Genomic DNA, 57,671 nt, shown 5'->3' with positions numbered 1-57,671 from the left:
AATCGCGTTCGTCAGCGCCGGCGCGAGCGCTGCTGTGCCGGGCTCGCCGATTCCGCCGGGCGCCTCGCTGCTCTTCACGATATGCACCTCGATCGGCGGCGCCTGATCGATCCGCAGCATCCGGTAGTCGGTGAAGTTGTTCTGCTCCACACGGCCGTCCTTGATCGTGATCTGGCTATAGAGCGCGGCCGTGATGCCGAAGATGATGCCGCCTTGCACCTGGGCTTCGATCGTGTTCGGATTCACCACCATTCCGCAATCGACCGCGCAGACCACGCGCTTGACGGATACCTCGCCCTGATCGACGGCAACGTCGACGACCATCGAGAAGAAGCTGCCGAATGCATGCATCACCGACACCCCGCGCCCTTGCCCCTTCGGCACCGCACTGCCCCAGCCCGCCGCCTGCACGGCAGTGTTGAGCACGTTCAGCGCGCGGGGTGTCTTGCCCAGCAGATCCTGGCGGTATTTGACCGGATCGACTTTCGCCTGCGCGGCGAGTTCGTCGATAAAACTCTCGACCACGAAGGTGCCGCGTGTCGGTCCCACACCGCGCCAGAATGCGGTGGGAATGGCATGCGGTTCCTGACGGACATAGTCGACCAACTGGTTCGGCAGGTCATAGGGCAGATCAGCGGCGACTTCCACCGCATCGGGATCGAGCCCATGCTGGAACGCGGGCGGCGCAAAGCGCGCCATGATCGACGAGCCGACAATCCGGTGCTGCCAGGCGACCGGTTTGCCGTTCGCGTCGAGTCCGGCGGAAATCCTGTCGTAGTAGTACGGCCGGTACATGTCGTGCTGGATATCTTCTTCACGTGTCCACAGCACCTTTACCGGCGTCGACACCTGTTTGCCGATCTTGACCGACTGCGTAACCATGTCGAATTCGAGCCGCCGGCCAAAGCCGCCGCCGATCAGATGGTTATGCACGACGATCTTGTCCGCGGGCAAACCGGTTACGGCAACCGCGGCATCCACCACCCGCGTCGGCACTTGCGAGCCGAGCCAGATATCGCAGCCGTCGGGCCGCACATGCACCGTGCAGTTGATCGGCTCCATCGTCGCATGCGCGAGGAACGGTTGCTGATACACGGCGTCGACCCGCGTCTTCGCATTTGAAAACGCGTTGCTCACGTCGCCTTCTTTACGCGCCACCGCGCCGTTGCGTTGCGAAGCGTTGGCAAGATCGTCGACGATCTGTTTCATGCCGATCTGCGCGCCCGCACCTTCGTTCCATTTGATATCCAGCGCCTGCAAACCGCGTTTGGCGGCCCACGTATGGTCGCCGATCACGGCGACCGCGTTGTCGAGCTTGACGATCTGGCGCACGCCGGGAATCTTCTTCGCGTTGGTATCGTCGACGCTGGCGAGCGTGCCGCCGAATACCGGGCAGTTCGCAATGGCCGCGTAGACCATATCGGGCACACGCACGTCCAGTCCGAACATGGCCGTGCCGTCGACCTTCTCGGGCGAATCGAGACGCTTAACCGAAGTGCCGATCACCTTGAAATCTTTCGGATCTTTCAACGGCACGTTCTGCGGCGCGGGCAGCTTCGCCGCGGCGCTCGCCAACTGTCCGTAACCGATGCTGCGATTGCTCGCCGCATGAATCACCTGACCGGCCTGCGCATGGCAGCTTGCCGGATCGACCTGCCATTGCTGCGCGGCGGCGCTGATCAGCAGCGTGCGCGCGGCCGCGCCGGCCCGGCGCATCGGCTCCCACGCATAGCGGATCGACGTCGAACCGCCGGTGAGTTGCCCGCCGAGCAGCGGGTCCATGAAGAGCTTTTCGTTTGGCGGCGCGTGGTCGAGCGTGACCGAGTCGAGCGGCACTTCGAGCTCTTCCGCGATCAGCATGGGGATCGACGTGTAGACGCCTTGCCCCATTTCGACTTTCGGAATCACCAGCGTGACCTTGCCGGCCGTGTCGATCTGAATGAAGGCGTTCGGCGCGAACACGCCGTTCTGCGGTGCTTCATCTCCATCGCCGCCGATTACCGATTTACCGGTCTTCTGATCCTGACTGGCTGCCGGCATGCTGAAACCGAGCAGCAAGCCGCCGCCGCTTGCCGCCCCCACCGTGACGCCGAACTTCAGGAACGTGCGGCGTGTGATGCCGCTCTTGCCGCGCTTCGAAGGCTGCGCGCCGTTTTGTGCATCGAGCAATCCCTGGGACATGTCAGGCCCCCTTCGCGGCTTGCTTGATCGCCGCGCGGATGCGGTTATACGTCCCACAGCGGCAGATGTTACCGGCCATGGCGGCGTCGATGTCCGCGTCGGTCGGATTGGGATTGCTCGCGATCAGCGAAGCCGCCGACATGACCTGCCCCGACTGGCAGTAGCCGCACTGCACAACGTCCAGTTGGCGCCATGCCTGCTGGATCTTTTGCCCGGCGGGTGTGTCGCCGACCGCTTCGATGGTGGTGATTTTCTTGTCGCCGACAGCCGCCGCCGGCAGTACGCACGAGCGCACCGCGACGCCGTCGAGATGCACGGTGCATGCGCCGCATTGAGCGATGCCGCAACCGAACTTGGTGCCGGTCAAGCCGACGAGATCGCGCAATACCCACAACAGAGGCATATCGGGGGGTGCGTCGACAGTGTGAGTCTGGCCGTTGATGTTGAACGTTGTCATAGGCGGATCCGAGTGGGGTTTATTGTTTGTGAGGCTGCCTGTTCGGGCTGCTGGTCAGGCTGCTTAGCCGGACCGTTTGGACTGAGCCTTCGAACCAAAACGCAAAGACTTGTGGTGTTTATTCGACCAGCCGTGCTAATACGCGATACGGCTACAGTTCCACGGGTACAACAGATAGTGCGCAGCGCGAACGCGCGGAAAGGAACGTGGAAATTGTAGCCTTGCATAAAGAAATCCGCAGTCTGGCCGGTCATGTCCGCAGCATGTCCACGCGACGTCAACGATCTGGGCCGCCACGGCCGCCGCAAAAGTGAAACGGGAGTCAAACCGATGCGCTACCATTGCCGCGTTGGCTTGATCCAGCATGACCACCCGAAGGAGCGGCAAGATGAACGACCAGCAATGCATTCAATTCCTTTCGGACATTCGCAAGCCGCTGTTGGCGCTGCATAAGTCGATACTCGATCACGAGCGCGCGTCGTACGAAAAGGAATTCGGCCCCGTCACGCCGGCGGCCTTCCTGCAAGTGCTCATCAACGGCTCGGCGTTCCGCTGGCTCACGCCGCTCTCCACCGTGATCGCGAACGTCGACGAAATTCTCGACGACAAGGAAGCGGACGCCGCCGATCGGCTTGGCGCGACCGAAGCCATCACCGGCCTGTTTTCTTCCGACCAACCCGGCAATGCGTTTCTGCCGCGCTACTTGCCGCTTCTGCAAGCCGACCCGGCGATCCTGCACCACCACGGCCAGGTTTCCCAACTGCTGCGCGGTATCGAGTCGAAGTAGCTGGCGGCGCATTAGCGCGCAGACTTCGTTGATGTTAGCCGGACGGCGTCGCTGAGGTTAAGTGCGGCGTCCGGTGAGTACTGCGCCTTCGGCTCCCGAATTCCCTCACCATGGCCAACCGTGAATTTCTGTCATTCACACGTCGTAGTCGTTGAATACGGAATTGGCGCCCCCCTTCGGCACCGCTGCGATTACCAGGCTTTCCGAATCCAGCCGACACAACGACACCTTATTTCAAGGTGATTTATGCACGTTTCGCAACAGTGCGCGATGTGCGCGCTACTCGCCGCTCAATCCGGCAGCGCCACGAGTCGCGATCGTTTGAATTTGCCTGGCTTTGCTGAATAAAATAAAGGTGAGCTTTTGCGGGAAGCATTCGGAGGATGCCACGAGAAGCCGGACAGCACACTTTAGCGCGCCCTGCTAAGGTAAGCAGACTTACTCACAACGCCCTTTCGCTATGCAAAACTGGCCACTTCCGGACAGCTATACGTTCCGTGATCAAACCGTGCGCTTTCGCGTGACGGGCAACGGTCCGCCACTAGTGCTGGTTCACGGCACGCCGTTTTCGTCCTATGTGTGGCATCGCATTGCTCCGCATCTCGCGCAGATTCGCACCGTCTATTACTACGATCTACTTGGCTACGGCCAGTCCGAGCAACGCGATGCTCAGGACGTTTCACTTGGCGTGCAGAACGTGCTGCTGGCGGAATTGCTCGCGCATTGGCAACTGAAGAGCCCGGACGTCATCGCACACGATTTCGGCGGTGCAACCTCCTTGCGCGCGCATCTGATCGAGGGATGCGACTATCGCAGTCTGACGCTGATCGATCCGGTCGCCGTCGCGCCATGGGGTTCGCCGTTCGTGCGGCACGTGCGCGAACATGGCGCGGCCTTCGCCGGCCTACCGCCGTATATTCACGAAGCGGTGGTAAAGGCCTACGTGCGCGGCGCGATTGCCCGCGACATTCCTGACGAGGAACTCGCGCCTTATGTGACGCCATGGCTCGGCTCAACCGGACAAGCCGCGTTCTATCGGCAGATCGCCCAGATGGACCAGCGCTACACCGACGAGGTCGAAGCGCGTTATGCGCAGATGCGGTGTCCCACGCAGATTCTGTGGGGCGAAGACGACCAGTGGATTCCGCTCGAACGCGGCCGGCAACTGGCGGCGGTCATACCCGAGGCGCGCTTTCAGCCCGTGCCGAAGGCCGGTCATCTGATGCAGGAAGACGCGCCTGAAGCGATCGTCGCGGCAGCGCTGCGTTGGCTCGACTGAAGACGCGCGTTATCTAGCCGCGGCCTTGCGGCAGATACGGCATTGGATCGACCGGCTTGCCGTCGCGGCGCAACTCGAAGCCTACGGAGACGCGCGAGTTATTTTCGTCGCCCATTTCGGCAATCTGCTGCCCCTGCCGCACGATGTCGCCGATTTTCACCAACAGCTTGCGGTTATGGGAGTAGGCAGTCAGAAAGTCCTTATTGTGCTGGACGATGATCAGGCTGCCGTAGCTGTTCAGACCCGTGCCGGCGTACATTACCTTGCCGTCGGCCGCGGCCCGCACCGGATCGCCGGGTTTGCCGCCGATTTCGATGCCGCGTGTTTCGCCCGGCTGGAACGCCTCGACGACACGGCCACCCGCAGGCCATACCAGCGATACACCGTTCGCATGTCGCGAAGTCTCATGCGCGACTTCACGCACTTCAGCCGCACTGGGCGCGGGCGATTGCGCATTTGCCTGCGCGCTTACCTGCGCATCGGCCGCCGCCTGCGCCTGCCGCGCGGCGAGCGGAACAACCGGCGCGGCGGCTGCCGCAGCCTTCGCCGCAGCAGCCGCCGCGTTGGCCTGATTAACCGCGCGCACCGTTTCCGGCGAAGCGACGTGCAGCACCTGCCCCTGCTTCAACCGCGAGGAAGACTTGAGGCCATTCCACGCCTGTAACTGCCTGACACTGCAGTGATGACGCTGGGCGATGCGCGCCAGCGTATCGCCACGCCTGACGCGATACACCAGAGGCGGGGCGTTCTTAAGCGGCGTGCCGTTGTCCGCGGCTAGCTTGACCGCCGGGGCTGCGAGCGCGCTGGAGGCCGGCGCTGCAGCCGCTGCCGGCACACCGGACGCAGCCGGCGTCGCCGCTGCCGCGCCAGTTTGCCCGCCCTGCTGCCCCACATTCGCACAGCCGCTGACCACCAGCGCAACCGACACGCCAGCCAGACTGGCCATCAGTGTCCGGTCGAAACGCTTTCCCAACATGTTCGACTCCTGCTTTTTTATTGGCAGGCCGAGTGCTGCCCTGTCGCGTGCGATGCGCGCATTCTGACGAAGCGCTGCTTTCTCTCGCGACACAGCGAGGCCGCCTCGTGCGGCGCTCACCCAGGTCCTGCCGTCCAACCCAATCCCTTGCGCGCTGCCGGACGCCCGGACGCCCGGATGCCCGATAAACAGGCGATCTTCCGCGAAAAGGGCCAGATTGCCGATTAAAATTTACGCAGAATTGTAAAGTGCGTTTTGCAAAAAACGCTCCGCATCACACACTCTGATACAAACATTACGCACGGTGATGCAGACTCGGGTCGCGCCTCATGTGTGGTATTGGCCTGAGGCCGCTACACGCACGACCGCAAAGACCCGCGAAAGTCCGCCGACGGCTACGCCGCCGCACAATCGGCTGGAAACGTTTTCTTTAACGGCAAAGCGTGGTCAAAACTTGAATGAGCGCTCGCCGCGACGGCGAGCGTGGGAGAAAAACGCGTAGGCAAGCGGACAGGCGTCATGCCCATCCGTTCGATAAGACTGAGTGACGGCTAGCTGTAGGTCTGGCCTTGATACTTCACGTAGCCGACCGGATGATGCGTGAAGTGCAGTACCGGCAGGACGGGGTTGGAGTTGTCCTGGGTCGGATAAGCACTGGCGTCGGAGATATATTCGCCTTGAGCCTCGATTGGCTGGCCGGCCTGCAAGCCGGGAATTTCATGCGCCAACCCCTCGCTGTCGCCGAAACGCACAGCGACGAATACTTCCGCGCCGACCAGGTTCTGCGTTCCTTCGAACTTCAGCACCTTGTCGATCCGGATGACGAAGTGCTGATGATTGGCGTTGTTGTGGAACTCCGGGTTGAGGAACACCTTGCTGATCGTGCCTTGCACGCAAGCGAGCGGCGCGCTTTGCGACCGCGCGGCAGGAGATTGGGGAACGGTTTGCGTCGCGCGATTACTCATGAAATCTCCGGGAAGACAGTCAGATGGGTCTACGGCGAAACGTAGCGCGCGCCGCCAAGGGGCAACGGCGCGAACCCATTTGAGCCAGCCATCACGCGCGAGTTCATTACGCGCCATTCACTGGAGAGACGGGGCGCCGGACTGCAAGCGCCCCGGCGCAGGGCAGGTTTAGCGCAGCGCTTTCACCGCATCGGCCGTCACGTCGGCAGCCTGGCCGCCGTACGTCGCGCGCAGATAATTCGCCAGTTGGGCGAGTTCCGTGTCGCTGAGTTGCGTGGCGAATCCCGGCATCTCCTGCATCCGCTCGAGGCCCGGGAAATCCTGTGCGCCGATGCCGTCGAGCATCGCCACGATCAGGTTATGCGCGTCGCTCTGACGTACGGTCGAGTTGCCATGCATCGGTACCGCGACGTGCGGCTTGCCCTCACCGCCAAGGCCGTGACAGCCGGCACACACCGCGAGATACACATTGCGCCCGGCCTCGAGTTGCGCCGCATCGGCCGAGACCGACTGCAAGGGTTGCGGCGCCGGGGCCGCGTCGCCGAGCAGATAGGTCGACATCGCACGCAGGTCGTCGTGCGTCATGTACTGGCTGCTCAGATGCACAACCGGATACATTTCGCCGAACGCCGAGCCTTGCGGCGCGATGCCGGTGGCGAAGAACGTCTGCAGGTCCGCGGCGGTCCAGCCACGCGCCGCCAAACCATGCGGCGTGATGTCGGGTGCGGCGATCCGGCCGAGCGCCGCGCCGGTCAGCGGCTTCGCGCCGTCGAGCTGGCCGAAGGTGCCGCGTGGCGTGTGGCATTCGGCGCAATGGCCGAGCGCGCTCGCCAGATAGCGTCCGCGATTCCAGTCAGCCGATTGTCCCTTCGACGCATCCGGCAACGTGTCCTTCAGGAACACCCAGTCCCAGAAGCGCACGCCAAAACGCATGTTGAACGGGAACGACAGCTCCGGTTCGCGGTTCGCCACGGCGGCCGGCTTCTGCGCCATCAGGTACGCGTAGATCGCGTCGCTATCCGCGCGCGACAACTGGCGGTACGACGTGTACGGCATGGCCGGATACAGTTGCTTGTCCGGCGCGACGCCGTCGTGCAGCGCCTTGTAGAGATCGTCCGCGCTCCAGTTGCCGATACCGTGGTCCTTGTCCGGCGTGATGTTGGTGCCGTAGAAGGTGCCGAACGGCGAAGCCAGCTTCACGCCGCCGGCGAACGGCGCGCCATCCGCCGTGGTGTGGCAGGCGGCGCAGTCGGCGGCCTTGACGAGGTAACGGCCACGCGCGAGCGGATCGGCGGGGGTAGATTGCGGGCCCTGTGCGGCGGCAGCCTGCATCGCAGCAGCGGAGTCGTCCTGCTTGCCGCACGCGCTGAGCAAAGCCGCCGTGCCGAGCAACAGCAACGCGCGGCGCACATTCATGGAAGCGCTCATCATGCGGCGTCCTTTACGAGACCCGGCGTGGTCATCACGACCTCCTTCACGGCCTCGTAGTAGCGCACGTAGCCCGTGCAGCGGCAGATATGGTCGTTCAACGCATCGGTGATGGTTTGCTCGACCTGATTCTTCGCAACCGGCTGGCGCTTCAGCCGCTCGATCAACACGGTCGCCGCGTTGACGAAACCGGGCGTGCAGTAGCCGCACTGAAAACTGAAGTGTTCGAGAAACTTCTGCTGGATCGGCGACAGTTCGACGACCTCGCCTGCTTCGTTGCGTTTCGCGTGCCCTTCGATCGTACGGATGGTTTTGCCGTTGAAGAAGTTCGCGCCCGTGATGCAGGTGCGCACTTCTTCGCTGGTGCCGTCCGGCTTGTCGACGATCACGACGCACGCGTGGCAGATGCCCTGCCCGCAGCCGAGGCGCGAGCCGGTCAGATGCAGGTATTCGTGCAGATAATCGATCATCATCAGACCGGCGGGCACGTCGGTCGGACCGACGATCTCGCCGTTCACCTTGACCGAAACCGGCAGCGAGCGGAAATGCGTCAATGGACGCTCGACCGCCGGTGCAGCCGGCGCGCTGGCCGGAACGCCGGCGGCTGCTGTCGCGCCGGAGGCCGCGGAAGCCGGGTTAGCGGCGGCTGCGCCCGAAGCACCAGCAGTAGCGGATGCCGCTGCGGCAGAGGCGCCGGAGATTTTGCCTGAAGCAACGGCAGTGCTCGCCGCACCGCTTGCGGCATTAGCGGAAGTTTGAGTGGGGGCCGTCATGCGAGCACCTTCTGAATATGTTGCGGAGTAACCGGCAGGTCGGTAAAGCGATGGCCGATCGCGTGCGCGATACCGTTCACGATGGCGCCGACCACCGGGATCATCACCACTTCGGCGATGCCCTTCGGCGGGTCGGTCTCGGTCAGCGGCGGCAGCACTTCGCCGGTCTGGGTCCAGACGGCGACGTCCGTCGCGCGCGGCAAGTGGTAGCGATTGAAGTTCCACGTGCCGTTGCCCGGGCCGTCCTCGTAAAGCGGCAAATACTCGTGCAGCGCATGGCCGATACCCATAGCGAGGCCGCCTTGCAACTGACCCGACACGAGTTGCGGCGAAAGCTGATTGCCGCACTCCATGATCGAGTGATGCGCGAGCAGGTTCACCTTGCCGCTCGCTTCATGCACCGATAGTTCGACCAGGGTGCCGACCGCGCTGTAGTACGTGACCGCCGCGTTGTTACGCTGAACCGGCGGATAGAACACGCGCTGACGATCGAGCACGCGGTAATGGTTCGCCGTGGTTTGCAGTTTCTTCTTATCGGCCGAAGCGTTGTCGCCATATCGAATCGCGAGGCCGTCGAGCGGCAGACGCTCGACGCTGCCGTCGATCTCGAAGTCCGATTCGGTCCATTGCCAGCGATTGAACACGTGCACGGTCGCGCCCGTGACCAGACCCAGCTCGTGCGCCTTCTTCGCGAGCTGTTCGAACGGCAGCGCTTCGAGCCCGGCCGCGGACAGCTTGCCGTCGACCCAACGCGCGTCCTCCATGCGCACCACCAGCGGCGCGGCCTGACCGCCGCCCAGCCCCTGGCTCCAGATCGCCATCGCCGCCGGCCACAAGCCGTGCGCGAAGACGACGCGGGCCGCTTCACGCGTGCTGTGCGTAAAGTAGAACGCCGAATTCGTCGCGCTCGACGGCGACGCATAACCCGGCGACCAGCGCGGATTCGCAGCCAGCTTGTCCTGGTCCGCTTGCGACATCATGTACGGATCGCCACTCGTGACGACCGGCAGATCCGCCCAATCGGTGATCGCGACATGCACGTCGGTGGCCGGCATGCCGAGCCACTTCGCCACCGCGACTGCCTGCGAGGTCGACATGCCGGTGCCGATTTCGGCCGCCGTGTGTTGCAGGCCGATCTTGCCGTCGGCGCTGAATTCGACCTTCGCGAACGAGGTTTCCGCGCCCGTGCCGAAGTCCTTCTGCACACACGCAAAACCGACGCCATAACGGGTGCCCGGATGCGCGGCTTCGAACTCGGCCTTACGCTTCGCGCGATTCACCCATAGCGGATGAACCTTCGCCTTGTGCAGCACGTCGTCGACGCGAATCGCGCCGGCGGGCACCGCACCCTGGGTATTCTTCATGCCCGAGCGCAGCGCGTTTTTCAGGCGGAAGTCGATCGGATCGAGATTCAGTTGCGCGGCGATTTCGTCGACCATCATCTCGGTCGCGGCCATGCTTTGCAGCGTGCCGTAGCCGCGCGCCGAACCGGCGTCGATCGCGCGCGAGGCAATCGCCACCGCGGACAGATCGTTCTTCGGGAAGTAATAGATCGATTGCGCGGCCGTCGCGCCCACCATCGCCACCGACGGCGAAAAGTTGCAGCGCCCGCCGCCGTTCGCTTCCATCTCGGCCTTGAACGATTGCATCAGGCCGGTGTTCTTATCGACGGCGATCCGGTAATTCATCTTGAACGCATGGCGTTTCAAGGAGGTCTGGAACTGCTCGTAGCGGTCGTTGGCAAGACGCACCGGACGGCCGTCCGCGTACATCGCGCAGACGAGGCCGTAGAACGGCACGTTGAAGTGGTCCTTCGAACCATAGCCGACCGTATAGCAAGGGTGAATGAACAGGTTCTTCACCGGGAATGCGCACTTCGCGACCATGCCGGCCGCACTGTCGGCGACTTCCGACGGCGCCTGGGTCGGCACGACCATGTGCAGCGATTGGGTCGCCGCGTCGTACCAGCAGTTCGCGTTGTCGGGTTCGAGCGCGGCCGTGTCGATCGACTGCGTGTTGTATTCGCGCTGCATCACAAGCCAGTCCGCCGACGGATGATCGAGTTCCTGCTGGATCTCGCCGGCGTGATACATGCCCTGCTCGTCGAGCTTGCCGTGTTCGACGCCGTCCGGCCATACCGGCTGGTGCTTGCGCATCATGCTCGGGAACACCGGCGCGTCTTTCAGGCTGGAGAAGATGTCGTCGTCGTACGGCGTCTTGCCGCCGACGCGCACGAAACGGAACGTGCCCCACGGGTCGCGTTCGAGCGGCCCGGTTTGCGCACCGTAACGGATGATCTGATCCTGGAACTTCAGTTTGTCTTTCGCGAAGCGAAAGCGCGCGAAGTCGTGATAGATCAGGATCGCAACCGCCTGGCCGAGATACGCGGGCGTCTTGCCCTGCGGCAACAACATGTCGTCGCCATAGAAGGCCGGGAAAATCAGGCCATCGCGCGTCAGGTCCGCCGCCGTGACCACGCGGTCAGGCTTCAGCTCGTCGCCGAGCAAGCTCAGGTCGAAACCTTCGTAGCTGCGATCGGCTTGCGTCGTGCGCAGGATGAAGGCGTGCGATTGCTGCTGCGGCCAGTGCGGCATGTCGGAGGCGCGGACGTCGCGCGCAAACACTTTCGAGCCGGTCACTTTGGCAATCCCGTCGATACGGAATTTCGCCTGGCCGCGTGCGGCATCCCACTGAACCGGCGTCAGAATTTTTTCTTCGAACAACGCAGCGAATGCGCGGCTGCCCATCGGCGCGATATACACCGACACACCCGCCAATACGCTGGCCTTCAGAAAACTACGACGCGAAAGGTCGAGTTTCCCCATGGACTTCTCCTTTAGTGAACACGGCGGCAACCCATTGGCAGAACGAACGCGGAACACAGGCCGGCGCGGCACGCCTGCCTATCAGCTTATACATGGCGGACCTGCGTTCAACGACTGTAAACCACGAGGGAGGTGTTCGAACCGCGGGCGCTTGCGTGCGCCCGGGTGTACCGGCGACGTGCGGCGGCCATCACTTCGTCCATGCCGCAGTCGATCTGATTTACCTTGAACTACCGTGAGTTGCCTTCTTCCTGCCCTACATAGAGCAAAGGCGAGGGATTATCGCGCTGAATCGCAATAGGGTGCGTCAATTTTTGTTCTCTATCTCGAAAATAACGAATTGCGTATGGGTCGTTAAGCGCGCGGTTTATAGCGCTTTATCAGGCCCACAGGATCGTGATGCCCAGTGCGTCGAACGGCGCAGTGAGCACCGCGGGCGTGTTCTTCTCGACGACGATCGTGCTGGCCGCCGACACGTCCGCAATCCTGTACGCCGACGCAGCATTGAGTTTTTCCGCCGACGCCAGCACCACCGTTTCCGCCGCATGCTCCACAAGTGCGCGCTTCACGTAAGCCTCCTCCATATCGCGGGTGCTCAGACCCGCTTGCGGATGCACACCGGTCACGCCCATGAAATAGAGGTCGGCGCGAATGTGGCTGAGCGCTTCAATCGCGGCCGCGCCCACATTGACCATCGAATGCCGGAACAGGCGTCCACCGATCATGATGACCTCGAGCGCCGCGTGCTCCGCCAGTTCGACGGCAATGCTCGGACTGTGCGTGACGATCGTCGCCTGCAAGTCGCGCGGCAGGTGACGCGCCAGTTGCACGGCGGTGGTGCCGCCGTCGATGAAGGCAATCTGGCCGCGCCCGATCAGCCCTGCCGCTGCCCGGCCGATCGCCGCCTTCGACGCCGATTCAATCTCTTCGCGCCCAGCAAAATCCACCGCCGCCGGCGACGCCGGCAGCGCGCCGCCATGCACGCGCTGAAGCAGCCCTTCGGCGGCAAGTTCGCGCAGGTCGCGCCGAATGGTGTCCTCCGAGACGTCGAACGTCAGGCTCAAGGTCTTGGCAATGACCTGCCCGTCACGCTCGAGCGCCTCAAGAATCAATTGTTTTCTCTGCGATGTCAGCACGACGCCGATCCTGTCAGTGTTCTACCCGATTTGGGTGATTGCACGAAATTTCTTGTTTTTGCACGAGACTGCACGATACCATGGATCGCATGCGGTACAGGCCGCGGCTCCCAACAAAAAGAGGATGCGAATCATGAACGAAATCGCCGAACGGGTGCGGATCGTCGACGTGAAAGTGTTATCGGACGACTGGTACGTGCTGAAGAAGACCACCTTCGACTACCAACGGGCGGACGGCAGTTGGCAACGTCAGAGCCGCGAAACCTATGATCGCGGCAATGGCGCGACGCTGCTGCTGTACGACGCGCGCCGCCGTACGGTCGTGCTGACGCGGCAATTCCGCCTGCCGGCGTTCGTCAACGGTCATCACGGCATGCTGATCGAGGCACCGGCAGGCCTGCTGGAGGCGGCTTCACCCGAGCAACGCATCCGCGCCGAAGTCGAAGAGGAGACCGGCTACCGCGTGCATGACGTGCGCAAGGTATTTGAAGCCTTCATGAGTCCGGGCTCCGTCACGGAAAAGCTGCACTTTTTCGTCGCCGAATACGATGCGGTGGCCAAGGTCGGCGCGGGCGGCGGCATTGCCGACGAAGGCGAAGATATCGAGGTACTGGAACTGCCGGTGGACGAAGCACTGGCGATGATCGAGCGCGGCGAGATCGTCGACGGGAAGACGATCATGTTGTTGCAGTACGCCAGGCTGAATCTGTTCGGCGCATAAGCGGCAGCTTCGCAAGCCGTTCGGCGTGATCGATCGAGGCAGGCATGGGCGCACGCCAGATGCGGCAAGCGCCCAGGCGCTCCTATGGCCGCGCCGCGACAGCGATTCTGGCGGCGGCTTCGTCATCTGCCAGCCATTTCTGACTGATCCCACGCCACATTAGGAAAAAGACGATAGGTTGAAGAAGGTCAAAAAAATATCCTTACGGGTCCTTTTGAAGACTGTTTGCCTGGCAGCCAAACTGAGGCAGGTCTTTAAACAGGAAAGCCATTTCCGTCAGTGTATTTTTTTATTTCGTCGCTTCGATAAAGCCGACGAGTGATTTGAGGTTTAAGTGGATTCTCTTAATTCAGCGAACAGGTTCATGGGTGGTTTCTTTTTCGGCGCCCTGGTCGCTGCAGTCGTAATGGTTTTGCTGTGCAATGCCGGTGAATTCTCACCGTTTATCGCAAAGCTGCATGCTTTGGAGCAGGTCGTTCTGAGCGCGTTGATTGCCCTTGTTATTGTCGATGCAAAACCGTTGGCCTATAAAACCGTCTGGCGTGAACGCCGCTGCAGCTTCGTACTCGATGAAGATCTGACCGCGACTATTCGCGGCAGAACGTGCGGCATTCCGGCCGGCGTGATAGTCGGAATACTGATTCAGAACTACGTGATGAATTGACACCGAACCACGGTGAGTTCACAACTCACGATACTCAGCGGCGCAGCGATTATTTCTTGCCACTCGCGGCGCCCCGGCACAACCGCGCAATTTCGGCGCGGCGTATTCAGAACTTATGCCGTATCGCCGCTCGCACCACGACCTGCTTCGATGTCGATGACGGCGACTGGGTGCCGGGCGTGAAGGCGTAGTCCAGAATCGTATCGGTTGAGTCGCCGCTCACCTGCTGGTATTCGCCTTGTATGTACACGTCGGTGCGCTTGGACAGGTTGTAGTCCGCCATCAAACCGAACGAATGAATCTTCGGTTTCACCCCTCCGTTCGAGGCATCGTAGCTCTCCATGGTGTAGACGTACTGCGCGCCGACGAACAGCATCGGCGAAATCTGATACTTGCCGTTCACCTCGAAGTTCTGATACTTGAGCGAGTTCAGCAACATGCCGGGCGGCACAAGCGGCGTCACGCCGAGATAGCCATTGCCGGTGGGGTCCAGGTAGTTCGAATTGGTGTACACGAAGCCGGCCGTGGCCGGACCGAAGGTATAGGTGATGCCGCCGCCGAACACGCGCATGCGGGCGGCGATAAAGCTGGCGTCGTTCGCGGTGATCGCGCCGTTTGAGCCGTTGCCAGGGTTGTCGGCCTGCAGATACGCCGCGGCCACCAGCAGTCCGCCATAGGCGTACTGGCCGCCGAAACTGTAGGCGCGATTGTTGGCGAAATTCGTATCGTTGCTGAAACTGTAGACACCGCCGAACTGGAAGCCCGAGATCGACGGACTGGTGTACTTGACGCTGTTGTCGAGACGGAACGAGTTGTCGGTGTTGTCGTTATCGTAAGGATGCGAGAACAGCGCGCCGGCCCAGTTGCCGTTGGCCGTGGTCTGCGCCAGATAGTCGACCACCGAATCGTACTGGCGGCCGAACGTCAATGTGCCGAATGGCGCCGAACTCAAGCCGACGAACGCCTGACGGCCGAACATCCGGCCGCCCTGATTAAGCCGCCCGGAACTCACGTCGAAACCGTTTTCCAACTGGAAAATCGCCTTCAGGCCGCCGCCCAGATCCTCGTCGCCTTTCAGGCCCCAGCGGCTGCCTTGCGCATCGCCGCTTGCGAGTTCATAGACATGGCCACGGCCGACATTGTTGGTGTAGTTGATGCCTTCATCGAGTACGCCATACAGCGTGACACTCGTCTGGGCACAAGCGGGTGGGGAAAAAATGGTTAGCGATGTGGCGGACAAAACGGTGGAGACAGCCAGCGCGAACACTTGCTTGTTCATGAAGATCTCCCTGAGCTCGAGTAATGGGACAACTCGATCCGACCGCTTTCTTCTTGGCGCTTCTCAAGGGGTTTATCGACCCTGACGCGCTTTGAAGAAATCCTCACACGCCGTTACGTCGCCGTCCATCAGGTGTCACGCCCATATCTCAAAACGTTGCGAAATCTCCACTGCGTGAGGCAGCCCCTTTTTTCGCTGCGCCGTTTCAGGTAAGCCGCGCAGCGGCGCCCGGCCCCCGGCCGGCCGTCGCATCGGCCAAGGCGACCCTGCCCGTCCCGTGGACGTCCTTGTCATAAAAAGAAATATAATTGAAAGCTTTTGCGGCGCCGCAGCGGAACTCCGCGCCGTCGCACGGGTCATTTTTACTGGCCTCTACAACCGAGCCTCGCATGGCTGGCTCACGCTGCGATCCACGGCCGGCCCCTGCGGGGGCAGCCGGCCGCCGCCGCACCCGATCCAATTTCAATAGCTTTGTGAGACGCCGCCGCGCTGGACTTGCGCGCCGTCGCACGGGGCTGCTTTTGACACCGCACAATGCAAAAGTCGCAATCCCGCTTGATTGAACTCGATTTTTTTCGTGGGCTGGTCCTTCTGATCATCGTCGTCGACCATATCGGCGGCAGCATTCTCTCGCGCGTCACGCTGCATGCGTATGCGCTATGCGATGCGGCTGAAGTGTTCGTGTTCCTCGGCGGCTTCGCCACCGCAACGGCGTACGCGGCGCTCGCCGAACGGCGTAACGAAGCGACCGCGCGCAGCCGCTTCCTGCGGCGCTCGCTCGAAATCTATCGGGCGTTCCTCATCACGGCTGCTTTGATGCTGCTGGTCAGCGCCGTGCTGAGCGCGTTCAGTATCGACGGCCCGAATCTCGCCACCACCGACCTCGACGATCTGATCGCGACCCCCGTGGCCGCCCTGCGCGACATCCTGTTATTCCGCCGTCAGCCGTATCTCGCGTCCGTGCTGCCGATGTACACGTTCTTCGCCCTGCTGGTACCCATGATCTTGCCGCTCGCACGCCGCAAGCCATGGCTGCTGCTGGCCGGCAGCGTCGCGTTGTGGGCGGCCGCGCCGGCAATCGACGCCTATCTGCCCGCCGCGCCGGACATGCACTGGGATTTCAACCCGTTTGCCTGGCAGTTGCTGTTCGTGCTCGGCGTGCTGGCGCGTTGCCAGCCGGTTTATCAGCGGATCAGTGCGCACCGTCTCGGCTGGCTGATCAGCGTGCTGGCGTTCGCCGTCGTTGCCGCCGCGGCCTACTACAAGCTGTTTATTGAACGCGAGCCGCTCGATGGCAGCCTCAAGCAAAACCTCTCTTACCTGCGCGCGGTCAATTTTCTGGCCATTGCCTGGCTCGTCGCGAACCTGATCGAGCTCGGCTGGGCAAAAAAACTCGCGCAAGGGTTGCCGTGGGTCGGCATGATCGGCCGCCAAGGGTTATTGTGTTTTATCGCGGGCGCGGTGATCTCGCTGGTCGTCGATTCGGTGCTGTATGCAGCGACCGACGGCTATCTGAACTATCCCCTCGGGCTGGTGGCGGATGCCTGTGCAGTCGGCGCACTGTTCGCGGTCGCGAGAGCCTGCGAGCCGCTCAAGCGCTTCACCACGCGTATCTGGAGCTTGCGCCTCAGAACGTCGCCTTGAGGAAGCGGCGCGCGGATGCACGCGCGGTACCTGCCGATTTCCGCTGCCGATCCTGATAGCATGACGGCCGCGCGCGACCTGCGCGGCGGTCTCTTACTTTGACATGCGTCTATTCCCACATTCCGCACTCCTTGCGCTGTGCGCTGCTGTCGGCGCGACGGCTAGCGCCAGCACTGTCATCAGCCGAAGCTTCCATTCCGAAGCACTCGGCCGCGACTGGTCCTACACGATCTATCTGCCCACCGGCTATCGCCACGATGCTCCTCGCATTCCCGTGCTCTACCTCCTGCACGGCAACAACGGCGACGCCAATGACTGGCTCACGCAAGGCCACCTGCAAGCCGCCGCCGACACGCTGATCGAGCACAAGGAGATACCACCGGTCGCAATCGTGATGCCGCAAGGCGGTACCGACTGGTATGTCGATCGTAAGGAGAAGATGGAGACCGCGTTTTTCGCCGACCTGCTGCCCGAAATCGAAACGCACTATGCGATCGCCACGCAGCGTGGCGGACGGATGATCGGCGGCGTTTCGATGGGCGGTTTCGGCGCGCTACGCTATGCGATGACGCAATCCGAGCTTTTTTGCGGCGCGCTCCTGTTGAGTCCCGCGGTCTATGCGAATGAGCCGCCGCCCGGTTCGGCGGCACGTCGCGTGGGTGTGTTCGGCGACCGGCAGTTCGATCCGCACGTCTGGCATGCGCTCAACTATCCGGCGCAATGGGAGCGTTACATGAGCCGGCCGTATCGTCTGCCGATGTTCATCGCTGCCGGCGACGACGACCTCACGATCCAGGCCGATGCGTCTTCGCTTTATACGCATCTTCGGCTGGCGGGGAATCCGGCGGCGCTGCGCATCATCGACGGCGGCCACACCTGGGACGTCTGGAGCGCGCTGCTGCCCGCAGCGCTGAAATATACGCTGGGCTGCGTCAAACCGACGGCGCACGATCAGGACAAGTGAATCAGAACGAATGGGCCAGCGAATCAGCAGTCCTGATTGCGCCGGCACATGGCGTGCAACTATTGCACGAGGTCAGTCCACAGTACGACCAGCACAGTCATGAGCGCGGGTCCAATGAAGAGGCCGAGCAAACCGAACGTCTCCGCCCCGCCGAGAATTCCGAATAACACCAGCAGGAAAGGCAATCGTGTGGAGTTGCCGATCAGCACCGGCCGCACGAAATGTTCAGCGATGAACACCACGATTGAACCGAACACCGCAAGCCCAATAGCCCCGGCCACGGAGCCTTGCGAGAATAGCCACAAGGCCGCGAGGCCGAAGGTGATCGGTGCGCAGAACGGCAGCATCGCCGCGATCGCCGTGATGAACGCGAGCAGCGCGACGTGCGGCAAGCCGGTCACGAAATAGGCCACGCCCATCAACACGCCCTCGCCGAGCCCGACCACCACCAGCCCCGACACGGTGCCGCGCACAGCCGTGGCCATGCGCTCGAGCAACCGCGCGCCGTCGTTGCCGAAGCCGCGCCGCACGCCTTTCATCAGCGAACCGGATAGACGCGGCCCTGCCTGAAAGATCACGAACAGCGTGACCAGCATGAAGGCGAACACCATCAAACCGTGCGCCGCGCGCGCGCCGAAGTGGCGGCCGAGCGTCATCACGGTGGTGCTGTGCAGCCCCTTCATTGCCGCCGAGTCGCGTAGCGGCTGAGCGAGATTGGCCTGCCACCAGGCCGAAATCTGTTGCGCGCCGAACGGCAACCGCTCGATCAAGCCTGGCATTGGAATGCCGTTTTCCTGCACGGTTTTGAACCACTCGTTCATGTCATGGGCTTCGTGCAGCGCCTGCGAAATGCCGATCCCGAACGGCAGCACTACCAGCAACGCAACCGCGCATGTCAGCACCACGGCGATCAGCGTGGTGCGGCCCGATAACCAGCGGCTGCCCTCCACCTTTTGCAAAAGCGGCCACAGGGCGATGGCAACGACGCCGGCCCAGGCTATCGCCGCAATGAAATCGCGTACGACCCACAGCGCCAGCAGCACAAGCACGATGTACAGGACGAGCGATGCCGCTTTCTGCTTTTTGGGGCAATCAGGCGCGCTCGGCGATTCGGGTGGGCGTGAAATCATGAAGGCTCTTAGGATCTTGTGGATGTGCGCGCGAGCCGTCCAGAAAAATGCAAACCCGCTACACTTACGCTGCACGGTCGCTCATCGATAACCACATCTTAAAGGAAGCACCGGCGCCCTTCGCACGCGGCATGCTTGTCTCACTGCGTACAACACTGCGTTGCAAAAATCCGCGCTATCGCAAATGCACGGCGCATATCGCCCGCAAAGCCCCGTCGTTTCGTGCCATCGTGAATGTCAAGTTTCATTGTTGCTATTTGGAGAACAGTGTTTCAACTGCGGCACAATGGCTATCGAGCGCTCGCAGGACTACATTCGGCACACCACAATACGGAGCCGACGATGATGACCTTAGAGTCCATCCCCCTTGACGGAACCAATGGCGTACGCATCGAAATTCTCGAGCGCTCCGACACGACGCTGGTGATCCGCTGGGTCGAACCGGGGCGTTGCCATTATGGCGAGCAACGGTGGCGGCGACGCTCGGCGCATACGTCGGGCACCTGCGCGGTGACGCGTCGCAAGATTCGCCGCGGCGATGCGGTGTTCAAACCGGCTGAACGGCCGGCGCCCTCGAATGCTTCCGCGATGATCTGTGCCGAGGTGTTGGGCGAACTGGTTGAAGCCTGAGCTTTTGCCTTGACGGCACGTTGCTGATGTATGCCAGGAATATGCCGGAAACGTTCGCCGTCGTTTATGGGTGTTTGTCCCCTCGCGATTTGCTCGCTCCGGCTCTCTGCGGCCTCCCTTCTTCCCCGTCGCTACCCACCCGCGCCCTGCACCGCCCGCCGCCTTTCTGCCTGATACAGGCCACTGCAAAAGGCCGCGGCGGCGCGTGCCTTCAGTCGGCGGCGCGGTCCTCAAAAGCCTGATTGCGGCCCTTCGCCACGTGCGCTAAGGTGATCCTCGTTGCGCCAGGTCACCGCACCTGCCAAACGCGCACGCTTAAATGAATGCCCTCAATTCCCATCGAACCCGCCGCAGCCCGTCTGGCGGCAAACGAGAGGCGACACCATGGCAGAAGACACCCCCGGCACTCGCGTCACAGCAGCTCCTCCGGATCAATTAGTTGCACCGCAACAATTCTCGCTGGACGTTTTACTCGAGAAATACGCGAAAGGCGGCGAGCAATCGGCGGACGAGGTGTTCAAACGCGTCGCCCACGGCGTCGCTCAGGCGGAACCAGAGGCCCTGCGCGAGTCGGTGGAAGCGCTCTTTGTCGACAATCTGCGGCATGGCGCACTCGGCGCCGGGCGCATCATGAGCGCGGCAGGCACGGGTATCGCCGCCACGCTGATCAACTGCTTTGTGCAGCCGGTCGGCGATGCGATTCAGGGCGTTGACGAAGAAGGCCTGCCCGGCATCTACGTGGCGCTGCTGCAAGCCGCCGAAACCATGCGCCGCGGCGGTGGCGTCGGCTATAACTTCTCCGCGATCCGGCCCAAGGGCGCGCGCGTTCACACCACCAGTTCGGCGGCGTCCGGCCCGTGCAGCTATATGGACGTATTCGACGCGTCATGCCGGACCGTGGAAAGCGCCGGTTCGCGGCGCGGCGCGCAAATGGCCGTGCTCGACTGCAGTCACCCCGATCTGATCGAGTTCATCGAGGCGAAACATTCGAAAGGTCGCTGGAACAACTTCAACGTATCGGTCGGCGTCACCGACGAATTCATGCGCGCAGTCGAAGAAGATCAGCCCTGGCCGCTCGTGCACCGCGCCGAACCGTCGCCGGCGCTGCGCGCGGCAGGCGACGTGCGGCAACGCGAAGACGGTCTGTGGGTCTACAGCGAAAGGTCCGCACGCGAGATCTGGGAGCGCATCATGCGCTCCACTTACGACGTCGCCGAGCCCGGCATCGTGTTCATTTCCCGCATGAACGAGGACAATAATCTGCGCGCCGTCGAAACCATCCGCGCCACCAATCCGTGTGGCGAACAACCGCTGCCGGCCTACGGCTGCTGCAACCTCGGGCCGTTGAACCTCACGCGCTTCGTGCTCGATCCATTCGCGCAAATGAAGGGCGGCAAGCCTTCGTTCGACTGGGACGCGCTCGCCAAACGCACCCGCATCCAGGTCCGTTTTCTCGACGACGTGCTCGACGTCACGCTGTGGCCGCTGCCGCAGCAATACGACGAATCGCGCGCCAAGCGGCGCATCGGCGTCGGCTTCACCGGCCTCGGCGATACGCTGGTGATGCTCGGCCTGCGCTACAACTCGCAGGAAGGCCGCGACTTCGCCGTGCGCATCGCCCGGCTGATGCGCGACGAAGCCTATCGGGCTTCCGTGGAACTGGCGCGCGAGCGCGGCGCGTTCGAGTTGTTCGACGCCGCGCGTTATCTGGAAGCGGGCACGTTCGCCTCGCGCCTGCCCGACGACATCAAGGAGGCGATCCGCCGCGACGGCATCCGCAACAGCCATTTGCTGTCGATCGCGCCAACCGGCACGGTCAGCCTCGCATTCGCCGACAACGCGTCGAACGGCATCGAGCCGGCCTTCTCATGGACCTACACCCGCATGAAGGTGATGGCCGACGGCGGTCGCGAATCGTTCGATGTCGAAGACTACGCGTACCGTCTTTATCGCGAACTCGGCGGCGACGTGAACAAGCTGCCGGACTACTTCGTCAGCGCGCTCGAGATGTCGGCGCGCGATCACCTCGACATGATGGCCGCCGTGCAGCCATACGTGGACACGTCGATCTCGAAGACGGTGAACGTGCCGGCCGACTATCCGTTCGAGGCATTCGAAAGCCTTTACTTCGACGCGTGGAAAAGTGGTCTGAAGGGTCTCGCCACCTACCGTCCCAATGAAACGCTCGGCGCGGTGCTGAGCGTGAGTCCGCCGCCGCAAGCGGACGATACGCTGGCCGAAACCGATCAGGATCCGCTGCGGATCGCAATCGATCATCGGCCCAAAGGCGAATTGCCGGCGATCATCGAGAAGGTCGAGTACCTGACGCAAGCGGGCAAGAAGTCGCTTTACGTGGCGGTGTCGTTCATCGAAGTGACCGGACGACTCGGCGGCGAAGACGTCACGATCGAGCGCCCCATCGAGTTTTTCATTCCGACCGGTCAGCGTGACGAGTCGCAGCAATGGATCACGGCGACCATGCGTTCGCTTTCGCTGGCGGCACGCGGCGGCTTTGTCGCGCGCAACCTGCAGGATATGCGCAAGGTGTCATGGGATCGCGGGCAAGTGCGGCTCGGCGAGGTGCAGCGCCTCGACGGTCATCGCACGCCGCGCTGGCACGACTCCGAAGTGGCGGCGCTCGCCTTTGCGATCCAGCAGATTCTGCATCGGCGCGGCTTTCTCGACGCCGAAGGCAACCAGGTGCCGTCGCGCCTGCTGGCGCGTTTGCCGCGCGGGCAGATGAAGGCCGAAACCGCGTTGCCGGCGGATTTCGGCATCCGTCCGCCGCCTGGCGACGCTGACGACACCAGCTTGACGCAGCCAGGCGGTATGCAAGGCTTGCACACCATGCTCGGACGCAAGTGCGGCTCGTGCGGAGCGAATGCGGTGATTCGCAAGGATGGGTGCGACTTCTGTACCGCGTGCGGCGAAGTCGGCGCGTGCGGATGAGCGGCTAGACGCCGCCACTGGAGAGGTTGCATTCCGGTAGATCCTGCGCGGTTGCAGGATCTACCCGTATCGGCAACGCAGAGCGCCCCTCAACCGACTCTCGCGTAATACAGATTCTGAGGGTGCTTCGCTTCGGCGAAGAAGAACCAGCGTTCCGCCACAAGGCCGGCGTACTGCACCAGACAGGCGGCCGCCAGCAAACCGAGCGACGCGCCAATCGGATGCAAGCCCGCGCCCAGCGCGATCAGCACAACCGGCACGGCAAACGCGGCCACGAGGAAAGCCCACTTGATGCCGCGTAGCGTCCCCGCCGATTTACCGTGAAAGAACTCGCGCAGATTGAACGCCCCCGCGGTGAAACCGCGCGAAACCTGCACGAGCTTCGGGTTGTTGATGCCGGTAGCGCTCTGCACAGTCGACTTCGGCCGCAACCGCGCGTTACGCATCAGCGACGCGCAGCGGCTTGCACAACCGGCGAGCGTCAGTACGCAAGCACAGACGGCAAGCTGCGCGGTCAACCCCGGCGCGAACCACGCGGTCAGCGCCGTCGCCAGCGTGAAACCGGACGCGCAGCCCAGCAGCACAAAGTTGACCAGCGTGAGCGGCGTGGCCCATTCCTGAAGAAAACGCAGGCACGCGTAGATCATCGCCGTGCAGACGAACAGCGTCGCGCTTGCCAGTACACCCAGCCATCCGATCGCAAGCGACCACGGCGAGCCGAAGCCGTGCGCGACGCCATAGAAAAACGCGCAGGCGAGAAACGCCGGCAGGCACAGACATTCGCGCGACAACCACGAGGTCCGCCACATTGCGATCGCGCGCCACGCGCGTTCCGGATGCCCGAGATGGAAGAATGAGGCAATCAGCCCCAGCAGGCCCAGCACGACCGACACGCCCGCGCCGATCATATAGAACGCATCCGCCGGCGCCGTGACAAGTCCAAGATGCGCCGCCGTCTCCACGCCGACGAGCGCGATCAGCAGGCCCTGCGCCGCGCCGCTCAAGGTCGTGAGAAAAACCACCGAAAATGCCGGATTCATCGCGAGGTCCTTTAGATGCGCGTCGCCATCGACGCAAGATGCAGTTCGCCGCGCTCGAGCCGCGATTCGAGCGATTCGTGCGATTCGGGTGCCTCCAGGGCTGCACCCGTGTCCTTGCACGAGCAGGAACCGCTGCCGCAACCCGAGGCCGGCGTCGTGATGCGCGGCAGATAGTGGTTCGCCGGCCGCGTGTTCCACTCCGGCATCAGTTGATAACCGCCACGCTCCTCGATCGCCTTCGACACCACCGATTCCGGATCGTGGATATCGCCAAACAGCCGCGCGGAAGTCGGGCACGCGAGCACGCATGCCGGCTGGCGATCGCGCTCGGAGAGGTTTTCGTCATGAATACGGTCGACGCACAACGTGCATTTCGTCATCTCCTTGCGCGCTTCGTCGAGTTCGCGGGCGCCGTAAGGGCACGCCCACGCGCAGTACTTGCAGCCAATGCATTTGTCGAAATCGACCAGCACGAGGCCGTCTTCCTTGCGCTTGTAGCTCGCGCCGGTCGGACATACCGGCACGCACGGCGGGTCTTCGCAGTGCAGGCACGACTTTGGAAAGTGGATCGTGTCCGCGTTCGGAAAGCTGCCGGCTTCGAAACTCTGGACACGGTTGAAGAATGTGCCGGACGGGTCCGCGTCGTAGGGATTCAGGTCGGCGAGACTGCCCGATTCGCCCGACGTGTTCCATTCCTTGCAACTCGTCACGCAAGCCTGGCACCCTACGCAGACGTTCAGGTCGATTACCAATGCCATCTGAGTCATCAAAGGCTCCTTACCGCTTTATTGCGTTATTCGCATGCTTCGCCGTGTGTCACTTTCGCTTCGCCGCGCCACGTAAGCGCGCCGCGAATTCACCGCGCCCCGCGAAGTAGGTCTGCACGATCCGCGAGACCACGCCGTTCGAGCCCGGCAAAGCGGGCATCGCATTGAACTGCGGCAGCGTATGGTTCGCGTCCGCTTCAGCCGGATAGAGACGCACGCGCACGTCGTACCACGCGGCCTGCCCCGTCACCGGGTCCGAGTTCGAGAGGCGCGCGGCCGCTTCGTCGCGGCCGGGTAACTCGTCGGTGATCAGGTGGTTGAGCAGGAAGCCGCGCTGCGATTCGTTCGCGCCGGCGCCGAGATTCCACGCACCGGATGCCTTGCCAATCGCATTCCAGGTCCACACCGTGCCCGGCTCGACAGTCTCGCTAAAGCGCGCCATGCAGCGCACGCGCCCCCATTGCGATTCGGCGTAGATCCAACTGCCGTCGGCGATGCCGTTTTCCGCCGCCATCAGCGGATTCATGTAGAGATAGTTCTCGCCGTGAATCTGCCGCAACCACGCGTTCTGCGAATCCCACGAGTGATACATCGCCATCGGCCGCTGCGTCACCGCGGCAAGCGGAAAACGTGCGAGATCGGTGGAGTCGCTTTCGAGCGGCGCATACCAGAACGGCAGCGGATCGAAATATTTCTCGACCCGCGCACGCAGGTGATCCGGCGGCTGCCTGCCGCTCGTGCGGCCTTGTGCGGCGAGCCTGAATTTCTGCATGACGTCGGAGTACAACTGGATCAGGATCGGTTCGCTGAATTTGCGGAAGCCGTTTTTTACCGCCCAGTCGAGATACGGGCCGTTGCAGTTGCGCATGTACTGGAGCGTCTCCGGCAAGCGGTAATGAAACACGCAGTTGTTCTTTGCGTATTGTTCCCACTGCTGCGGATTCGGCTCGCCTACCAGCGCCTTGTCGCCGTCCTTGCCACGCCAGCCAATCAGAAAGCCCACGCCGGAATCGGGCGTCGTCGTGTGATTGACGATGAAGTCCGGGTAATCGCGAAAGCGCCGCGTCCCCTCGGCCGTGGTAAAGGCCGGAAACTTGAGGCGCGAAGCGAGTTCGATCAGCACCTCCTGGAATGGCTTGCATTCGCCCGTCGGCGGCACGACCGGGACGCGCACGGAATCCACTGGGCCATCGAACTCCGAGATCGGCCGGTCGAGCATCGACATCGCGTCGTGCCGCTCGAGATAGGTGGTGTCCGGCAGGATCAGGTCGGCGAACGCCGTCATCTCCGACTGGAACGCATCGCATACCACCAGAAACGGAATCTTGTACTCGCCGTTCGCGTGCTTGTCGGCGAGCATCTCGCGCACCTTCACCGTGTTCATCGACGAATTCCAGGCCATGTTGGCCATGAATATCAGCAAGGTGTCGATGGGATACGGATCGCCGCGCCACGCATTGGTTATCACGCTATGCATCAAGCCGTGAACGGCGAGCGGATATTCCCAGGAGAACGCCTTGTCGATCCGCACCGGCCCGCCGTTTTCGTCGATGAACAGATCTTCCGGCGCGGCGGGCCAGCCGAGCGGCCCGGTGGCGAGCGGCGTGTTCGGCTTGACGGCGTCGGGACTGTTCGGCGGTTTGGCCGACGGCGGCACCGCGCGGGGGAACGGCGATTTATGACGGAAACCGCCCGGGCGGTCGATCGTGCCGAGCATCGACATCAGCACCGCGAGCGCGCGGATCGACTGGAAGCCGTTGGAATGCGCGGCCAGCCCGCGCATCGCGTGAAAGGCAACCGGGTTGCCGGTGACGGTCTCGTGCTTCTCGCCCCATGCGTCGGTCCAGGGGATCGGCAGCGTGATCCGGTGGTCGCGGCTCGTCTGGATCATCTCCGCGGCGAGGCGGCGAATCGTGTCGGCGGCAATGCCGGTGATTTCAGCCGCCCATTCGGGCGTGCAATCGGCCACGCGTTCGCGCAGCAAGGCGAACGACGGCGTGACCGGCGTGCCGTCGTCAAGCGTATAGCGGCCCTCGAGTGCCGGGGTCACGCCAGCGGCATGGTGCGGCACGGCGCGCGCGGTCGCGGCATCCCACCAGAGATGATTTTGCGGAAACAGCGGATTGCCCACCGGCCGATCCGGGTCGCGCACGAACAGGCCGAAGTTTTCGCTGGCTTCGTCTAGGTCCACGAGTTCCGCCGCGTTGGTATAGCGCTGCACGAACTCATGATCCCAGGCGTCGGCGGCGATCAGTTCATGCAGGAACGCCATGAACAGCGCGCCATCGGTGCCGGGCTTGATGGGCACCCACTCGTCGGCGATCGCGGCATAGCCGGTGCGAATCGGATTGATCGCGACGAAGCGCCCGCCCGCGCGCTTGAACTTCGAAATAGCGATCTTAAGCGGGTTCGAATGGTGATCTTCCGCCGTGCCGATCATGAAGAAGAGTTTGGCGCTGTCGAGATCGGGGCCGCCGAACTCCCAGAATGAGCCGCCGATCGTATAGATCATGCCGGCCGCCATGTTCGCCGAACAGAAACCGCCGTGGGCCGCGTAATTCGGCGTACCGAACTGCTTGGCGAACAGGCCGGTGAGCGCCTGCATCTGGTCGCGGCCGGTGAACAGCGCAAATTTCTTTGGGTCCGTGGCGCGAATCGTCGCGAGACGCTTTTCGAGCACGTCGAACGCGACCTCCCACGATACCGGCTCGAACTGCGCGCTGCCCCGTTCCGCGCCGGCTTTGCGCATCAACGGCTGGGTCAGACGCGCGGGCGAGTACTGCTTCATGATGCCCGAGGCGCCCTTGGCGCAGATCACGCCCTGATTCAGCGGATGCTCGGGGTTGCCGTCGATATAGCGCACCTCGCCTTCGCGCAAATGCACGCGAATACCGCAGCGGCAGGCACACATATAACAGGTGGTCGTCTTGATTTCGAGCCGTTCGTCCTGCGTGCGGGCGTGGTGTTCCATGCGGGATCTCCGTCGCGGCTCCGGCTATGTCGAAGCGATGTGGGTTCGATACCGATCATCCTATTCGTCGCCGGCCCACAAGGGAAATCGCGATTTATGACTGAAACTATCCGCTGCGCCGATAGTTTCAGTTTGCCTTCAGTGCTATTCAGTTGGCTTTGCTTGTCTTCCGTGCTCAGATTGGCGTCAACACCGCCTCGCCTGCGAAATGGCGCGAAGCGTTCGCGAGGAAATTGTCGACCGAAGCCGTGATCGCCTCGGGCGAGCGTCCGCCCACATGCGGCGTCAGGACGACGTTGTGCAATGCCAGCAAGGCTTCGGGTGGATGCGGCTCACCCTCGTAGACGTCCAGCGCTGCGCCGGCGATCGCGCCGGTCGTGAGTGCATCGGCCAGCGCGGCGGTATCCACCACGCTACCGCGAGACACATTGACCACGAAGCCGTTCGGCCCAAGTGCGTCCAGCACCGCTTTGTCGATCAGATGACGCGTGGCGGCGCCGCCGGGCGTCGCTACCATCAGAAAATCGCACCATTGGGCGAGCTCGTGCACGCTGTCGAAGTAGCGCAGCGCAGAGCCGTCGCGTGGTTTGCGGTTGTGGTAGCCGATTTCCATCTCGAATCCGGCGCCGCGCCTTGCGATCTTCTCGCCGATATGGCCGAGCCCGACGATGCCGAGCCGCTTGCCGGACACGTTCGGGCGCATCGGCAAGGTGTCGCGCCAGGCACCTTTGCGGGTAGCCTGATCGAGTTGCGGCACGTCGCGCACCACGGCGAGGAGTAACGCGAACGCATGATCGGCCACGCAATGGTCGTTGGTGCCGGCGCCACTGGCGAGCACAATGCCGCGCGAGCGGGCGTGGTCGACGGCAAGGTTCTCGTAGCCCGCACCCAGCACGCTGACGAACTCCAGTTTCGGCAGCCGGTCGATTTCAGCGGCCGTCAGCCCGGTTGTGCCATTGGTCAGCACGGCGCGGATCGTCTCGCCATGCTCCGCGATCGCGGCGGCCCGCGTCGTGGCATCGGGCGCATGGACGACGTCGAAGGCGGCCTCGACACTCGCACGGCTTGCATCTTTCAAAGGAATCAAAACCAGCAGGGAAGGCTTCATGACGGGCTTTTTTCTTCAGGCGGTGACGGGCGAACGACACGACGAGTGAGTGTAGCAAGCCACGTGCAGCCCTGCCGGCGGGCAATCGCAAGCGATCGTGAGCGCCGTCGGGAATGGACGAAAGGCGGACGAAAAAACAGCCGTGAGCATAAAGTCCTGTTGCGAACATGCTGCCGCCGGGCCTAAAGTCCACCCGAGCCACGCCGTTATCTTCGTGAATGGACTGACGCAAATACGATGCGCCATGCGTCTTTCTTTTGAGTCCGATCCAAGCCGCTTTAGAATAGCCTGAACGCCGACCACGGAAATCCCATGCTGGACACCCCCCCGCGCGGCCCAGCGCCCGCTAACGACGCCCCGCAGGAAGTCTCTCGCCCCGAAGGAAGTCCCCTTGAGGGATCCGGGGACGATTCCCAGATGTTCGAACTTGCGCCTGTGTCGCTATGGCTCGAGGACTTCAGCGGCGTGCGCACGCTATTCGACAGATGGCGCGCGCAAGGCGTGACTGACCTGCGCGCTCATTTTGCCGAGCATCCGGCGCTGGTCGCAGAATGCGCGCACAGCATCCGCGTCATCAAGGTCAATCAGAAAACGCTGACGCAATTCGAGGCCGCGGATTTCGACGCGCTCACCAACAATCTTGCCGCCGTGTTCCGCGACGACATGCTCAAGACTCATCTTGAGGAGCTGTGTCAGTTATGGGCCGGACAAACCCAGTTCACGAGCCAGACGGTCAACTACACGCTCGGCGGCCGGCGCCTGGATGTGCTGCTCAAGGGCGCCGTACTGCCTAACCACGAAGAGCGCTGGGATCGCGTGCTCGTTTCGGTCGAAGACATTACCGAACTAGAAGGCGCGCGGCATCGTGTGACCCTTGCCGAACAATACGCACGCGGCCTGTTCGAATATTCGCCGGTCTCGCTGTGGGTGGAAGATTTCAGCGCGATCAAGCGTCTGCTCGACGGTGCGCGCTCGGCCGGCATCAGCGATTTCCGGGTATTCACCGACGTGCATCCCGAGTTTGTCGAACGCTGCATGCAGGAAATTCACGTGCTCGACGTGAACCAGCACACCCTCGACATGTTCGGGGCAAAAGACAAAGCAACACTGCTGGCTCACCTGGCAGACGTGTTCCGCGACGACATGCGAGCGCATTTCCGCGAACAGCTGCTCGATCTATGGGACGGCAAGCTGTTTCAGCAACGCGAAGTGCTCAATTACTCGCTCGACGGCAACGAGGTGCATGTGCACCTGCAGTTTTCCGTTCTGCCGGGCCACGAGCATAACTGGGACCTGGTGCTGGTGGCCCTCACCGACATCACGGCGCGCAAGAAGGCCGAAGCATACCTGGAGTTCCTCGGCAAACATGACGTACTAACCAAGCTGCGCAACCGCTCGTTCTACGTGGACGAACTGAACCGGCTGGAACGCAAGGGTCCATGGCCGGTGACGATCATCATGGCCGATCTGAACGGCCTCAAACGCGTGAACGACCAGCTTGGCCATGCGGCCGGCGATGCATTGCTACGGCGTGCCGGCGAAGTCCTTGCCAAGGCGATGGACGCGCCCTATCATGCGGCGCGCATCGGCGGAGACGAGTTTGCGATCCTTATGCCCGACACCGACGAGCGCGGCGGCGCCGCGATGATCGATGCGATCCGCCAGCTGGTCGAACTGAACAACCAGTTCTATCCGGGTTCGCTGCTGAGCTTTTCGATGGGCGCGGCGACCTGTCGGCGCGGAGACCGGCTCGAAGCCGGTGTACAACGCGCCGATCTGCTGATGTATGAGGAAAAGCGCGCGCACTATGCGAACCTTCCGCCCGCGAACCCGCCGGGCGACTGACACTGCGGCGCGCCACACGTTGGCGCTGCGTGTTTCGATTGTGAAAGGGCCGCGCTGTGGCAGCGGATTCGACGCTACGCCAGACGCGTGGTTATAAGCTCGATCAGCCGATCAGCCCGGCTCAGCCTTTATCGGTGCGCACTGCCTCGCCGTAGGTGCTGACGATCCGGCGATCCTGCTCCTCGACCGAAAACAGCTCCCACTCGAGCCCGTTCACGTCCTTGCTGCTCGAGTACCCTTCTACCGCATCGTCCTCGAAGCCGACGTGCCGAAGTTGCCCAGCCTTCTCCGGCATCTCGTTGATCGAGAAGTTGAGCAGATCCGTGCGCCACATCGCGTAACGGCCCGGCACCACCGCCGTAGGCGGCTGCTCGAGACGGCGGGTGTAATCTTCGACGGACGCGTCGAGGTTAGCGACGGCCAAAGCGATATGGAAGCGTTTCATGGTGGTTGTCCTGACAGTCAGGATGAGGATGGGGTTTTCATCGTATCGGCGAAGCGCCGCCGCAACCAGTTGCGCAATCATCCCGGTATCGCCATTACCGGTTTGCGCCGGCACAGCTTCCCGCGCGCAGGATGAATGCGGCCGGACCAGGCCAGGTCAGGCTTCGCTATACTCATCGGCCCGGGCGACGCTGCAATAAAAACAAGGAGCGATTCTGATGCTTTCCCACGTATTCGTCGGTATTTCGGATTTCGAGCGCGCATTCAGCTTCTATAGCGTGCTGATGGACACGTTGGAGTTGCGGCTCAAGTTCCGCGACAACGATACGTGCTGGGCCGGCTGGATGGCAGCCGGCGCGCCACGGCCCCTGTTCGTCATTGGCAGGCCTTACGACGGTCGGCCCGCCGCCGTGGGCAACGGCCAGATGTTGGCGCTCCTCGCTAAAGATCGCGCCACGGTCGATCGGGCACATGCCGCGGCGCTCGCTCACGGCGGCGCCTGTGAAGGGCCACCGGGTTTGCGCCCTCAGTATCACCCGGACTATTACGGCGCGTACTTTCGCGATCCCGACGGCAACAAGCTCTGTGTGTGTTGCCATGAGCCGGCCCCGAACTCAAGCACGTAGGCCGCCCGCTAGACGCCCGGAAAACGCAATTCGAAGCGCACCACGCCCGGCACCGGGCACACCACACGTGCCGTGCCGCCGTGCAGATGCATGATCGCCCTGACGATTGCGAGCCCCAGCCCGCTCGACTCCGTAAAAGCGCTGCGTGCGGCATCCGCGCGATAGAAGCGGTCGAACAGACGGTTCAACTGCTCGTCAGGAATCGGCGCACCGTCGTTTTCCACCACTACGGTCGCGCCCTGCTCGTCCTGCGTACCGCTCAAACGCACCACCGTATCGTTCGCGCCGTATCGCACCGCGTTGACGACGAGATTGTTGATCGCGCGCCGGCACAGCATCGGATTGGCCGACGCGATGCCCATTGCCTCCACGGTAAAGCGCATCCCGCGTTCGTCGGCGGGGCCTTCAAAATAGTCCGCAATCCTGACGAGTTCATCGCGCAGATCGACCGGCTCACGCTCAATGGACAACGCAGCGTGGTCCGCATGCGCAAGAAACAGAATGTTTTCCGCGATGTGGCTCAAACGGTTCAGCTCTTCGAGATTCGATTCAAGCACTTGCTGATATTCATCGGCATCGCGCGTTTTGGCGAGCGTCACCTGGGTCTGGCCGATCAAAGCGCCCACCGGTGTGCGAATTTCATGCGCCAGGTCGGCGGAAAACTGCGAGAGGCGCTGAAAGCCGTCGGCAAGACGGTCAAGCATCGCGTTGAAGGCATGCGTGAGCTGGCGGAGTTCGAGCGGCGCAGCCTCGCTGTCGAGCCGCACCGACAAACTCGCCGGACTGATCTGCGCGGCCCGCGTGGCGATCTCGCGCACCGGCCGGAAGGTGCGGCGCAGCACGTAGTACGCGAGCAGCGTCGCGGCCAGCATGCCGGTCAGCGTGGCCAGCACGATGCGATTGCGGTACGCGGCCAGCATCCGCATTTCCTGGGTCATGGGATGCGCGGCGATCACTTCGACCTCGCTGCCGTCCTCGCGCGCCTTGACCGCGGCAATCGCCCAATGGACCGGCACGCCGTCGGGCAACAGGGTATGGCGGATGTCCGGGAGCGTCGGCAAGCGATTCTGGACGCCGGCATGGAGGGCCGGCACCGCAAGGCCCGCAGGGTTCACGTCGATAAACGGGGCTTCGCCTGGGCGGCGAAACATCAGCACGTCTTCTTCCGCGCCGAGCATGCTCTCGAACAGCACAGGCCGGCTCTTCAAGTCGCTAACCGAGTAGAGATCCCGCACGATGCGGCTGAAATGCTCGACCCGGGCCGTGAGCACCACATCGGCACGCCGCTCCAGCGACACCTGCGCGGAGTGATAGAAATACGCGCCCAGCGTGCCGATCACCACGCATGCGATCGCGGCGAACAGCACCGTGGTGCGCGCGGTCAACGAACGGTCGGTCCACAGTGTCATGAGCCGTCGCCGAAGGTGTAGCCGATGCTGCGCACCGTATGAATCAGCTTCTTTTCGAACGGATGATCGACCTTCGCGCGCAGCCGTTTGATCGCGACGTCGACCACGTTGGTGTCGCTGTCAAAGTTCATGTCCCACACTTCCGAGGCGATCTGCGTTCGCGATAACGCTTCGCCCTGCCGGCGCACCAGCAGATGCAACAGCATGAATTCCTTGTTGGTCAGTGGAATCTCCACGCCTTCGCGCGTGACCTTGCGGCGCAGTACGTCGAGTTTGAGGTCGGCGATCTCGAACACGTCGTGCTCGCGGATCACGCCACGGCGCAGCAGCGTGCGGATGCGCAACACCAGTTCAGTGAAGGAGAAAGGTTTGACGAGGTAATCGTCGGCGCCGAGTTCGAGACCGCGGATGCGGTCGCTGACATGATCGCGCGCGGTCAGGAAAATGACCGGCAGATCGCGCCGCGCACGCAGCGCACGCATGATCTCCCAGCCGTCGATGCCGGGCAGCATCACGTCCAGCACCACCAGGTCGTACGCATGTTCGAGCGCCATGTGCAGGCCATCGGTGCCGGTGCGCGCGAGGTCGACCGCGTAGCCGCTCTCACGCAGCCCTTTCTTCAGGTAGTCGCCGGTTTTCGGATCGTCTTCGATGACGAGGATGCTCATGGTGCCTGGTTTCCGACCCGAGCGCCGCCGTGGGCGCGAGTCGTGAATATGGACGTGGGTATGGCGGCCATTCTACGTGGCCGCGCCCTGCCGTTCATTACGTTTTTGTCATCCGTCTGTCACTCGCCGGAGCCAATCGCGCGCTTAATCTGCCCCCATCCTTCACCACCCAGAGCAGACTCATGAAGATCGTTTCCGCTAATGCCGTTCGTGCCGTCGTCGCCCCCGCGCTCGTTGCAGTGTCGCTGTTGGCCGCTGGATCCGCCGCGCAAGCTCAAAGTTCCATGCCCACGGGCGTACGCGGCACCGTGACCGCGCTCTCGGGCGACCTGCTCAAGGTCCACACGCGCGACGGTAAGGATGTCGACGTGAAGCTCGCGAAGGACACGCCGATTCGTGGCGTTGCGCTCGCCAATGTGAACGACATCAAGCCGGACAGCTATGTCGGCACCGCCGCGATTCCGCAGCCCGACGGCACGTTGAAAGCGCTCGAAGTGCACGTCTTTCCGGCCAGCATGCGCGGCGCCGGCGAAGGCTATCGCCCGTGGGACCTCGGCTCGAACAGCACGATGACCAACGGCACGGTGGGCTCGCTCGTGGTCAGCAACGGCCGCACCATCACGGTCAAGTACAAGGACGGCGAAAAGAAAATCGTGATTCCGCAAGACGTGCCCATCGTCGCGCTCGAGCCGGGTGACCGCTCGCTGCTGGTGCCGGGAGCGAAAGTCGTGCTATTCGCGCATAAGGAAGCCGATGGTTCGATGGCGGCGAATTTCATCTCCGCCGGCGAACACGGTGTCACGCCGCCGATGTGAACCGATGCAAGACGGCGCGTTGCAAACGCGCGCTGTCCCTGTTGTCCGGGCAGCCGCGTGCCTCAACGACGCGGCTTGCAGATTTCCGCCTGTTTCATCGCCGCTCACCATGCCTAAACCGCCAGCACGCTTTATCGTCCACCCGCTCGTCGTACGCATCACGCACTGGATCAACGCCTTCGCGATGGTGTGCATGGTGATGAGCGGCTGGGCGATCTATAACGCGTCGCCCTTCTTTCCGTTCAGATTTCCGGTGTGGGCGACCGTCGGCGGCTGGCTGGGCGGCTCGATTGCCTGGCATTTCGCGGCGATGTGGCTGTTGTGCGCGAACGGCCTGCTATATCTGGCGTATGGGATCGGACGCGGACATTTCCGGCGCAAGCTGCTGCCCGTCTATCCGCGCGACGTCATTCACGATGCAGCGCTCGCGATGCAATTCAAACTGCCGCACGATACCGGCAAATACAACGCGGTGCAGCGCGCGCTCTATCTTTTCGTGTTGTTTCTTGGGGTATTGCTGGTCGCCTCGGGGCTCTCGATCTGGAAGCCGGTGCAATTCTCGTGGCTAGCCGCGCTCTTCGGCGGCTTCGATTTCGCGCGTCGCGTGCATTTTGTCGCGATGGCGGGGGTGGTCGGTTTTGTCGTCGTGCATCTGGCGCTGGTGTTGCTGGTGCCGCGCACGCTAGCGCCGATGCTAACCGGTCGCACCCGAATCACCACACACGAAAGGAGCGAGGCATGAGCGAAGCAAAGCGCCGGGACTCGCGCAGCACGGATATCGTTCTCGCCGACCACAAACCGCAAATCGAACGTCTGCAACGGCGCCTCTTTCTGCGCTCGTCGCTTTCGATCGGCGCGCTGGCGATGCTTTCCGGCTGCAACATGCAGGACGGCGATTCCGTCGACAAGGTGTTGTGGGCCATGTCGCGCTGGAACGATCGCGTGCAAGCGTGGTTATTCGATCGCAACAAACTCGCGCCCACCTATTCGGCGAGCCAGATCACCGATCCATTCCCGTTCAACGCGTTCTATCCGGAGTTCGATGCACCGGATATCGACGGTTCGACGTTCCAACTGGAAGTGTCGGGCCTCGTATCGGACAAGCGCACGTGGACGCTCGACCAGTTGCGCGCCTTGCCGCAGGCTTCGCAGATTACGCGGCACATCTGCATTGAAGGATGGAGCGCGATCGGGCAATGGCGCGGCGTGCCGTTTCGCACGTTCCTGGAGCGCATCGGCGCCGATCTGAGCGCACGCTATGTCGGCTTCAAATGCGCGGACCGTTATTACTCGAGCCTCGACATGGCCACGGCCTTGCATCCGCAAACCCAACTGACGCTCGATTTCCGCGACGCGCCGCTGCCGGCCAAATACGGCTACCCGCTGAAACTGCGCGTACCGACCAAACTGGGCTTCAAGAATCCCAAGCACATCGCGGCGATCTTCGTGACCAACACGAACCCCGGCGGCTATTGGGAAGACCAGGGGTACAACTGGTTTAGCGGGCTATAGCGCTCGCGGCTGAAGCGCGTCTATACCGCAGTGACGTAGCGCGCGGCAGGTTTGACCACACGGGGCGGCGGCGCATCGTAGACGGTGCGCATGCGTTTGACTTCGTCGACCGGGCTCAGGCCGAACAGACGCTTGAACTCGCGGCTGAACTGCGACGCGCTTTCGTACCCGACGCGCGCTGCGGCCGCGCCAGCATTCAAGCCGTCCTGCACCATCAGCAAGCGCGCGTGATGCAAACGCGTGGTCTTCACGTACTGCATCGGCGAAGTCGCGGTCACCGCCTTGAATTGCGCATGAAAAACGGCGAGACTCATCCCCGCCTCCGAGGCGAGCGTGTCGACGTCGAGTTGCCCGTGATAGTCGGCATGAATGCGCCTTAACGCCTTGGCAATACGGCCGAAATGATTCTGATGCGTTAGGGCCGCGCGAATCGCGTCGCCCTGCTCGCCTGTCAACACGCGATAGCAAATTTCGCGGACCACCCCTGGCGCGAGAATGCGCGCGTCGAGCGGCGAGGCCAACGCGTCCATCAAACGCTGCACGGCGTTGCTCAAGGCCGGATCGAGCGGCGTCGAATAGATGCCGAGCGGCTCGTTCTGCGCGGTGCCCTGCGTTTCATTCAACGCCATCAGCAACTCAGCCACCATGCTCAGATCGACGCGCACCGAGATGCCCAGGAACGGCTTGTCCGGGCTCGCCTCGGTTTCACACTCGAACGGCAGCGGTACCGACAGTACCAGGTACTGCTGCGCGTCGTACTGGAATACCTGATCGCCGAGATAACCGCGCTTGCGCCCTTGGCAGACGATCACGATGCTCGGTTCGTACATCACCGGCATACGCGGCATCGGGCTGTTGGCGCGCATCAGATTGACCCCTTCGAAGCTCGAGCGCGTGATGCCCGGGTTGGGTGCGAGCTTGTCGAACAGTTCGATGAGGCGTTGCTGCGCGGGATCGGCGGGGCCATCGAGGGCTGGGCGGTGATCGGCCGGTGCGGGTTCGACGAAACGAGGTGACATGACGATATAGTGACGAGCAAGAGAATAATGCTTGAAATTTAGCATCAAACGACCTACTGCGCTCGTCATCAGGAGTTTTAGGCAAACCTTCAAGATATTCAGGTATTCCCCGACTCGCTCCCGGCTTCTACTATGGGAACCCTACCGGATCATCTATTTCCGCGCTGCGCCGGGCGCGGTTGTCTGTTCACTGCTTTCGTGAATATGTCAGTCATCGCCTGCGCCGTGATCCCGGTTCATTACAAGGTTTGGCCGCATCGGCGACGCGCGTCGCCCATCGCCGGCGCCTTGCGACATCACCCTCTTTGCTGGAGTTACCCATGAGCACGACTTATGCCTATGCAGCGACCGACGCTAACGCGCCGCTCGTTCCGTTCGAAATCCAGCGCCGCGCACTGCGCGCCCATGACGTGCAGATGGAAGTCCTGTTTTGCGGTGTGTGCCATTCCGACTTGCATCAGGCACGCAACGAATGGAAGAACACGGTGTTCCCGGTGGTACCGGGCCATGAGATCGTCGGCCGCGTGACGGCGGTGGGGCCGGACGTGACCAGATACAAGGCGGGCGATCTGGTGGGCGTGGGCTGCCTGGTCGATTCGTGCCGCACTTGCGCGAGTTGCGAGGAAAATCTCGAACAGTATTGCGAAAACGGTTTTGTCGGCACGTATAACGGTGTGGACCGGGTTGACGGTCAGATTACCTACGGCGGTTATTCGACACAACTGGTGGTGGATGAGGCATTCACGCTACGAGTGCCGGAGAATCTCGATCCGGCGGGCGTGGCGCCTTTGTTGTGCGCGGGTATCACGACCTATTCGCCGCTGCGCACGTGGGGTGCCGGTCCTGGCAAGAAGGTCGGGATCGTCGGTCTTGGCGGTCTGGGTCACATGGGCGTGAAGTTGGCCCGTGCGATGGGCGCGCATGTGGTGCTGTTCACGACCTCGCCGTCGAAGATCGAAGATGCCAAGCGGCTTGGTGCGCATGAGGTTGTCATTTCGAAGAATGCTGACGAGATGGGGGCACATGCCAATAGCTTCGATTTCATCCTGAATACGGTTGCTGCGCAGCATGATTTGAATCCGTTTTTGAATCTGCTCAAGCGCGATGGGACGATGACGCTGGTCGGGGCGCCCGAGCACGATCATCCGTCGCCGCAGGTGTTCAATCTGATTTTCAAGCGTCGCCGGCTGGCTGGTTCGCTAATTGGCGGGATTGCGGAGACGCAGGAAATGCTGGATTTCTGTGGTGAGCATGGGATTACTTCGGATATTGAGGTGATTCCTATGCAGGGGATTAATGAGGCTTATGAACGGATGCTTAAGAGTGATGTTAAGTATCGGTTTGTGGTTGATCTCGATTCCTTACGGAAGTGATTTTTTTTGATTTTTGCCTGGTTGGCGTTTTTTTTGTTGATCTGGGTTTTTTTTGGCCTTTCCTTGATTTGTTAGTGGTCTATTAGCGTTGCCCCTGTGCGGGGCGGCACCTACTTTTCTTTGCCTGCCGCAAAGAAAAGTAGGCAAAAGAAAGCGGCTTCACACCGCAAGCTCATAAGCGGGTCCCCCGCACAGCCGCGGTAGTGGTGCATCTGGAATCTGTCGCCTCGCACACTCCGCCTCAGTGACAAGGCAGTCATACCTCCCGCCTCGCACTACGTGCTCGCCGGAAAGGATCATCTGCAAAGGCGCGGGTGTTCGCCCGGCGCGGTGGGAGACGTTGGTCTCGCCTCGGTGATTGCCCGTGAGCCGGCGCTTCGACGCCCCTTCGAGACCAAATATAAGTAGTACCCAGTAGCTAGTAACTCGTGACGCGATAAGCGCGACCGGCGCTGAGAACGGCGATCAGCCTTTTTGACGCCATTGAAATTCAGATACTGCAGACGGTTCGAAGAATTGCCGCAACACTGAGTACGACATGCAGTTCGTGAAGTACCGCAGTATGACTTACCGCCCGCACGCTACGACGTGCCTGGAAAAACCATCGGACGCCTTATGAACCAGGCGTCGGCGCGCGCAGCGCCGCCGGAGGTATGACTGCCTTGTCACTAACGCGGAGTGTGCGAGAACACAGATTCCAGATGCACCACTACCGTGGCTGTGCGGGGGACCCGCTTATGAGCTAGCGGTGTGAAGCCGCTTTCTTTGCTTACTTTCTTTGCGGCGGCAAAGCAAGTAAGTGCCGCCCCGCACAGGGGCAACACTAATAGACCACTAACAAAACAAGGAAAGGCCAAAAAAACCCGGATCAACAACAAACCCGCCAGCGAGGCAAAAAAAACCCAACCCCAACGTGGAGTCCAAACCGTGATCGACAGAATAACTGCAATGCGGACATTCATCCGAATCGTGGACACAAACAGCTTCACCCGCGCAGCGGAATCCCTCAACATCCCCCGCGCGACGGCGACAACGATCGTCCAGAACCTGGAGGCCTTACTGGGCACCGCCCTATTAACACGCACAACACGCCGTCTGAGCATCACGCCAGAAGGCGCAGCCTACTACGAACGCTGTGCGCAAATCCTCGCCGACATCGACGAAATGGAAGCCAGCCTGCGTCACTCGACGGATAACCTGACCGGTCGCCTGCGCATTGAAATGCCCGGCGCGGTAGCGAGCACCATCGTCCTGCCGGCACTGGACGACTTCCACACCCGCTATCCAAATCTCGATCTGGCGATCGGCATCAGCAACCGGACAGTCGACCTGATCTCGGAAGCCATCGACTGCAGCATCCAGCTAGGCGAATTGCCGGATTCAAACCTGGTCGCGCGGCAATTAGGCACGCTCGAGCACGTGACATGCGCCAGCCCGGCCTACCTGGCCCGTCACGGCACGCCTTTCGACCTGGATGACTTGCGCGGACACGCTGCCGTCAACTGCATGTCGCCGCACAACGGCCGCGAAGTCGACTTCGATTTCGAAGTGGACGGCGAAGCGCAAAGCGTCAAGGTTAGAGGCTTCGTCAAAGTGAGCGACGAGCAGGCGTACCTCACCTGCGGCTTGCAAGGACTCGGCCTGATCCAGCCCGCGCGAATCGCCGCGCAACCCTACCTCGACTCGGGACTGCTGCGCGAAGTGCTGCCGCAATGGAAACCCGTGCCGATGCCGGTCTCGGTCGCGTATGTGAAGAATCGCCGGGTGTCGCCCCGCGTGCGAGCTTTCGTCGACTGGCTCGCGGAGCTGTTCGAGCAAACCGAACACGTCGATCAGGACCTGTCGCGCGTTCGTCAACTGTTGCGCGGCCTGCACCCCGCCTGAGGCGGGTTTCATGCAGACGCGCAACACACAGCAAGCGTTAGTTCGGCAGCATGACCGGCACCGGACGCGTCAATAGATCAACGTAAAAATTGAAAAAACTCGGGTTGTCGAAGCGTTTGACGATCGTCATCTTCTGCAAACCCGCCGGCGGTGAACTGGTGTAACCCGTCGACTTGCCGTCATTGGCGCCGAAGCTCGTATCCACATCCACCCATTCGTCCACCGTCTGCGTGGCAAACGACGGATGCATCAGATACGCGAGCGTCAACGTATCCCAGATGTTCGTGGTGTAGTTCGGATTCGTTTCGAAACCGTTCTTGCCGTCGAAACCATAGCCGTTCAGCGTCTTGAACAATTGCGTAATGATGGTCTGCTTCGTCGGATCGTGCGCGACGCGGTCGTACAACGCCTTGTCCATCTTCACGGTATCGGTCACGTCGAGCGGAATCACTACCTGTTTGATCGGCAGGCGCAGCACGGTCTTCGCCGCCTCCGGATCGAACCACCAGTTGAATTCGGCTGTCGGCGTGGTGTTGCCAGGCACATCGATCGCACCGCCCATGTAAATGATCTGCTTGATCAACGGAACGATCTCGGGATGCTGACGCGTGGCGAGCGCAATGTTCGTCAGCGGGCCGATCGCCAGAATCGTCACCTCGCCCGGATACTGCTTCACCGAATCGACGATGAAATCCACCGCGCTCCGGCTCTGCACTTTCGTATGCGTGGCGAAGCCGTCCGGCGGCGCGATCAGATCGCTGTCCGACTTCGGTTCGGGCGTATTCCACGCGCCGAGATAGCCGTCGCCGCCGGGGAATTGCTTCTGCTCGGCTTCAATCGTGGCGAAATCGTGCGATAACGCGTAATTGGCGCCTGCATAGACGCCAATCTGATTTTCAACGCCAAGGCGCTCGACCGATTTCAATGCGTCCGATACGCCCTGCTTCAACCATTGATTACCGGACACCACCGTAATGCCCAATACTTTCAACGAGCCTTGCGCCTGCAATTGCGCAGCCATTACGCCTAACTGGCCGTCGTCGCTCAGCGTGTTGTAGTCGCTGTCGATAATCACCTTGGGCGGACTGGTCTGCGCATTGAGATCGCTGCCGCCACACGCCGAAAGTACCGAGACGACCGCCACACTTGCCACGCATGCTAATGCCACGAAGAGCCTCTTCACCGATGTCTCCTTTTATATGCAATCGTATTGCCCGGATAAGGAGACTCATCATAAACGTAAAACTAATGAAATAAAATCGTCAGATTTAATGCGTAATTCATGGAATCAGCTTTCTGCTTCTTAAGTCATCGAAAATGGCGATAAACATCGCCTCGGTATCGACAAATTCGTGAAAACCGAAACGTCGTGCTTTCGAGCCGTCGCCGAACATGTCGTAATCCCACGAAAAAACGAAATCCGCAAAACGCCACGCGGAAACGTCCTGATAGGGAACCGGGTGCAAGCCGTGCCGGGCCACCATCCCCGTCCACAACGACGCCTTGTCGGCCATGATCGTATTGAGCGACATGGGCAGCGGCGGCGCCACATCCAGCGCGAAGTAGCGGGCTATCTTCGGCCACATGTCGTTCCAGCGGAACAGGTCGCCGTTGCTGATGTTGAACGCCTGATTCGCGGCGCGCGGCTCCGTCGCGGCCCACACCGTTGCGCGCGCAAGCAAACCGGCATCGGTCATTTCCAGCAGTTTGTCGTAAGCACCGGGTTTGCCGGGAAAGCGCAAAGGCAAGCCGAGTTCTTTCGACATCGATGCATACACGGCGATCGCCACCGCCAGGTTCATCGGATTACCCAATGCGAAGCCGCCCACCACGGCAGGGCGGATCGCCGACCAGGTCCAGCGCTTGCCCTGCTGGCGCGAACTCAGGAGCGTCTGCTGGTCGAACATGAACTCGGGCGGCATGAAGTGCGCGTCATCTTCGCGCGCGGGGGTCTTGAACGGCCCGAGATGGCCGCCGTAGACCTTGTAGCCCTGCATCAGGCTCACATGCTGCAAGCCCGCCGCGACCGGCTCGATGGCGTCGAGCACGTTGACCAGCATCGCCAGATTCGGGGGCACCAGTTCGGCCCAGGTCGGACGATCCTGATACGCGGCATAGAACACGTGCGTGACGTGATTCAAAGCACCCAGTTTCGAGCGGGTGTCGGCCTGATCCAGCAGGTCGGCCGCGATGTATTGCACCCGCTCGCTGGCTTCGCCGCCACGGCGCGCGAGGCCGATGACCGTCCAATCGTCAAGCGTGGCGAGATGATCGACCAGATTGCGGCCGATCACACCCTGTGCGCCGACCACCAGGGCCACCTTCTTTACTGCGTTCATACCCATGCTCCCATCGCTCATTTCGTTGCGACGGCCCACGCCGTCCGGTAACTGAAAGATATCGGCGCGACAGTGCTTTCGGTAGACTGCCGGATGGCATATCACCTGTGAACTGAACTCACGATGGCACGTTTGGATGTGAACCGTTCCGGCGAACTCGAAGTGTTCGTCCGCGCGGTCGAGCTAGGCGGGTTTTCGGCAGCGGCACGCGCACTGGGAATGACACCGTCGGCTGTCAGCAAGCTGGTGTCGCGTCTCGAGGCCCGGCTGGGCGCGCGGCTGGTGAACCGCTCGACGCGCAATCTGCAACTCACGCCGGAAGGCTGCGTGTTCTACGAACGCGGTGTGCGCGTGCTCGCCGAGCTCGACGAAACCGAACGCGGCGCGGCCACGGGCTCAACGCCCCGCGGCCGCCTGCGTGTGCATGCGAATGTGCCGCTCGGGCGGCACTATCTGTTGCCGCTCGTGCCTGAATTTCTCGCCGCCCATCCCGACATTACACTCGATATCGTGTTGACCGATCAGGTGATCGACCTGCTCGAACAACGCACCGATGTCGCGCTGCGCAGCGGTCCGCTCAAGGATTCGCAACTGGTGGCGCGCAGGCTAGGTGACGCGAAGATGGTGATTGTCGCGGCACCGGCCTATCTGGCCCGCCACGGCACGCCCCAAACACCGGCTGATCTGGCAACGCACAACCGGCTGGGATTTGGCTTTGCACGGGCGGCGAGCGGCTGGCCGCTGCTCGATGAAGCGCGACGCCGGATCGACGTGCCCGTAGAAGGCAATGCGCAGGTCAGCGACGGGGAAACGCTGCGCCAACTCACTCTCGCCGGCGTGGGGTTGGCGCGGCTTGCCGCTTTTCAGGTGCGCGACGACGTGGCCGCCGGCCGCCTCACCGTGCTACTCGAAGCATTCGATTCCGGTGAGACCGAACCGGTCAGCGCGCTTTATCTGGGCCAGGGCGGCCACCTGCCCGCCCGCGTGCGCGCGTTGCTCGACTTTCTGGTGGAACGGATGCGCGTCGATTGACGCGCATCGCCCGCAACCCGCACGGCAAAGTCACGAGCGCCGCGGCGGCGTATTCTGTCCCGCCGGCAGGTTCAGACGCCGATCGCGCACCACCTGCCACGGCCGCACCAGATACGCCAACGATGCAAAACCGCTCCAGACATGCACGAGGCGCGTGAACGGAAACACCAGAAACAGCGTCATGCCGAGGAACATGTGGGCCTTGAACACCCAGCTCGCTTCAGCGATGAGCGCAGCAGCGCCGCCCTGGAAGGTGACGATGTGCTGTGCCCAGCCGGCGAGTTTCATCATCATGCTGCCGTCCAGATGCTGCGCTGACATTGGGATCGTGCCGAGACCGAGAACCAGTTGCACCCACAACAACACCAGCAGCACGATGTCGCTGGTTTTCGAATTGGCACGGATGCGCGCGTCGCCGAGCCGGCGGATCAGCAGCATGGTTACGCCGACAAACGCCAGCGTGCCCGCGATACCGCCCGACACCATCGCCACGACCTGCTTCGCGCCGGCGCTGATGAACGATTCGTACAGCACGTGCGGCGTCAGCATGCCGAAGAAATGACCGAACATCAGGAACAGCACACCGACGTGAAACAGATTGCTGCCCCAACGTAAAGTACCGGTGCGCAGCATCTGCGACGAATCGCTTTTCCAGGTGTACTGATCGCGGTCGTAACGCAACAGACTGCCGACCAGGAACACCACCAGACATAGGTACGGGTAGATGCCGAATAAGAACGTATCGAGGTAGTTCATACCGTGACCTCCTTGGATCGGCGTGGCGATGCAGCGTCGCGCCGAACGATCTGGATGGGCTGCACAGCAGGCGCCGCGTTCTGGCCTGCCACGGAGCAGCCGTCGAAAACCGCAGGCTCGGCCCATTGCTCGTCGAGCGGAGCCTCGGGTGGCGCCTCCGGTACGGTCTCGGGCGCTTGCACCGGTTCGCCCGCGAGATCGAGCGCGGCAGCCACGGCTGCCGCATAAGGGCTATCCTGGCGCGCCAGCGCGGCATGAATCGATTGCAGCAGATGCGCCATCTCGGCGAGGAACTCGCGCGCGACTTTTTGAGGCTGCGTGGACGCAAACTCCAGCACCACGGGCAGGTAGTCCGGCAACTCGCCGGGTGCGAGCAACAATCCTTGCTGCTCATAGGTTTGTTGAAGATCGATCATCGCCGGGCCGCGCTCACGCGAATCGCCATGCACATGCTCGAACAAATGGAGCGACGTGCGGCGGCTGCGGTCGAACGTATCGACATAGCGAGCTTCCGCTTCGAGAGGATCGCTGTGCTGCAAATCGGCCGTCAGCGCAAAGACCGCTGCGCGACGCTCAGCCGACAGCGCCGTGTCGCCAAGCAAGGTAATTGCCAGCTCCGGCAGTAATGCACGCAACTGGGCATCCGGGTAGCTCAGCAACGCGGCAAGTACACGTGCCGCCGTGCTGTGGGGTTCATAAATGGGCTCGTTGTTCATCATTCCACCTCTCACACCTTTGCCTTGATCGGAATCGTGCGGCGCTTTTTCCCACCGAACAGACTCGTTTCGCTCGCGCCATCGGAGCAACCGTTGCCGAACGAAAAGCCGCAACCGCCCTTCAGGTCGTACAGGTTCTCCGCATATTCGCGGTGCGTGCTCGGCACCACGAAGCGGTCCTCGTAGTTCGCGAGCGCCATCACGCGATACATGTCCTCCACTTCCGGCTGGGTCATGCCCACTTGTGCTAGCACCGCCGCGTTTTCCCGACCGTCAACATGTTTCTCACGTTGATAGGTGCGCATTGCAAGCATCCGCTCGAGCGCGCTGATCACGGGCGCCTCGTCACCGGCAGTCAGCAGATTCGCCAGATACTTGACAGGGATACGCAACTGCGTGACGTCCGGAATTTCACCGTTCAGGCTCATGTGCCCTTCGCTCGCCGCCGTGGTGATCGGTGAAAGCGGCGGCACGTACCACACCATCGGCAGCGTGCGGTACTCCGGATGCAGCGGCAAGGCAACGCGCCATTCCATCGCCATCTTGTAGACAGGACTGTTTTTTGCCGCATCGAGCCATGCCTGCGGCACGCCGTCGGCCCGCGCCTGCTCGATCACCTTCGGGTCGTTCGGATCCAGGAATACGTCGAGCTGCGCCTGATACAGATCGGTTTCGCGTTCGACAGATGCCGCTTCCTCAATACGATCCGCGTCGTACAGCAGCACGCCGAGGTAGCGAATCCGGCCGACACAGGTTTCCGAACACACGGTCGGCTGACCGCTTTCGATACGCGGGTAGCAGAAAATGCACTTCTCGGCCTTGCCGGACTGCCAGTTGTAGTAAATCTTCTTGTACGGACAGCCGGAAACGCACATGCGCCAGCCGCGGCACTTGTCCTGATCGATCAGCACGATGCCATCTTCCTCGCGCTTGTAGATCGAGCCCGACGGGCAACTCGCAACGCAGGCCGGATTCAGGCAGTGCTCGCAAAGCCGCGGCAAATACATCATGAAGGTGTTTTCGAACTGGCCGTAGATGTCCTTCTGCACATCGTCGAAATTCTTGTCCTTGCTGCGCTTCTCGAACTCGCCACCAAGAATCTCTTCCCAGTTCGGCCCCCACTCGATCTTCTCCATCCGCTTGCCGGTCAGCAGGCTGCGCGGTCGTGCGACGGGGGGCGCCTTGCTTTCCGGCGCGGCCTGCAGATGTTCATAATCGAACGTGAACGGCTCGTAGTAATCGTCGATCTGCGGCAGATTCGGGTTCGCAAAGATGCGCGAGAGCACCTTCATCCGGCTGCCCTGGCGCGGCTCGATCGAGCCGTCCGCGTTCCGCTTCCAGCCGCCGTTCCATTTGTCCTGGTTCTCCCACTGCTTCGGATAGCCGATGCCGGGTTTCGTCTCGACGTTGTTGAACCACGCGTACTCCACGCCTTCGCGATTGGTCCAGACGTTCTTGCACGTCACCGAACAGGTGTGACAGCCGATGCACTTGTCCAGATTGAGCACCATGCCGATCTGTGCGCGAATTTTCATTGCCGACCTCCGTTTGCTGCGAGAACCGGCTCATCGTCGAGCCAGTCCACCTTCGCCATCTTGCGCACGAGGACGAATTCGTCGCGATTGGTGCCGATGGTTCCGTAGTAGTTAAAACCGTAGCTAAGCTGTGCATAGCCGCCGATCATGTGCGTGGGTTTGAGCACGATGCGCGTCACCGAGTTATGAATGCCGCCGCGCGTGCCGGTGATTTCCGAGCCCGGCACGTTCACAATCTTTTCCTGTGCGTGATACATCATCACCATGCCCGGATTGACGCGCTGACTGACCACCGCGCGCGCCGCGATCGCACCGTTGATGTTGAAGAGTTCGACCCAATCGTTGTCTTCGATACCCGCCTCTTTCGCATCGTCTTCGCTCAGCCAGATCACCGGACCGCCGCGGTTGAGCGTAAGCATGATCAGGTTATCGGTGTACGTGCTGTGAATGCCCCATTTCTGGTGTGGTGTAATGAAGTTGAGCGCGATTTCCTTGTGTCCATTCGGCTTGCGGCCATGCATCGGCGATGCCGCTTTCAGATCGACCGGCGGCCGATAGCTGACGAAGCCTTCGCCGAAATCGCGCATCCACGGGTGGTCCTGATAGAACTGCTGGCGGCCCGTCAGCGTGCGCCATGGAATCAGCTCGTGCACGTTGGTATAGCCGGCGTTGTACGACACCTTCTCGCTTTCCAGACCGCTCCATGTAGGCGACGAAATGATCTTGCGCGGTTGCGCCTGCACGTCGCGATAGCGGATCTTCTCGTCCTCGCGATGCATCGCCAGATGGGTATGCTCGCGACCGGTGATTTTCGACAGGGCGTCCCATGCTTTCACCGCGACGTGGCCATTGGTTTCAGGCGCGAGCATCAACAGCACTTCGCATGCGTCGATGTCGCTGTCGATCTTCACCATGCCCTGGGTCGCGCCGGCGTCGCGCACCGTGCCGTTCAGTTCGGCCAGTTGCCCGACTTCCGTCTGGGTGTTCCACGCGATACCCTTGCCGCCGTTGCCGACTTTGTCCATCAACGGCCCCAGGGCAGTGAAGCGCCGATACACATTCGGATAATCACGCTCGACCACATTGACTTGCGGTGCGGTCTTGCCTGGAATCAGTTCGCATTCGCCACGCTTCCAGTCGCGCACGTCGTAGGGCTGCGCAAGTTCAGCAGGGGTGTCATGCATCAGCGGTGTCAGCACCACCTCTTTCTCGACACCCAGATGACCAACGCAGACTTCGCTAAACTTCTGCGCGAAGCCTTTGTAGATTTCCCAATCGCTGCGCGCCTGCCATGCCGGATCGACCGCGCTCGAAAGCGGGTGGATGAACGGATGCATGTCGCTCGTGTTCAGATCGTTTTTTTCGTACCAGGTCGCTGTCGGCAATACGATGTCGGAGTACAGACACGTGGTGCTCATGCGGAAGTCGAGCGTCACCAGCAAATCGAGTTTGCCTTCGGGCGCCTTGTCATGCCAGGTGACCTCATGCGGCCTCGCATCGTCGTCGCCGAGATCGCGGCCTTGCACGCCGTGGCTGGTACCGAGCAGATGTTTGAGGAAGTACTCGTGCCCCTTGCCCGACGAGCCCAGCAGATTCGAACGCCACACGAACATGTTGCGCGGCCAGTTGTCCGGATGATCGGGATCCTCGCAACTCATCTTCAGGGAGCCGTCTTTCAGCGTGCGCGCCACGTAGTCCTTCGCGTCGAGTCCGGCGGCTTGTGCGTCGGCGGCTACCTGCAAGGGATTGGTTTGCAACTGAGGTGCGGAAGGCAGCCATCCCATGCGCTCGGCGCGCACGTTGTAATCGATCAACGACCCGCTGTATTGCTGTTTATCCGCGAGCGGCGACAGAATTTCGTCGACGCCCAGCTTTTCGTAGCGCCACTGATCGGTGTGTGCGTAGAAGAAGCTGGTGGAGTTCATCTGCCGCGGCGGCCGGATCCAGTCGAGCGCAAATGCAAGCGCGGTCCAGCCGGTTTGCGGCCGCAGCTTCTCCTGGCCCACGTAGTGCGCCCAGCCGCCGCCGCTTTGGCCGATGCAACCGCACAGCATCAGCATATTGATCACGCCACGGTAGTTCATGTCGGCATGAAACCAATGGTTCATCGCCGCGCCGATAATCACCATCGACTTTCCGTGCGTCTTGTCCGCGTTCTCCGCGAATTCCCGCGCGACGGTGATCACCTGGTCACGCGAAACGCCCGTGATCTTTTCCTGCCATGCAGGGGTGTACGGCACGTCGTCGTGATAGTCCGCGGCGCCGCCGAAACCGCGATCCACGCCATAGTTCGCAGCCAGCAGATCGAATACCGTGGCGACCAGCACCTCGCGCTCTTCACCGGCCTTGCCCAGCGGGATGCGTACCGCGGGCACCTGGCGCGCCAGCACATCGTTCTGCTTGCTGGCCGTGAAATGCGGCGTGTCGATGCCGCCGAAGTAAGGGAAACCGACCGTCACGACCTCATGTTGCTGCGCGCCATCTTCCAGCACCGACAGCTTGAGCTTCACGGCGTCGCCATGGCGTCCTTCTTTCGCTTCGAGGTTCCAGCGGCCGGCATCGGCGCGGCCGTCCGGCCCCCAGCGAAAGCCGATCGAGCCCTGCGGTAGAACAACCTTGCCGTGCTCGTCAAAGGCCACTGTTTTCCAGTCGGGATTGTTGTCCTGCCCGAGTTTGCCGTTGAAGTCGTCGGCACGGACATAGCGGTCCGGCACCAGCACCTCGCGGCCATCCGGCAGCATATGCGGCTTCAATTGCACGAGCAGCGGCAGATCGGTGTAGCGGCGTGCGTAGTCGTCGAAATACGCGCTGCGTTTGTTGAAGTAGAACTCGCGCAGGATCACGTGGCCCATTGCCATTGCCAGTGCCGCGTCGGTGCCCTGGCGCGGGTGCATCCACAGATCGGCGAGCTTGGCGACTTCTGAATAGTCAGGCGTCACCGCAACCGTCTTGGTGCCGCGATAACGCACCTCGGTGAAGAAATGCGCGTCGGGCGTGCGCGTTTGCGGCACATTCGAGCCCCACGCGATGATGTAGCTCGAGTTGTACCAGTCCGCCGATTCCGGCACGTCCGTTTGCTCGCCCCATACCTGCGGGCTCGACGGCGGCAAATCGCAGTACCAGTCGTAAAAACTCATGCAGACGCCGCCGATCAGACTCAGATACCGGCTCCCCGCCGCGTAGCTGACCATGGACATCGCCGGAATCGGCGAGAAGCCGACGACGCGGTCAGGTCCATGCTTCCTGATCGTATAAACGTTGGCCGCGGCGACAATCTCGTTGACCTCGTTCCAGTCGGCCCGCACGAAACCACCCAAACCGCGCTGACTTTGGTAGTCGCGGCGTTGCGTGTCGTTCTCGACGACGCTGGCCCATGCGTCGACGGGGCTCGCGGCCACCGCGCGCGCTGCACGCCAATGCTTGAGCAGGCGTGCGCGCACCAGCGGATACTTGACGCGATTGGCGCTGTACAGATACCAGCTATAGCTCGCACCACGTGCACAGCCACGCGGCTCATGGTTCGGCAGGTCGGCACGCGTACGCGGGTAGTCGGTCTGCTGCGTTTCCCAGGTGACAATGCCCCCCTTCACATGAATCTTCCACGAGCACGAGCCCGTGCAATTCACCCCATGCGTCGAACGTACGATCTTGTCGTGCTGCCAGCGCGCACGGTACGCGTCCTCCCACGTGCGGTCTTCCCCTGTGGTTACGCCGTGACCTTTGGCGAAACGCTCGCGCGGCTGCGCGAAGTATTTCAGTCTGTCCAGAAAGTGACTCATGATTTCAATCCTTGTCTAATGCTTTTCAGCGCCGCGCTCAACACGGCATCCCGGCATTGCGCCGCGCGTAAAACCACCAGGTCAGTCCGACACACAGCACGTAAAAGGCGATGAACCCGTACAACGCCAGTTCGGGGCCGCCGCTGGCGAGAATCGAGCTGCCGTAGCTTTTCGGAATGAAGAAGCCGCCGTATGCGCCAATCGCGCCGGCAAACCCGATCGCGGCCGCGCCCTCTGTATTGCCTTCGCGATTTGCGTGGGCGAGTGCTTCCTGGTCGTTGGGCGGTACGCCGCGCAGCCGCAGGTTCAGGAAAATCACCGGAATCATCCGGAACGTGGAGCCGTTGCCAATGCCGGTAGTCAGGAAAAGCAGCATGAACATCGCGAAGAAGCCGGCGAACGCTCCTGCATGCGGCCCCCACGGGAACGCGGCGCTGCCGGTTTTCGGCAGGAAGTACAAAACCCCCACAACCGCGAGCACCATCACGACGAAATTCCAGAACGTGACACGCGCGCCACCCAGCTTGTCGGCAAGCCAACCGCCTACCGGACGGATCGCCGCGCCGACGAACGGTCCGACCCATGCGTAAGTCAACGGATTGACGTCCGGAAACTGGCTCTTGATGAGCAATGGAAAACCGGCGGAGTAACCGATAAACGAACCGAACGTACCGAGATACAACGTGCACATCAGCCAGTTGTGACGGCTGCGGAAGATGCTTGCTTGCGCGGCGAAAGACGCCTTGGCGTCGGCCAGATCGTTCATGCCGAACCATGCGGCGACTGCGGAGATGGCGATCCATGGCACCCAGATGAACGCGGCGTTCTGCATCCACACCTGAGATACATGACCTGCCTTCGTCATCAGTTGCGGCTCGCCGCCGAAAATGCCGAACACGCCGGCCGTAATGACCAGTGGCGACAGAAACTGCACCGCGGATACACCGAGGTTGCCGAATCCGCCGTTCACGCCCAGCGCAGAACCCTTACGCTCCTTAGGAAAGAAGAAGCTGATGTTGGCCATGCTGGAGCTGAAATTACCGCCGCCAAAACCGCACAAGAGCGCGAGCAGCAACATGGTCGGATAGCTTGTGGTGTTGTCCTGCACCGCGAAGCCGATCCCGACCGCGGGAATCAGCAAGGACGCAGTGGAGAGCGCCGTCCAGCGACGTCCGCCGAAAATCGGCACCATGAACGAGTAGAAAATGCGCAGCGTTGCGCCGGAGAGCGCCGGCGCCGCGGCGAGCCAGAACAACTGATTGGTCGAATAGCGAAAACCGAGTGACGGCAAGGTGACCGCCACGACACTCCACACCTGCCAGATCGCGAATGCCAGAAACAGTGCAGGCACCGAGATCCATAGATTGAGTTTGGCGACGGACTCGCCCTCCTGCTTCCAGAAAGCCTTGTCTTCGGGCTTCCAGAGAGTCAGCGTACGGCCGGCTCTCGCGCGTGCTGTCGAGATATTCATGATGGGGTTCCTGCTTGAGAAGAAACTTGAGTCGAAGCCTGGGTCGAGGCCTGAGTCGAAACCTGATTGCGCGTGACATCGGCGGGGCTTGCGCCTGCGGTCATCACATCGGTGCGGCGGACTTCGGTGAGATACATCCAGATCAGCGACACCCACACGACGCCGTAAAGCAGCATGAAGGCGCTCGAACGGATGCCTGTGAGATCGACCAGTACGCCGAACAGAATCGGCAACGCGAAGCCGCCCAGACCGCCGGCCAAGCCAACGATGCCGGAGATCGCTCCAATGTTGTCCGGAAACTCATCGCCGATATACTTGAAGGTGCTGGCCTTGCCGAACGCGAAAGCAATACCGAGCACGAACATCAGCACCGTGAACCAGACGACGTTGAGACCGAGATGGAAGACCTTGGGACCGTCGACGGTCGCAATCGTGAAAACGGTTTGTGGATAGCTGAGCAGGAACAGGCAAATCCAGCTCACCCACATCACCCACCACGTCACGCGATGCGCGCCATAGCGATCCGAGAGCCAGCCACCCATCGCACGCAGGACACCGCCGGGCAGCGAGAAGCACGCCGCAAGCAAAGCAGCGACACGAATGTCGAGCCCATACTCACCGACGTAGTACTGCACCATCCACAACGAGAGCCCGACGTAGCCGCCAAACACGATGCTGTAGTACTGGCAATACTTGAGAACGCGTGGGTCCTTGAGTGCCCGCAGTTGATCGACGAAACGCTGGTTGTTCGGCACGCGATGCGAAGGATCGCTTGCGGTAAAAAGCCAGAACAGAACCACGGCGGCAAGCATGGCAACCGCGTAGGTTTTCGCGACCATGCCCCAACCGAAGGCAACGAGGATAGCGGGCGCGACGAACTTGTTGACGGCCGCACCTGAATTGCCCGCACCGAAGATGCCCATGGCAAAACCACGGCGCTCCTGCGGAAACCAGCGGGCCACATACGGCGTGCCAACCGAGAACGATCCTCCTGCCAGCCCGACGAACAGACCGATGACGAGAAACTGCCAATAGCTGGTCGCATAGCTCATCAACCAGATTGCCGGCACGGTGGCGAGCATCAGAGCGGCCATGACGACGCGACCGCCATAGCGATCGGTCCAGATGCCGAGCGGCACGCGCACGAGCGAGCCGGTCAGGACCGGTAGCGCGGCCAGCATGCCAAACTCGGTTTCGTTCAGATGAAGGGATTGACGGATCGGGATGCCGATCACGCCGAACATCATCCACACCATAAAACACACGGTGAACGCGAAGGTGCTCGCGATCAGAACCGACCATGCTTTGGGTGGGGTTGCGGCGCTGTTGCCGACAGCGGTCTTTGTCATGGGAATCACTCCTTTTCCATGACTCTGACTTTGCCGTCTTAGATGCGGATTCGGTATCCTTCCGAAGGAAGTTTGATTGGGTGCAGAAGGAGTAGGAAAATTCCTAGGGGTAGTTCTTTCGGAGTATTGCTAATCGGGTGTTAATCGATAACGATCGAATTCACCGTCGCATACACAGCAGCTTGCACCCTCGAGCCCAACTTCAGCTTGCGCAAAATATGCTGTACATGAATCTTGACCGTGGTCTCCGCAATTGCCAGCGCGCGAGCGATCTCCTTGTTGCTCGCGCCCAGAGCAATATGCGCAAGGATTTCCTGCTCCCGGGCCGATAGCACAATACCCGGTGCAAGTTGTGCCTGCGCTGCGTCGACAACGGCCGGTGGCATCGCCATGACCTCAGGCGCGGCTCTCACGCCCGCCGACGTGTCGTTCGCCGCCGCGGCCCGATACGCCGACACCAGCTTGCCCGTCATCTCGGGACTCACTACCGCCTCGTCCCGCATGGTTCGCACGATCGACTCGGCGAGCGTGTTGGCATCGACGGTTTTCAGCAGGTACCCCTGCGCGCCGCAGCGCAGCGCGGCGCCCAGATCGCGTTCGTCTTCGCTTACGGTCAGCATCAACACTCGGGCCTGTGGCGCGGCCTCACGTAGATCCTTGAGTGCGTCGATCCCGCTTACGCCCGGCAGATGGTTATCCAGCAGGATCAGATCGGGCTGTAGTTCACCGGCCCGCCGTTGCGCCTCGCCGGCATCGGCCGCTTCGCCGACTACCTGGAATCGTGCGTCTTCGTGCAGCAGGGAGATCAGCCCGCGCCGGAACAACGTGTGATCGTCGACCACCAGCAAACGAATTGGAATCGTCATCTAAGCTCCCCTTTACGGCCGATGCCTAGGCGGCTTCGACCTGATCTTCATGAAACGCGTCCGAACCACCGCGCTGGGACGGCGCCAACGTCAACGTGACGCACGTTCCGGCGCCAGGCACCGAGTCGACCACCACTGCCGCGCCAATACGAGCCGCGCGTTCGCGCATGATGCGCATTCCCACGTGTGTCTCGCCGGGCGAGTGTTGCTCTGCGTCGAAGCCCTCGCCGTCGTCGCGAACTTCAAAACTCCATACCGGACTCTGCTGCACCTCCAGCCAGACCTCACGCGCCCGCGCATGTTTGCGTACGTTCGACAAGGCCTCCTGCAAGACATGCAACACCTGCACCTGCACGTCCGCGTCGAGCGGCAGGCCATGGCCTTCGATCAGGAGATTCGTGGGCAGCCCCGTCTGGTGTTCGAACTTGCGCAGCGTGGTACGCAACGCAGGTTCGATATCCTCGGTGTTGCCGCGCGTGCGGAAATGCATCAGCAACTCGCGCACGTCACCGGTGCTTTCGCGCACACCCGCGTCCAGTTCGTCGACGATACGCGCGACGGATGAATCGGCAGGGGCCGGCAATGCATCACGCAGCAACTGCACCTGTATTTTCAGAAATGCCAGCGACTGCGCAATCGAATCGTGCAGTTCGCTCGCGAGCAACGCGCGTTCATCGGATACCGCGGTTTCCCGTTCCAGCGCACTCACGCGCAAATTCTCCATCGCGCCTGCCAGATGGCTCGCCAGCGTGTCGAGCAGATCGCGGTCCTGGGCGGACAGGTGAATCGCCTCGCTAAAGAACAGGTCGATCTCGCCAAGCGTGCGCTGATGCAGAATCACAGGCACCGACACGAGCGTGGCATAGCCGGCGCGCGCGCAATGACCGAGTGTCGCCGCGCCGGGTCCTGCGGCCAGCACAGGGATCACTCGCGCGCCAGGCACGCTCTGTGGATGACCACACAGGCAACTGCGCGATGTAAGGCATTGCTCGTCTTCAGCCATGAAACGCGGCAGGCTATCGCCCGCCAGCAGCAGGTAACGTTCGTTGGCCTCGCCCGACCAGCGGATTGCCACCGAATCCGCAGCGGCGATCCGGCGAACGCGTTGCGCGAAGCCCTGCGCAAGGGCATCCAGCGTACTCGCGTTCGCGAGAAACGCGCTCACTTCATAGAGCGCGGCAAGACGCGAGCGCTCCGTCTCGAGGCTGGCGGTTTTCTCGCTGACCTTCTGCTCGAGACCGGCATAAAGCTGTTGCAGGTTCTGCGCCATCCGGTTGAAACCCGTGGACAACTCGCCGAATTCATCTTGCGTCCCAACCTCGACACGCGTACCGAAGTCTCCGCGCTCGACTCGCGCCAGACCACCGGTTAGTCTGAGAACCGGAGCAAGTACGCTCAAATGCCCCACATATAGCAACGCCAGCGCACTGCCGATCGCCAGCACCAGTAGCGCCAGTTGCACGGCATTGAGGATCGAAGTCCAGCGCGCAAGCTGCGCTTCGATCGAACTGTCGAACGAATCGATCAGTAAAACAAATTGCCTGGCTTGCCGTTCCACCTCAGCAGCGGCGGGTGGATTTGGCCCGCTCCAAACTGGGCGCAACACCTGCCATTGCGCTTGCACCTGAGCAAATCGCGCGCGCGCCTCGACGTTCCACGGCACGAACAACGGACGTACTGGATCGCCCTTCTCAAGCAACGTGAGACTTTCATCGAACTGGTGTGCGAGCGCGCTGACCTGGGACGGGGAATCGCGCAGCAGCAGCGCGACGCGATAGGTTTGCATCCGCATGCGCCCGGCCTCGTTGATCGCGGCCGCACCGCCGTCGAGTTGCCAGGTAATCCAGAGCGTCAAACCAATCGATGCGAGCGCCAACGTAAGCAACGTGGCGACAAGAGCAGCGAGTTTGGTAGCGAGGGGCCAGGAGGAGATGGAGCGCATTCAAAGATTCTATGCGCCACAGCAAGATAAGACACGACGCAGGATTGACTCAAATCAACCTGACGTCGTGCTTGATGGGATTGTGCGTCACCAGGACGCACATTTTTGACTTACGGCTGGCGTGCCTGCGGCGCCGCCCCCGGACAGGCGGGATCCTTACCCCAATGCCCATCACAGACGCGCCAGCGGCACAGTTGGTCTTCGAAGAAGCCTCGTTGTCCGCATTCTTTAACGCGTTCTGCCAGCTTGATGTTGCCAGGCGTAGCCGATGCGCTAACCTTGGTGGCCGTTTTATCGTCGGTCGCTTTCGGATCGGCCGGCTTGGTGCGCGCCACGAGCGCGGCCAATAGATCGGCGTCCGAATCATCTTTCGAAGTATTACCAGCCGCACGCGATTTCTTCGTTTGAGCGACTGTGGCAGGCGCGCTCGCGTGACGATTGCTCGCGCTCGTGCTCTCCTTCTTGCCGTGCGCCGTCACCTCGCGTTTCTCATTGCCGGCCACAGCCGTGGCGCTCCTGCCATGCTTTGCAGCCGGCACCGTGACCGCCGACGCAGCCGTTGCGGATGCAACCGGTGCGGATGCGTTACTGGGCTCGGCACCATCGGCGAGCGCGCGCGACAAGCGGCTCCCGTCACCGCTCGCGGACGCACTCGCGGATGCCGCCGGTGTATTGCTGTCGCTATCGTCAGCAACGATCGTGGCCGCCTGCGAGGACGCCGCAGCCGGCGGTTCCGCTTTTGCCGCGACCTGAGGCGCGCCGCTGGCGGCGGACGCCGGCACGGCGGCTTTCTCGGCGTTGGCGGGCGTGGCGGATGCCAAAGACTCCGACTGCACACGTTGCTGCATATGCCACGCGCCCCAACCGCCCGCCGCGATCACGAGCAAGGCAACCAGCACGAGCGGCGTTTTCGACCGGCGTGGTTTTTCGGTAGGCGGCGCGACGCGGCCTTCCAGGTTCGCAAGAATTCGCGAACCATTGCCATCGGCACCCTTAGCCTTATCGGATAAAAGGCTAGGTGGGGCTTTGGAATTCGAACTTTCCGGCGCACTCATTCACTGTCTCATTGAATCCTGGATTATTTCGCCGTGATAATACCGTTCCGGCTCCTCTCCGAGCAGGCCTGATTCTAAGAGCAAGCATTACAAAATACAATTGTTTCCAATTTCCGGGGTCGACTTTGATTGCCGTAGTACTTCTCGCCTATTTCGCCATCGCCGTTGTGATCGCTGCAATGCTGCTATTGCCGGCGGTACGCGCCTCTTTATTAGGCGCCGCGCTCGCCATTCATGGCCGCGTGATGCGTCGGGCATCGCAAGGCGCATCACGTGCTCGAAGCCAATTAGCACGTTCGGCAAAAATTTCGCAATCGACTGCAGTCGATATGCAAAAGTTACTGGCAAAGCGGCGCTTGCTGATTTTTACCACCACAGGTATTCTTGCGACGCCGCCATTGGTGGCATTGGCTTTACGCGGCCGGCAATTATTCCAATTCGATGACACTGCACGAGTACCGGATGAGAAAATTGCCGCGTTATTGAATGGCGAACAGCTTGTGCCCCCGCCGCCGCTGCCGCCAGAAGTATTTGCAACGCAGGAAGTGGAGCAGATTCGGCC

45 protein-coding genes and 2 pseudogenes (2 of these 47 cut by a window edge) are annotated in these 57,671 nt (G+C 61.9%); 17 read left to right on the top strand and 30 right to left on the bottom strand.

The features are described from left to right. On the bottom strand, positions 1 to 2,181 hold the 5' portion of the coding sequence (locus tag HWX91_RS34835) for a xanthine dehydrogenase family protein molybdopterin-binding subunit (RefSeq protein WP_028197236.1). Its footprint begins 63 nt before the window's first position; 2,181 of the gene's 2,244 nt are visible here — the first part of the coding sequence; its start codon is at positions 2,179 to 2,181; its stop codon lies off the left edge, out of view. Position 2,182: 1 nt separating this feature from the next. Then, positions 2,183 to 2,638: a (2Fe-2S)-binding protein gene (locus HWX91_RS34830; RefSeq protein ID WP_028197237.1), complete on the bottom strand. Its 456-nt coding sequence runs from the start codon at positions 2,636 to 2,638 to the stop codon at positions 2,183 to 2,185. Positions 2,639 to 3,026: 388 nt separating this feature from the next. Here HWX91_RS34830 and HWX91_RS34825 point away from each other — a divergent pair, with 388 nt between their 5' ends. Together HWX91_RS34825 and HWX91_RS34820 are read left to right on the top strand one after the other, a co-directional pair. After that, the gene (locus tag HWX91_RS34825) at positions 3,027 to 3,425 is read left to right on the top strand and encodes a hypothetical protein (RefSeq protein ID WP_028197238.1); all 399 of its coding nucleotides are present in this window, start codon (positions 3,027 to 3,029) and stop codon (positions 3,423 to 3,425) included. Positions 3,426 to 3,885: 460 nt separating this feature from the next. Then, on the top strand, positions 3,886 to 4,704 hold the full coding sequence (locus HWX91_RS34820; protein WP_028197239.1) for an alpha/beta fold hydrolase: 819 nt from the start codon (positions 3,886 to 3,888) through the stop codon (positions 4,702 to 4,704). Positions 4,705 to 4,717: 13 nt separating this feature from the next. On the opposite strand, the gene HWX91_RS34815 is transcribed toward HWX91_RS34820, so the two are convergent. The 6 genes from HWX91_RS34815 to HWX91_RS34790 all read right to left on the bottom strand — a co-directional run bounded on the left by HWX91_RS34815 (position 4,718) and on the right by HWX91_RS34790 (position 12,807). Beyond that, a complete protein-coding gene (locus HWX91_RS34815) occupies positions 4,718 to 5,680 on the bottom strand; it encodes a peptidoglycan DD-metalloendopeptidase family protein (protein WP_174459542.1) in 963 nt (320 codons plus the stop codon). A gap of 551 nt (positions 5,681 to 6,231) precedes the next feature. Continuing rightward, entirely contained in the window at positions 6,232 to 6,645 is a 414-nt protein-coding gene (locus tag HWX91_RS34810) for a hypothetical protein (RefSeq protein ID WP_028197241.1), read from the bottom strand. Positions 6,646 to 6,813: 168 nt separating this feature from the next. Continuing rightward, entirely contained in the window at positions 6,814 to 8,076 is a 1,263-nt protein-coding gene (locus HWX91_RS34805; protein WP_028197242.1) for a c-type cytochrome, read from the bottom strand. Further along, complete coding sequence (locus HWX91_RS34800; RefSeq protein WP_081833097.1) at positions 8,073 to 8,846, bottom strand: (2Fe-2S)-binding protein; 774 nt, start codon at positions 8,844 to 8,846, stop codon at positions 8,073 to 8,075. The genes HWX91_RS34805 and HWX91_RS34800 overlap by 4 nt, the downstream gene beginning before the upstream one ends. Next, positions 8,843 to 11,671 (bottom strand): xanthine dehydrogenase family protein molybdopterin-binding subunit, encoded by a 2,829-nt coding sequence (locus HWX91_RS34795; RefSeq protein ID WP_028197244.1) that lies wholly within the window; start codon positions 11,669 to 11,671, stop codon positions 8,843 to 8,845. Before HWX91_RS34795 ends, HWX91_RS34800 begins: the two co-directional genes overlap by 4 nt. Before the next feature lie 380 nt (positions 11,672 to 12,051). Next, positions 12,052 to 12,807 (bottom strand): DeoR/GlpR family DNA-binding transcription regulator, encoded by a 756-nt coding sequence (locus HWX91_RS34790; protein WP_028197245.1) that lies wholly within the window; start codon positions 12,805 to 12,807, stop codon positions 12,052 to 12,054. Between the two features lie 133 nt (positions 12,808 to 12,940). Between HWX91_RS34790 and HWX91_RS34785 the strand changes: the two genes are divergently transcribed. Beyond that, positions 12,941 to 13,528, top strand: coding sequence for an NUDIX domain-containing protein (locus HWX91_RS34785; RefSeq protein WP_028197246.1), 588 nt, complete (start codon positions 12,941 to 12,943; stop codon positions 13,526 to 13,528). 364 nt (positions 13,529 to 13,892) lie between these two features. After that, positions 13,893 to 14,192, top strand: a complete 300-nt coding sequence (locus HWX91_RS34780; RefSeq protein WP_221306895.1) for a hypothetical protein — start codon at positions 13,893 to 13,895, stop codon at positions 14,190 to 14,192. A gap of 106 nt (positions 14,193 to 14,298) precedes the next feature. Here the strand turns inward: HWX91_RS34780 and HWX91_RS34775 are convergent, their stop codons facing one another. Continuing rightward, complete coding sequence (locus tag HWX91_RS34775; RefSeq protein WP_028197248.1) at positions 14,299 to 15,471, bottom strand: porin; 1,173 nt, start codon at positions 15,469 to 15,471, stop codon at positions 14,299 to 14,301. Between the two features lie 534 nt (positions 15,472 to 16,005). On the opposite strand from HWX91_RS34775, the gene HWX91_RS34770 reads away from it, so the two are divergent. Together HWX91_RS34770 and HWX91_RS34765 are read left to right on the top strand one after the other, a co-directional pair. Continuing rightward, positions 16,006 to 17,115 carry an OpgC domain-containing protein gene (locus HWX91_RS34770; protein ID WP_028197250.1) on the top strand — a complete coding sequence of 370 codons (1,110 nt, stop codon included), beginning with the start codon at positions 16,006 to 16,008 and terminating at the stop codon, positions 17,113 to 17,115. Positions 17,116 to 17,218: 103 nt separating this feature from the next. Further along, positions 17,219 to 18,079, top strand: a complete 861-nt coding sequence (locus HWX91_RS34765; RefSeq protein ID WP_028197251.1) for an alpha/beta hydrolase — start codon at positions 17,219 to 17,221, stop codon at positions 18,077 to 18,079. A gap of 59 nt (positions 18,080 to 18,138) precedes the next feature. Here HWX91_RS34765 and HWX91_RS34760 read toward each other — a convergent pair whose 3' ends face one another. Continuing rightward, positions 18,139 to 19,209 (bottom strand): AI-2E family transporter, encoded by a 1,071-nt coding sequence (locus HWX91_RS34760; protein WP_028197252.1) that lies wholly within the window; start codon positions 19,207 to 19,209, stop codon positions 18,139 to 18,141. A 345-nt stretch (positions 19,210 to 19,554) separates the two neighbouring features. Here HWX91_RS34760 and HWX91_RS34755 point away from each other — a divergent pair, with 345 nt between their 5' ends. Beyond that, complete coding sequence (locus HWX91_RS34755) at positions 19,555 to 19,839, top strand: DUF3331 domain-containing protein (RefSeq protein ID WP_028197253.1); 285 nt, start codon at positions 19,555 to 19,557, stop codon at positions 19,837 to 19,839. A 384-nt stretch (positions 19,840 to 20,223) separates the two neighbouring features. Beyond that, a complete protein-coding gene (locus HWX91_RS34750; RefSeq protein WP_028197254.1) occupies positions 20,224 to 22,788 on the top strand; it encodes an adenosylcobalamin-dependent ribonucleoside-diphosphate reductase in 2,565 nt (854 codons plus the stop codon). An 89-nt stretch (positions 22,789 to 22,877) separates the two neighbouring features. Here HWX91_RS34750 and HWX91_RS34745 read toward each other — a convergent pair whose 3' ends face one another. From HWX91_RS34745 to HWX91_RS34730, 5 genes and pseudogenes are all read right to left on the bottom strand, one after another. After that, positions 22,878 to 23,828 (bottom strand): dimethyl sulfoxide reductase anchor subunit family protein, encoded by a 951-nt coding sequence (locus tag HWX91_RS34745; protein WP_028197255.1) that lies wholly within the window; start codon positions 23,826 to 23,828, stop codon positions 22,878 to 22,880. Positions 23,829 to 23,839: 11 nt separating this feature from the next. Then, positions 23,840 to 24,595: a 4Fe-4S dicluster domain-containing protein gene (locus HWX91_RS34740; protein WP_028197256.1), complete on the bottom strand. Its 756-nt coding sequence runs from the start codon at positions 24,593 to 24,595 to the stop codon at positions 23,840 to 23,842. Positions 24,596 to 24,644: 49 nt separating this feature from the next. Continuing rightward, positions 24,645 to 25,202, bottom strand: a pseudogene (locus tag HWX91_RS41415) (molybdopterin dinucleotide binding domain-containing protein); the annotation flags it as partial. 555 nt (positions 25,203 to 25,757) lie between these two features. Continuing rightward, positions 25,758 to 27,566, bottom strand: a pseudogene (locus tag HWX91_RS41410) (molybdopterin-dependent oxidoreductase); the annotation flags it as partial. Between the two features lie 175 nt (positions 27,567 to 27,741). Beyond that, a complete protein-coding gene (locus tag HWX91_RS34730) occupies positions 27,742 to 28,674 on the bottom strand; it encodes a 2-hydroxyacid dehydrogenase (protein ID WP_028197258.1) in 933 nt (310 codons plus the stop codon). A 312-nt stretch (positions 28,675 to 28,986) separates the two neighbouring features. Here HWX91_RS34730 and HWX91_RS34725 point away from each other — a divergent pair, with 312 nt between their 5' ends. Further along, a complete protein-coding gene (locus HWX91_RS34725; protein ID WP_028197259.1) occupies positions 28,987 to 30,519 on the top strand; it encodes a sensor domain-containing diguanylate cyclase in 1,533 nt (510 codons plus the stop codon). A 121-nt stretch (positions 30,520 to 30,640) separates the two neighbouring features. Here the strand turns inward: HWX91_RS34725 and HWX91_RS34720 are convergent, their stop codons facing one another. Further along, the gene (locus HWX91_RS34720; protein ID WP_028197260.1) at positions 30,641 to 30,964 is read right to left on the bottom strand and encodes a VOC family protein; all 324 of its coding nucleotides are present in this window, start codon (positions 30,962 to 30,964) and stop codon (positions 30,641 to 30,643) included. Between the two features lie 217 nt (positions 30,965 to 31,181). On the opposite strand from HWX91_RS34720, the gene HWX91_RS34715 reads away from it, so the two are divergent. Further along, entirely contained in the window at positions 31,182 to 31,589 is a 408-nt protein-coding gene (locus HWX91_RS34715) for a VOC family protein (RefSeq protein WP_028197261.1), read from the top strand. Between the two features lie 8 nt (positions 31,590 to 31,597). Here HWX91_RS34715 and HWX91_RS34710 read toward each other — a convergent pair whose 3' ends face one another. Next, positions 31,598 to 32,998, bottom strand: a complete 1,401-nt coding sequence (locus HWX91_RS34710; RefSeq protein WP_028197262.1) for a heavy metal sensor histidine kinase — start codon at positions 32,996 to 32,998, stop codon at positions 31,598 to 31,600. Beyond that, entirely contained in the window at positions 32,995 to 33,666 is a 672-nt protein-coding gene (locus HWX91_RS34705; RefSeq protein ID WP_028197263.1) for a heavy metal response regulator transcription factor, read from the bottom strand. The genes HWX91_RS34710 and HWX91_RS34705 overlap by 4 nt, the downstream gene beginning before the upstream one ends. 182 nt (positions 33,667 to 33,848) lie before the next feature. Between HWX91_RS34705 and HWX91_RS34700 the strand changes: the two genes are divergently transcribed. The 3 genes from HWX91_RS34700 to HWX91_RS34690 all read left to right on the top strand — a co-directional run bounded on the left by HWX91_RS34700 (position 33,849) and on the right by HWX91_RS34690 (position 35,993). Continuing rightward, the gene (locus HWX91_RS34700) at positions 33,849 to 34,481 is read left to right on the top strand and encodes a hypothetical protein (protein ID WP_028197264.1); all 633 of its coding nucleotides are present in this window, start codon (positions 33,849 to 33,851) and stop codon (positions 34,479 to 34,481) included. Between the two features lie 109 nt (positions 34,482 to 34,590). Continuing rightward, the gene (locus HWX91_RS34695; RefSeq protein WP_028197265.1) at positions 34,591 to 35,223 is read left to right on the top strand and encodes a cytochrome b/b6 domain-containing protein; all 633 of its coding nucleotides are present in this window, start codon (positions 34,591 to 34,593) and stop codon (positions 35,221 to 35,223) included. Beyond that, positions 35,220 to 35,993 (top strand): molybdopterin-dependent oxidoreductase, encoded by a 774-nt coding sequence (locus tag HWX91_RS34690; RefSeq protein WP_028197266.1) that lies wholly within the window; start codon positions 35,220 to 35,222, stop codon positions 35,991 to 35,993. Before HWX91_RS34695 ends, HWX91_RS34690 begins: the two co-directional genes overlap by 4 nt. A 20-nt stretch (positions 35,994 to 36,013) precedes the next feature. On the opposite strand, the gene HWX91_RS34685 is transcribed toward HWX91_RS34690, so the two are convergent. Continuing rightward, the gene (locus HWX91_RS34685) at positions 36,014 to 37,012 is read right to left on the bottom strand and encodes an AraC family transcriptional regulator (RefSeq protein WP_042275330.1); all 999 of its coding nucleotides are present in this window, start codon (positions 37,010 to 37,012) and stop codon (positions 36,014 to 36,016) included. 320 nt (positions 37,013 to 37,332) lie between these two features. Here HWX91_RS34685 and HWX91_RS34680 point away from each other — a divergent pair, with 320 nt between their 5' ends. Together HWX91_RS34680 and HWX91_RS34675 are read left to right on the top strand one after the other, a co-directional pair. Beyond that, on the top strand, positions 37,333 to 38,385 hold the full coding sequence (locus tag HWX91_RS34680) for an NAD(P)-dependent alcohol dehydrogenase (protein WP_028197268.1): 1,053 nt from the start codon (positions 37,333 to 37,335) through the stop codon (positions 38,383 to 38,385). A gap of 927 nt (positions 38,386 to 39,312) precedes the next feature. Further along, a complete protein-coding gene (locus HWX91_RS34675) occupies positions 39,313 to 40,269 on the top strand; it encodes a LysR family transcriptional regulator (RefSeq protein WP_028197269.1) in 957 nt (318 codons plus the stop codon). A gap of 37 nt (positions 40,270 to 40,306) precedes the next feature. On the opposite strand, the gene HWX91_RS34670 is transcribed toward HWX91_RS34675, so the two are convergent. Both HWX91_RS34670 and HWX91_RS34665 read right to left on the bottom strand, forming a co-directional pair. Further along, positions 40,307 to 41,452 (bottom strand): nucleoside hydrolase, encoded by a 1,146-nt coding sequence (locus HWX91_RS34670; RefSeq protein ID WP_028197270.1) that lies wholly within the window; start codon positions 41,450 to 41,452, stop codon positions 40,307 to 40,309. A gap of 97 nt (positions 41,453 to 41,549) precedes the next feature. After that, positions 41,550 to 42,608, bottom strand: a complete 1,059-nt coding sequence (locus HWX91_RS34665) for an SDR family oxidoreductase (protein WP_028197271.1) — start codon at positions 42,606 to 42,608, stop codon at positions 41,550 to 41,552. Between the two features lie 123 nt (positions 42,609 to 42,731). Here HWX91_RS34665 and HWX91_RS34660 point away from each other — a divergent pair, with 123 nt between their 5' ends. Next, on the top strand, positions 42,732 to 43,640 hold the full coding sequence (locus HWX91_RS34660; RefSeq protein ID WP_028197272.1) for a LysR family transcriptional regulator: 909 nt from the start codon (positions 42,732 to 42,734) through the stop codon (positions 43,638 to 43,640). A gap of 30 nt (positions 43,641 to 43,670) precedes the next feature. On the opposite strand, the gene narI is transcribed toward HWX91_RS34660, so the two are convergent. The 9 genes from narI to HWX91_RS34615 form a co-directional block, all read right to left on the bottom strand. After that, positions 43,671 to 44,396 (bottom strand): respiratory nitrate reductase subunit gamma, encoded by a 726-nt coding sequence (gene narI / locus HWX91_RS34655; protein WP_028197273.1) that lies wholly within the window; start codon positions 44,394 to 44,396, stop codon positions 43,671 to 43,673. Then, complete coding sequence (gene narJ, locus HWX91_RS34650) at positions 44,393 to 45,112, bottom strand: nitrate reductase molybdenum cofactor assembly chaperone (protein ID WP_042275368.1); 720 nt, start codon at positions 45,110 to 45,112, stop codon at positions 44,393 to 44,395. Before narJ ends, narI begins: the two co-directional genes overlap by 4 nt. Positions 45,113 to 45,123: 11 nt before the next feature. Continuing rightward, complete coding sequence (gene narH, locus HWX91_RS34645) at positions 45,124 to 46,647, bottom strand: nitrate reductase subunit beta (RefSeq protein ID WP_028197275.1); 1,524 nt, start codon at positions 46,645 to 46,647, stop codon at positions 45,124 to 45,126. Continuing rightward, positions 46,644 to 50,426, bottom strand: coding sequence for a nitrate reductase subunit alpha (locus tag HWX91_RS34640; RefSeq protein WP_028197276.1), 3,783 nt, complete (start codon positions 50,424 to 50,426; stop codon positions 46,644 to 46,646). Before HWX91_RS34640 ends, narH begins: the two co-directional genes overlap by 4 nt. A gap of 37 nt (positions 50,427 to 50,463) precedes the next feature. Further along, positions 50,464 to 51,897 (bottom strand): NarK family nitrate/nitrite MFS transporter, encoded by a 1,434-nt coding sequence (locus tag HWX91_RS34635; RefSeq protein ID WP_028197277.1) that lies wholly within the window; start codon positions 51,895 to 51,897, stop codon positions 50,464 to 50,466. Next, on the bottom strand, positions 51,894 to 53,246 hold the full coding sequence (locus HWX91_RS34630; protein WP_081833100.1) for an MFS transporter: 1,353 nt from the start codon (positions 53,244 to 53,246) through the stop codon (positions 51,894 to 51,896). Before HWX91_RS34630 ends, HWX91_RS34635 begins: the two co-directional genes overlap by 4 nt. A gap of 140 nt (positions 53,247 to 53,386) precedes the next feature. Further along, a complete protein-coding gene (locus tag HWX91_RS34625) occupies positions 53,387 to 54,112 on the bottom strand; it encodes a response regulator (RefSeq protein WP_028197278.1) in 726 nt (241 codons plus the stop codon). A 25-nt stretch (positions 54,113 to 54,137) separates the two neighbouring features. Further along, positions 54,138 to 56,054, bottom strand: a complete 1,917-nt coding sequence (locus HWX91_RS34620; RefSeq protein WP_042275336.1) for a type IV pili methyl-accepting chemotaxis transducer N-terminal domain-containing protein — start codon at positions 56,052 to 56,054, stop codon at positions 54,138 to 54,140. Between the two features lie 110 nt (positions 56,055 to 56,164). Next, positions 56,165 to 57,109 (bottom strand): hypothetical protein, encoded by a 945-nt coding sequence (locus HWX91_RS34615; protein WP_028197279.1) that lies wholly within the window; start codon positions 57,107 to 57,109, stop codon positions 56,165 to 56,167. A gap of 125 nt (positions 57,110 to 57,234) precedes the next feature. On the opposite strand from HWX91_RS34615, the gene HWX91_RS34610 reads away from it, so the two are divergent. After that, positions 57,235 to 57,671, top strand: partial view of a M15 family metallopeptidase gene (locus HWX91_RS34610; RefSeq protein WP_028197280.1) — the 5' portion only. It continues 409 nt past the right edge of the window; the window shows 437 of its 846 coding nt (coding positions 1-437); the start codon lies at positions 57,235 to 57,237; the stop codon falls past the right edge of the window.

The sequence above is a fragment of the Paraburkholderia fungorum genome, assembly GCF_902833645.1.
Taxonomy (GTDB): domain Bacteria; phylum Pseudomonadota; class Gammaproteobacteria; order Burkholderiales; family Burkholderiaceae; genus Paraburkholderia; species Paraburkholderia fungorum.
This window is presented reverse-complemented; position numbering and strand designations above follow the sequence as displayed.

Coding starts and splice junctions, on each gene's coding strand:
- HWX91_RS34830 (WP_028197237.1), bottom strand. CDS start 2,638: ATGACAACGTTCAACATCAACGGCCAGACTCACACTGTCGACGCACCC.
- HWX91_RS34825 (WP_028197238.1), top strand. CDS start 3,027: ATGAACGACCAGCAATGCATTCAATTCCTTTCGGACATTCGCAAGCCG.
- HWX91_RS34820 (WP_028197239.1), top strand. CDS start 3,886: ATGCAAAACTGGCCACTTCCGGACAGCTATACGTTCCGTGATCAAACC.
- HWX91_RS34815 (WP_174459542.1), bottom strand. CDS start 5,680: ATGTTGGGAAAGCGTTTCGACCGGACACTGATGGCCAGTCTGGCTGGC.
- HWX91_RS34810 (WP_028197241.1), bottom strand. CDS start 6,645: ATGAGTAATCGCGCGACGCAAACCGTTCCCCAATCTCCTGCCGCGCGG.
- HWX91_RS34805 (WP_028197242.1), bottom strand. CDS start 8,076: ATGATGAGCGCTTCCATGAATGTGCGCCGCGCGTTGCTGTTGCTCGGC.
- HWX91_RS34800 (WP_081833097.1), bottom strand. CDS start 8,846: ATGACGGCCCCCACTCAAACTTCCGCTAATGCCGCAAGCGGTGCGGCG.
- HWX91_RS34795 (WP_028197244.1), bottom strand. CDS start 11,671: ATGGGGAAACTCGACCTTTCGCGTCGTAGTTTTCTGAAGGCCAGCGTA.
- HWX91_RS34785 (WP_028197246.1), top strand. CDS start 12,941: ATGAACGAAATCGCCGAACGGGTGCGGATCGTCGACGTGAAAGTGTTA.
- HWX91_RS34780 (WP_221306895.1), top strand. CDS start 13,893: ATGGGTGGTTTCTTTTTCGGCGCCCTGGTCGCTGCAGTCGTAATGGTT.
- HWX91_RS34775 (WP_028197248.1), bottom strand. CDS start 15,471: ATGAACAAGCAAGTGTTCGCGCTGGCTGTCTCCACCGTTTTGTCCGCC.
- HWX91_RS34770 (WP_028197250.1), top strand. CDS start 16,006: ATGCAAAAGTCGCAATCCCGCTTGATTGAACTCGATTTTTTTCGTGGG.
- HWX91_RS34765 (WP_028197251.1), top strand. CDS start 17,219: ATGCGTCTATTCCCACATTCCGCACTCCTTGCGCTGTGCGCTGCTGTC.
- HWX91_RS34760 (WP_028197252.1), bottom strand. CDS start 19,209: ATGATTTCACGCCCACCCGAATCGCCGAGCGCGCCTGATTGCCCCAAA.
- HWX91_RS34755 (WP_028197253.1), top strand. CDS start 19,555: ATGACCTTAGAGTCCATCCCCCTTGACGGAACCAATGGCGTACGCATC.
- HWX91_RS34750 (WP_028197254.1), top strand. CDS start 20,224: ATGGCAGAAGACACCCCCGGCACTCGCGTCACAGCAGCTCCTCCGGAT.
- HWX91_RS34745 (WP_028197255.1), bottom strand. CDS start 23,828: ATGAATCCGGCATTTTCGGTGGTTTTTCTCACGACCTTGAGCGGCGCG.
- HWX91_RS34740 (WP_028197256.1), bottom strand. CDS start 24,595: ATGACTCAGATGGCATTGGTAATCGACCTGAACGTCTGCGTAGGGTGC.
- HWX91_RS34730 (WP_028197258.1), bottom strand. CDS start 28,674: ATGAAGCCTTCCCTGCTGGTTTTGATTCCTTTGAAAGATGCAAGCCGT.
- HWX91_RS34725 (WP_028197259.1), top strand. CDS start 28,987: ATGCTGGACACCCCCCCGCGCGGCCCAGCGCCCGCTAACGACGCCCCG.
- HWX91_RS34720 (WP_028197260.1), bottom strand. CDS start 30,964: ATGAAACGCTTCCATATCGCTTTGGCCGTCGCTAACCTCGACGCGTCC.
- HWX91_RS34715 (WP_028197261.1), top strand. CDS start 31,182: ATGCTTTCCCACGTATTCGTCGGTATTTCGGATTTCGAGCGCGCATTC.
- HWX91_RS34710 (WP_028197262.1), bottom strand. CDS start 32,998: ATGACACTGTGGACCGACCGTTCGTTGACCGCGCGCACCACGGTGCTG.
- HWX91_RS34705 (WP_028197263.1), bottom strand. CDS start 33,666: ATGAGCATCCTCGTCATCGAAGACGATCCGAAAACCGGCGACTACCTG.
- HWX91_RS34700 (WP_028197264.1), top strand. CDS start 33,849: ATGAAGATCGTTTCCGCTAATGCCGTTCGTGCCGTCGTCGCCCCCGCG.
- HWX91_RS34695 (WP_028197265.1), top strand. CDS start 34,591: ATGCCTAAACCGCCAGCACGCTTTATCGTCCACCCGCTCGTCGTACGC.
- HWX91_RS34690 (WP_028197266.1), top strand. CDS start 35,220: ATGAGCGAAGCAAAGCGCCGGGACTCGCGCAGCACGGATATCGTTCTC.
- HWX91_RS34685 (WP_042275330.1), bottom strand. CDS start 37,012: ATGTCACCTCGTTTCGTCGAACCCGCACCGGCCGATCACCGCCCAGCC.
- HWX91_RS34680 (WP_028197268.1), top strand. CDS start 37,333: ATGAGCACGACTTATGCCTATGCAGCGACCGACGCTAACGCGCCGCTC.
- HWX91_RS34665 (WP_028197271.1), bottom strand. CDS start 42,608: ATGAACGCAGTAAAGAAGGTGGCCCTGGTGGTCGGCGCACAGGGTGTG.
- HWX91_RS34660 (WP_028197272.1), top strand. CDS start 42,732: ATGGCACGTTTGGATGTGAACCGTTCCGGCGAACTCGAAGTGTTCGTC.
- narI (WP_028197273.1), bottom strand. CDS start 44,396: ATGAACTACCTCGATACGTTCTTATTCGGCATCTACCCGTACCTATGT.
- narJ (WP_042275368.1), bottom strand. CDS start 45,112: ATGAACAACGAGCCCATTTATGAACCCCACAGCACGGCGGCACGTGTA.
- narH (WP_028197275.1), bottom strand. CDS start 46,647: ATGAAAATTCGCGCACAGATCGGCATGGTGCTCAATCTGGACAAGTGC.
- HWX91_RS34640 (WP_028197276.1), bottom strand. CDS start 50,426: ATGAGTCACTTTCTGGACAGACTGAAATACTTCGCGCAGCCGCGCGAG.
- HWX91_RS34635 (WP_028197277.1), bottom strand. CDS start 51,897: ATGAATATCTCGACAGCACGCGCGAGAGCCGGCCGTACGCTGACTCTC.
- HWX91_RS34630 (WP_081833100.1), bottom strand. CDS start 53,246: ATGACAAAGACCGCTGTCGGCAACAGCGCCGCAACCCCACCCAAAGCA.
- HWX91_RS34625 (WP_028197278.1), bottom strand. CDS start 54,112: ATGACGATTCCAATTCGTTTGCTGGTGGTCGACGATCACACGTTGTTC.
- HWX91_RS34620 (WP_042275336.1), bottom strand. CDS start 56,054: ATGCGCTCCATCTCCTCCTGGCCCCTCGCTACCAAACTCGCTGCTCTT.
- HWX91_RS34615 (WP_028197279.1), bottom strand. CDS start 57,109: ATGAGTGCGCCGGAAAGTTCGAATTCCAAAGCCCCACCTAGCCTTTTA.